This window comes from Streptomyces pluripotens (assembly GCF_000802245.2).
Lineage (GTDB): Bacteria > Actinomycetota > Actinomycetes > Streptomycetales > Streptomycetaceae > Streptomyces > Streptomyces pluripotens.
This window is the reverse complement of the sequence record NZ_CP021080.1, coordinates 2,472,145-2,527,918: the sequence shown is the minus strand read 5'-3', so window position 1 is coordinate 2,527,918 and position 55,774 is coordinate 2,472,145. Positions and strand designations below refer to the sequence as shown.

The 55,774-nt window shown below is 70.6% G+C and carries 53 protein-coding genes, 3 tRNA genes and 1 pseudogene (2 of these 57 running past the window's edge); 26 read left to right on the top strand and 31 right to left on the bottom strand.

What is annotated here, in order from left to right:
• From LK06_RS11210 to LK06_RS11200, 3 genes are all read left to right on the top strand, one after another.
• Positions 1–532, top strand: partial view of a PLP-dependent cysteine synthase family protein gene (locus tag LK06_RS11210; RefSeq protein WP_039657731.1) — the 3' portion only. It extends 419 nt beyond the left edge of the window; 532 of the gene's 951 nt are visible here — the last part of the coding sequence; its start codon lies off the left edge, out of view; it ends in the stop codon at positions 530–532.
• Positions 533–828: 296 nt separating this feature from the next.
• Complete coding sequence (locus tag LK06_RS11205; protein WP_086083295.1) at positions 829–2,895, top strand: putative Ig domain-containing protein; 2,067 nt, start codon at positions 829–831, stop codon at positions 2,893–2,895.
• Positions 2,896–3,110: 215 nt separating this feature from the next.
• On the top strand, positions 3,111–3,572 hold the full coding sequence (locus LK06_RS11200) for a hypothetical protein (protein ID WP_039654861.1): 462 nt from the start codon (positions 3,111–3,113) through the stop codon (positions 3,570–3,572).
• Here LK06_RS11200 and LK06_RS11195 read toward each other — a convergent pair.
• Complete coding sequence (locus LK06_RS11195) at positions 3,569–4,030, bottom strand: type II toxin-antitoxin system PemK/MazF family toxin (RefSeq protein WP_039654862.1); 462 nt, start codon at positions 4,028–4,030, stop codon at positions 3,569–3,571. The genes LK06_RS11200 and LK06_RS11195 overlap by 4 nt on opposite strands.
• Positions 4,031–4,267: 237 nt before the next feature.
• On the opposite strand from LK06_RS11195, the gene LK06_RS11190 reads away from it, so the two are divergent.
• Entirely contained in the window at positions 4,268–5,020 is a 753-nt protein-coding gene (locus LK06_RS11190) for an MBL fold metallo-hydrolase (RefSeq protein WP_039654863.1), read from the top strand.
• A 50-nt stretch (positions 5,021–5,070) separates the two neighbouring features.
• Here the strand turns inward: LK06_RS11190 and LK06_RS11185 are convergent, their stop codons facing one another.
• The 5 genes from LK06_RS11185 to LK06_RS11170 form a co-directional block, all read right to left on the bottom strand.
• Positions 5,071–6,369 carry a glycosyltransferase gene (locus LK06_RS11185; RefSeq protein WP_039654864.1) on the bottom strand — a complete coding sequence of 433 codons (1,299 nt, stop codon included), beginning with the start codon at positions 6,367–6,369 and terminating at the stop codon, positions 5,071–5,073.
• Positions 6,366–8,498: a peptidase domain-containing ABC transporter gene (locus LK06_RS11180; RefSeq protein ID WP_071659258.1), complete on the bottom strand. Its 2,133-nt coding sequence runs from the start codon at positions 8,496–8,498 to the stop codon at positions 6,366–6,368. Before LK06_RS11180 ends, LK06_RS11185 begins: the two co-directional genes overlap by 4 nt.
• 59 nt (positions 8,499–8,557) lie before the next feature.
• Entirely contained in the window at positions 8,558–8,752 is a 195-nt protein-coding gene (locus LK06_RS33105; RefSeq protein ID WP_039654866.1) for a hypothetical protein, read from the bottom strand.
• 229 nt (positions 8,753–8,981) lie between these two features.
• The gene (locus tag LK06_RS11175) at positions 8,982–10,247 is read right to left on the bottom strand and encodes a PTS transporter subunit EIIC (protein WP_039654867.1); all 1,266 of its coding nucleotides are present in this window, start codon (positions 10,245–10,247) and stop codon (positions 8,982–8,984) included.
• Positions 10,248–10,445: 198 nt separating this feature from the next.
• Positions 10,446–11,747 (bottom strand): PTS transporter subunit EIIC, encoded by a 1,302-nt coding sequence (locus tag LK06_RS11170; RefSeq protein ID WP_039654868.1) that lies wholly within the window; start codon positions 11,745–11,747, stop codon positions 10,446–10,448.
• Between the two features lie 186 nt (positions 11,748–11,933).
• On the opposite strand from LK06_RS11170, the gene LK06_RS11165 reads away from it, so the two are divergent.
• The 3 genes from LK06_RS11165 to LK06_RS11155 all read left to right on the top strand — a co-directional run bounded on the left by LK06_RS11165 (position 11,934) and on the right by LK06_RS11155 (position 13,537).
• Positions 11,934–12,167 carry a PTS sugar transporter subunit IIB gene (locus LK06_RS11165; protein ID WP_039654869.1) on the top strand — a complete coding sequence of 78 codons (234 nt, stop codon included), beginning with the start codon at positions 11,934–11,936 and terminating at the stop codon, positions 12,165–12,167.
• Between the two features lie 77 nt (positions 12,168–12,244).
• Entirely contained in the window at positions 12,245–12,982 is a 738-nt protein-coding gene (rph, locus tag LK06_RS11160) for a ribonuclease PH (protein WP_039654870.1), read from the top strand.
• A gap of 147 nt (positions 12,983–13,129) precedes the next feature.
• Positions 13,130–13,537, top strand: coding sequence for a hypothetical protein (locus LK06_RS11155; RefSeq protein ID WP_043404542.1), 408 nt, complete (start codon positions 13,130–13,132; stop codon positions 13,535–13,537).
• 23 nt (positions 13,538–13,560) lie between these two features.
• On the opposite strand, the gene LK06_RS11150 is transcribed toward LK06_RS11155, so the two are convergent.
• From LK06_RS11150 to LK06_RS11135, 4 genes are read right to left on the bottom strand one after another with little or no spacing between them, the layout of a single operon-like run.
• Positions 13,561–14,334, bottom strand: coding sequence for a DUF1707 SHOCT-like domain-containing protein (locus LK06_RS11150; protein ID WP_039654872.1), 774 nt, complete (start codon positions 14,332–14,334; stop codon positions 13,561–13,563).
• Positions 14,335–14,343: 9 nt separating this feature from the next.
• Positions 14,344–15,306: an ABC transporter ATP-binding protein gene (locus LK06_RS11145; protein ID WP_052270107.1), complete on the bottom strand. Its 963-nt coding sequence runs from the start codon at positions 15,304–15,306 to the stop codon at positions 14,344–14,346.
• 24 nt (positions 15,307–15,330) lie between these two features.
• On the bottom strand, positions 15,331–16,107 hold the full coding sequence (locus tag LK06_RS11140; protein WP_086083673.1) for an ABC transporter permease: 777 nt from the start codon (positions 16,105–16,107) through the stop codon (positions 15,331–15,333).
• Between the two features lie 37 nt (positions 16,108–16,144).
• Positions 16,145–16,945, bottom strand: a complete 801-nt coding sequence (locus LK06_RS11135) for an ABC transporter permease (protein WP_039654874.1) — start codon at positions 16,943–16,945, stop codon at positions 16,145–16,147.
• 1,348 nt (positions 16,946–18,293) lie between these two features.
• Here LK06_RS11135 and LK06_RS11130 point away from each other — a divergent pair.
• Positions 18,294–20,759, top strand: a complete 2,466-nt coding sequence (locus LK06_RS11130) for a transglycosylase domain-containing protein (RefSeq protein ID WP_275673842.1) — start codon at positions 18,294–18,296, stop codon at positions 20,757–20,759.
• 207 nt (positions 20,760–20,966) lie between these two features.
• On the opposite strand, the gene LK06_RS11125 is transcribed toward LK06_RS11130, so the two are convergent.
• Together LK06_RS11125 and LK06_RS11120 are read right to left on the bottom strand one after the other, a co-directional pair.
• The gene (locus LK06_RS11125) at positions 20,967–21,326 is read right to left on the bottom strand and encodes a GroES family chaperonin (RefSeq protein ID WP_039657929.1); all 360 of its coding nucleotides are present in this window, start codon (positions 21,324–21,326) and stop codon (positions 20,967–20,969) included.
• 76 nt (positions 21,327–21,402) lie between these two features.
• Entirely contained in the window at positions 21,403–21,732 is a 330-nt protein-coding gene (locus LK06_RS11120; protein ID WP_039657927.1) for a DUF3618 domain-containing protein, read from the bottom strand.
• A 100-nt stretch (positions 21,733–21,832) separates the two neighbouring features.
• Between LK06_RS11120 and bcp the strand changes: the two genes are divergently transcribed.
• The gene (gene bcp, locus LK06_RS11115; protein ID WP_039657925.1) at positions 21,833–22,300 is read left to right on the top strand and encodes a thioredoxin-dependent thiol peroxidase; all 468 of its coding nucleotides are present in this window, start codon (positions 21,833–21,835) and stop codon (positions 22,298–22,300) included.
• 39 nt (positions 22,301–22,339) lie between these two features.
• Positions 22,340–22,426 (top strand) — tRNA-Leu (locus tag LK06_RS11110).
• Positions 22,427–22,430: 4 nt separating this feature from the next.
• Here LK06_RS11110 and rdgB read toward each other — a convergent pair.
• Positions 22,431–23,033: an RdgB/HAM1 family non-canonical purine NTP pyrophosphatase gene (gene rdgB / locus LK06_RS11105; protein ID WP_039657923.1), complete on the bottom strand. Its 603-nt coding sequence runs from the start codon at positions 23,031–23,033 to the stop codon at positions 22,431–22,433.
• Positions 23,030–24,379: an SGNH/GDSL hydrolase family protein gene (locus tag LK06_RS11100; protein ID WP_052270335.1), complete on the bottom strand. Its 1,350-nt coding sequence runs from the start codon at positions 24,377–24,379 to the stop codon at positions 23,030–23,032. Before LK06_RS11100 ends, rdgB begins: the two co-directional genes overlap by 4 nt.
• Before the next feature lie 336 nt (positions 24,380–24,715).
• Between LK06_RS11100 and LK06_RS11095 the strand changes: the two genes are divergently transcribed.
• Complete coding sequence (locus LK06_RS11095; protein WP_039657921.1) at positions 24,716–25,978, top strand: DUF445 domain-containing protein; 1,263 nt, start codon at positions 24,716–24,718, stop codon at positions 25,976–25,978.
• 135 nt (positions 25,979–26,113) lie between these two features.
• Here LK06_RS11095 and LK06_RS11090 read toward each other — a convergent pair whose 3' ends face one another.
• The 6 genes from LK06_RS11090 to LK06_RS11065 all read right to left on the bottom strand — a co-directional run bounded on the left by LK06_RS11090 (position 26,114) and on the right by LK06_RS11065 (position 32,374).
• Positions 26,114–26,563 (bottom strand): hypothetical protein, encoded by a 450-nt coding sequence (locus LK06_RS11090; RefSeq protein ID WP_039657919.1) that lies wholly within the window; start codon positions 26,561–26,563, stop codon positions 26,114–26,116.
• A 373-nt stretch (positions 26,564–26,936) separates the two neighbouring features.
• Positions 26,937–27,239, bottom strand: coding sequence for a hypothetical protein (locus LK06_RS11085; protein WP_039657917.1), 303 nt, complete (start codon positions 27,237–27,239; stop codon positions 26,937–26,939).
• A 236-nt stretch (positions 27,240–27,475) separates the two neighbouring features.
• Positions 27,476–28,498 (bottom strand): hypothetical protein, encoded by a 1,023-nt coding sequence (locus LK06_RS11080; RefSeq protein ID WP_039657916.1) that lies wholly within the window; start codon positions 28,496–28,498, stop codon positions 27,476–27,478.
• 207 nt (positions 28,499–28,705) lie between these two features.
• The gene (locus tag LK06_RS11075; RefSeq protein ID WP_039649372.1) at positions 28,706–31,015 is read right to left on the bottom strand and encodes an ABC transporter permease; all 2,310 of its coding nucleotides are present in this window, start codon (positions 31,013–31,015) and stop codon (positions 28,706–28,708) included.
• Complete coding sequence (locus tag LK06_RS11070) at positions 31,015–31,707, bottom strand: ABC transporter ATP-binding protein (protein ID WP_039649370.1); 693 nt, start codon at positions 31,705–31,707, stop codon at positions 31,015–31,017. Before LK06_RS11070 ends, LK06_RS11075 begins: the two co-directional genes overlap by 1 nt.
• Positions 31,697–32,374 (bottom strand): TetR/AcrR family transcriptional regulator, encoded by a 678-nt coding sequence (locus LK06_RS11065; RefSeq protein ID WP_039649368.1) that lies wholly within the window; start codon positions 32,372–32,374, stop codon positions 31,697–31,699. Before LK06_RS11065 ends, LK06_RS11070 begins: the two co-directional genes overlap by 11 nt.
• 183 nt (positions 32,375–32,557) lie before the next feature.
• Between LK06_RS11065 and LK06_RS11060 the strand changes: the two genes are divergently transcribed.
• The 3 genes from LK06_RS11060 (at position 32,558) to LK06_RS11050 (ending at position 34,735) form a co-directional block, all read left to right on the top strand.
• A complete protein-coding gene (locus tag LK06_RS11060; RefSeq protein WP_039649366.1) occupies positions 32,558–32,878 on the top strand; it encodes a DUF6412 domain-containing protein in 321 nt (106 codons plus the stop codon).
• Between the two features lie 95 nt (positions 32,879–32,973).
• Entirely contained in the window at positions 32,974–33,699 is a 726-nt protein-coding gene (locus LK06_RS11055) for a YidC/Oxa1 family membrane protein insertase (RefSeq protein ID WP_043404531.1), read from the top strand.
• A gap of 178 nt (positions 33,700–33,877) precedes the next feature.
• Positions 33,878–34,735, top strand: coding sequence for a fumarylacetoacetate hydrolase family protein (locus tag LK06_RS11050; RefSeq protein WP_039649362.1), 858 nt, complete (start codon positions 33,878–33,880; stop codon positions 34,733–34,735).
• Between the two features lie 107 nt (positions 34,736–34,842).
• On the opposite strand, the gene LK06_RS11045 is transcribed toward LK06_RS11050, so the two are convergent.
• From LK06_RS11045 to LK06_RS11035, 3 genes are all read right to left on the bottom strand, one after another.
• Positions 34,843–35,709, bottom strand: coding sequence for an LLM class F420-dependent oxidoreductase (locus LK06_RS11045; RefSeq protein WP_039649359.1), 867 nt, complete (start codon positions 35,707–35,709; stop codon positions 34,843–34,845).
• Positions 35,710–35,782: 73 nt separating this feature from the next.
• Positions 35,783–36,301: a heme-degrading domain-containing protein gene (locus LK06_RS11040; RefSeq protein WP_043404528.1), complete on the bottom strand. Its 519-nt coding sequence runs from the start codon at positions 36,299–36,301 to the stop codon at positions 35,783–35,785.
• Positions 36,301–37,374, bottom strand: a complete 1,074-nt coding sequence (locus LK06_RS11035; protein ID WP_039649355.1) for a Gfo/Idh/MocA family protein — start codon at positions 37,372–37,374, stop codon at positions 36,301–36,303. Before LK06_RS11035 ends, LK06_RS11040 begins: the two co-directional genes overlap by 1 nt.
• Before the next feature lie 48 nt (positions 37,375–37,422).
• On the opposite strand from LK06_RS11035, the pseudogene LK06_RS11030 reads away from it, so the two are divergent.
• The 8 genes and pseudogenes from LK06_RS11030 to LK06_RS10995 all read left to right on the top strand — a co-directional run bounded on the left by LK06_RS11030 (position 37,423) and on the right by LK06_RS10995 (position 45,024).
• A pseudogene (locus LK06_RS11030) lies at positions 37,423–38,651 on the top strand (ROK family transcriptional regulator).
• Positions 38,652–38,948: 297 nt separating this feature from the next.
• Entirely contained in the window at positions 38,949–39,791 is an 843-nt protein-coding gene (locus LK06_RS11025) for a hypothetical protein (RefSeq protein WP_039649425.1), read from the top strand.
• Positions 39,792–39,856: 65 nt separating this feature from the next.
• Positions 39,857–40,630 carry a GntR family transcriptional regulator gene (locus tag LK06_RS11020; protein ID WP_039649347.1) on the top strand — a complete coding sequence of 258 codons (774 nt, stop codon included), beginning with the start codon at positions 39,857–39,859 and terminating at the stop codon, positions 40,628–40,630.
• A gap of 167 nt (positions 40,631–40,797) precedes the next feature.
• Entirely contained in the window at positions 40,798–41,922 is a 1,125-nt protein-coding gene (locus LK06_RS11015) for a TIGR03364 family FAD-dependent oxidoreductase (protein ID WP_039649345.1), read from the top strand.
• Complete coding sequence (locus LK06_RS11010) at positions 41,919–42,626, top strand: HAD family hydrolase (protein ID WP_267886068.1); 708 nt, start codon at positions 41,919–41,921, stop codon at positions 42,624–42,626. Before LK06_RS11015 ends, LK06_RS11010 begins: the two co-directional genes overlap by 4 nt.
• 248 nt (positions 42,627–42,874) lie before the next feature.
• Positions 42,875–43,654 (top strand): HAD-IIA family hydrolase, encoded by a 780-nt coding sequence (locus LK06_RS11005; protein ID WP_039649341.1) that lies wholly within the window; start codon positions 42,875–42,877, stop codon positions 43,652–43,654.
• A 138-nt stretch (positions 43,655–43,792) separates the two neighbouring features.
• Positions 43,793–44,332, top strand: coding sequence for a hypothetical protein (locus LK06_RS11000; RefSeq protein WP_039649338.1), 540 nt, complete (start codon positions 43,793–43,795; stop codon positions 44,330–44,332).
• Between the two features lie 8 nt (positions 44,333–44,340).
• Positions 44,341–45,024, top strand: coding sequence for a class F sortase (locus LK06_RS10995; RefSeq protein WP_039649336.1), 684 nt, complete (start codon positions 44,341–44,343; stop codon positions 45,022–45,024).
• Between the two features lie 246 nt (positions 45,025–45,270).
• On the opposite strand, the gene LK06_RS10990 is transcribed toward LK06_RS10995, so the two are convergent.
• Positions 45,271–45,344, bottom strand: a tRNA-Lys gene (locus LK06_RS10990).
• A gap of 187 nt (positions 45,345–45,531) precedes the next feature.
• On the opposite strand from LK06_RS10990, the gene LK06_RS10985 reads away from it, so the two are divergent.
• The 3 genes from LK06_RS10985 (at position 45,532) to LK06_RS10975 (ending at position 49,885) form a co-directional block, all read left to right on the top strand.
• A complete protein-coding gene (locus LK06_RS10985) occupies positions 45,532–46,833 on the top strand; it encodes a peptidoglycan-binding protein (RefSeq protein WP_039649334.1) in 1,302 nt (433 codons plus the stop codon).
• An 86-nt stretch (positions 46,834–46,919) separates the two neighbouring features.
• Complete coding sequence (locus LK06_RS10980) at positions 46,920–48,053, top strand: SPFH domain-containing protein (RefSeq protein WP_039649332.1); 1,134 nt, start codon at positions 46,920–46,922, stop codon at positions 48,051–48,053.
• Positions 48,054–48,241: 188 nt separating this feature from the next.
• A complete protein-coding gene (locus tag LK06_RS10975) occupies positions 48,242–49,885 on the top strand; it encodes an AMP-binding protein (RefSeq protein WP_043404518.1) in 1,644 nt (547 codons plus the stop codon).
• Between the two features lie 122 nt (positions 49,886–50,007).
• Here the strand turns inward: LK06_RS10975 and LK06_RS10970 are convergent.
• The 6 genes from LK06_RS10970 to ehuB form a co-directional block, all read right to left on the bottom strand.
• Positions 50,008–50,081, bottom strand: a tRNA-Lys gene (locus tag LK06_RS10970).
• Positions 50,082–50,223: 142 nt separating this feature from the next.
• On the bottom strand, positions 50,224–50,976 hold the full coding sequence (locus LK06_RS10965; protein ID WP_039649325.1) for an IclR family transcriptional regulator: 753 nt from the start codon (positions 50,974–50,976) through the stop codon (positions 50,224–50,226).
• Positions 50,977–51,222: 246 nt separating this feature from the next.
• Positions 51,223–52,047 (bottom strand): ectoine/hydroxyectoine ABC transporter ATP-binding protein EhuA, encoded by an 825-nt coding sequence (gene ehuA / locus LK06_RS10960; RefSeq protein ID WP_039649323.1) that lies wholly within the window; start codon positions 52,045–52,047, stop codon positions 51,223–51,225.
• Positions 52,037–52,654, bottom strand: coding sequence for an ectoine/hydroxyectoine ABC transporter permease subunit EhuD (gene ehuD / locus LK06_RS10955; RefSeq protein WP_039649423.1), 618 nt, complete (start codon positions 52,652–52,654; stop codon positions 52,037–52,039). The genes ehuA and ehuD overlap by 11 nt, the downstream gene beginning before the upstream one ends.
• 23 nt (positions 52,655–52,677) lie before the next feature.
• A complete protein-coding gene (gene ehuC, locus LK06_RS10950; protein ID WP_039649421.1) occupies positions 52,678–53,421 on the bottom strand; it encodes an ectoine/hydroxyectoine ABC transporter permease subunit EhuC in 744 nt (247 codons plus the stop codon).
• A 14-nt stretch (positions 53,422–53,435) separates the two neighbouring features.
• Positions 53,436–54,332 (bottom strand): ectoine/hydroxyectoine ABC transporter substrate-binding protein EhuB, encoded by an 897-nt coding sequence (gene ehuB / locus LK06_RS10945; RefSeq protein WP_039649321.1) that lies wholly within the window; start codon positions 54,330–54,332, stop codon positions 53,436–53,438.
• A 188-nt stretch (positions 54,333–54,520) separates the two neighbouring features.
• Between ehuB and LK06_RS10940 the strand changes: the two genes are divergently transcribed.
• The gene (locus LK06_RS10940; protein WP_039649319.1) at positions 54,521–55,015 is read left to right on the top strand and encodes a DUF3830 family protein; all 495 of its coding nucleotides are present in this window, start codon (positions 54,521–54,523) and stop codon (positions 55,013–55,015) included.
• A 69-nt stretch (positions 55,016–55,084) separates the two neighbouring features.
• Here the strand turns inward: LK06_RS10940 and LK06_RS10935 are convergent, their stop codons facing one another.
• Positions 55,085–55,774 carry the end of an amidase gene (locus tag LK06_RS10935; protein ID WP_039649318.1) on the bottom strand. 717 nt of this gene lie beyond the right edge of the window, so 690 of the gene's 1,407 nt are visible here — the last part of the coding sequence; its start codon lies off the right edge, out of view — the gene reads right to left on this strand; the stop codon is at positions 55,085–55,087.

Here is a 55,774-nt window from a genome sequence, read left to right as displayed (position 1 = left end):
GCTCTACCAGTACGGCAACCCGGACAACGCGGGCGCCCACTACGCCACGACCGGCCCGGAGATCCTCGCCGACCTGCCGTCGATCACGCACTTCGTGGCGGGCCTCGGCACCACCGGCACGCTCATGGGGGTCGGCCGCTACCTGCGCGAGCACAAGCCGGACGTGAAGATCGTCGCCGCCGAGCCGCGCTACGACGACCTGGTGTACGGCCTGCGCAACCTCGACGAGGGTTTCGTGCCCGAGCTGTACGACGCCTCCGTCCTCACCACCCGCTTCTCGGTCGGCTCCGCCGACGCGGTCACCCGCACCCGTGAACTCCTCCAGCAGGAGGGGATTTTCGCGGGTGTCTCCACCGGGGCCGCGCTGCACGCGGCGATCGGGGTCGGCCGCAAGGCGGTGAAGGCGGGGGAGAGCGCCGACATCGTCTTCATCGTGGCCGACGGTGGCTGGAAGTACCTCTCCACCGGCGTCTACACGGCGGCCACGACGGAGGACGCCATTGAGACGCTCCAGGGTCAGCTCTGGGCCTAGAAGTCTCAACAAGGTCTTCATGAGAGTTCTCTGGCGCCCGGTCCGTTTCGTAGCGGTTCGGTCCTAGCCCCCTCCTAATGAGGGGGCTAAACGCATCCAATGGAGGGGCAAAGAATTCCCTCCGGTACTGCCGAGTAGGGACGGGTCCGGACTACGTTCATGGCGCAATCTGTCATGTCGCGTTCATCCGGCATCCAGAATGTCATGCTCATGACTCGCGGTTCCACCGCCGCAACCCGCGTCACGGGCCTGCCCAACCAGCGAGAAACCCCACTTCCCCACGGAGGCAGTAACCGATGCGTGAGTCACGCCCGAGCAGGCGGACACGGAGTCTGCGAAGACTCCTCGCCGTCGCCTTCCCCACCCTCGCCCTCACGGTCGCCGGACTTGCTGCGGCACCGACGGCCGGGGCCCTGCCCGCCGCTGCTCCGGCGCACCCCCACACCTCGAAGGCCACGCAGAACGCCAAGGCCCTCACCGCCCCGGGCCGGCAGACCTTCCACTCCACCGGCAGGGCCGGGCAGAAGGTGTCGACCCAGCACCTGTGCAGCACCGCGAAGCCGGGCCATGCGTCCTGCTTCGCCCAGCGGCGCACCGACATCAAGCAGCGTCTGGCGGCTGCCGTCGCATCCACGCCCTCCGGCCTCTCCCCGGCCAACCTGCACAGTGCCTACAACCTGCCCTCCACGGGCGGTTCCGGCCTGACGGTCGCCATCGTGGACGCGTACAACGACCCCAACGCCGAGGCCGATCTGGCCACCTACCGCTCCACCTACGGCCTGTCCGCCTGCACCAAGGCCAACGGCTGCTTCAAGCAGGTCAGCCAGACCGGTTCGACGACCAACCTGCCCTCCAACGACACCGGCTGGGCCGGTGAGGAGGCGCTGGACCTCGACATGGTCAGCGCGGTCTGCCCGAACTGCAACATCATCCTGGTGGAGGCCAACTCCGCGAACGACACCGACCTCGGCATAGCCGAGAACGAGGCCGTCGCGCTCGGCGCCAAGATCGTCTCCAACAGCTGGGGCGGCCCCGAGGCGTCCAACCAGACCACCGAGGACGCCCAGTACTTCAAGCACCCGGGCGTCGCGATCACCGTCTCCGCGGGCGACTCCGCCTACGGCGCCGAGTACCCGGCGACCTCGCAGTACGTGACCGCTGTGGGCGGCACCGCGCTCACCACCTCCTCCAACTCCCGCGGTTGGAGCGAGTCCGTCTGGCACACCAGCTCCACCGAGGGCACCGGCTCCGGCTGCTCCGCCTACGACCCGAAGCCGAGCTGGCAGACGGACACCGGCTGTTCCCAGCGCATGGAGGCGGACGTCTCCGCGGTCGCCGACCCGGCCACCGGCGTGGCGGTCTACGACACCTACGGCGGCTCCGGCTGGGCCGTCTACGGCGGCACCAGCGCCTCCGCCCCGATCATCGCCGGCGTCTACGCCCTGGCGGGCACCCCGGGCTCCGGCGACTACCCGGCGAAGTACCCGTACCAGCACACGGGCAACCTGTACGACGTGACCAGCGGCTCCAACGGCTCCTGCTCCCCGTCGTACTTCTGCACCGCGGGCACTGGCTACGACGGTCCGACCGGCTGGGGCACCCCGAACGGTGTCACCGCCTTCACCGCCGGCTCCAGCACCGGCAACACGGTGAGCGTCACCAACCCCGGCAGCCAGTCCACCACCACCGGCGACTCGGCCAGCCTGCAGATCAACGCCACCGACAGCGCGGGCGCGAGCCTCACCTACAGCGCCTCCGGCCTGCCGACGGGTCTGTCCATCGACAGCTCCACCGGCCTGATCTCCGGTACCGCGTCCACCTCGGGCACCTACCAGGTCACGGTCACCGCGACCGACTCCACCGGCGCCTCCGGCTCGACCTCCTTCACCTGGACGGTCAGCTCCGGCAGCTGCAGCTCCGCGCAGTTGCTCAACAACCCGGGCTTCGAGTCGGGCAACACCAGCTGGACCGCGTCCAGCGGCGTCATCACCACCTCCAGTGGTGAGGCGGCCCACAGCGGCTCCTACAAGGCCTGGCTGGACGGCTACGGCTCCTCGCACACCGACACGCTGTCCCAGTCGGTGACGATCCCCGCGGGGTGCAAGGCGACCCTGACCTTCTACCTGCACGTCGACACTGCGGAGACCACCTCCAGCAGCCAGTACGACAAGATGACGGTGACCGCCGGTTCGAAGACCCTGGCGACCTACTCGAACCTCGACGCGGCCTCCGGCTTCAGCAAGAAGACCTTCGACCTGTCCTCGCTGGCGGGCCAGACGGTCACGCTGAAGTTCAACGGTGTGGAGGACTACTCCCTCCAGACCAGCTTCGTCGTGGACGACACCGCCCTGACGACCAGCTGAGCCGCATGGCATCCCGGGTCCCGCACGCGGAGCACCGCTCCGCGTGCGGGACCCCGCTCGTGCGCGGACACGCGGATGCCTCGGGTGTGGATCCGTTCGGGCCGGTGGTACGTCACATCTGCACCAGGCGGCCGGCCGGCGTGCCCTGCACACCGGCTGCGCGCGCCGGAAGGACGCCGGAGTGAAGCCGGAACGACGGCAGAAAGGCAGAGCCCATGCGTCGTACGACGATCACCGCCCTCGCGGGGGCAGCGCTGCTTCTCACCGGCTGCGGCTCGCAGAGCGGCGGGGACACCGGCAGCGGCGGCGAGGTGTCGCCGTCCACGTCGGCCCACTCTTCCCCGGGACCCTCCCGCGGCTGCTCCGTCCACGGGCAACTCACTGCGGCCGACAGCGGCCGTACCGTCTGCCTGAGCAAGGGCGACGAGGTCCGGATCGTCTTGGACGGGACCAAGGCCCGCCCCTGGAAGCCGGTCACCGCGAGTGGCAGCGCGCTCCAGGCCATCAACGCGGGCTTCGTCCTCCAGCCAGGCGATGCCACGGCCGCCTACCGGGCGGTGGCCGCCGGCACGGTGAAGCTCACGTCCTCCCGGCCCCTGTGCGCCCAGCCCAGCTCCCCGGGACAGGTCTCCTGCAAGGGCATCCAGACCTGGACGATCACCGTGCGGGTGAGCTAACCGGCGAGGTGCCGGACCTGGTCCCACAGGACCGGGTCGACTACGCCCGCCCGGCGTCGGAGGTCGTGCACCGGGACCTCGCGCAGTTCGTCCGTCTGCAGGAAACTCGGGCGGCCCTGGGCGTCGCCGACCGCACCCGGCGGCAGCGGGATCACCCCGGCGCGCTCGTCGTGGTACTTGCTGGTGATCTTCGCGACCGTGGCCCGGTCGCCGCGCACGGTCAGTACCAGACACGGCCGGTCTTTGACGTCCGGGTGGTCCTCATAGGACACGTTCGCCCACCAGATGTCCCCGGGTACCGGCCGCACGGTGTGCGAGGCTCGCGTACCCGCACGGCCCGGCGGCCGGAGCTTCCGGTGCCCGCCGGGCCTGCGGGCACCTCCCCAGCCGTCGACGAGCGTGGCCACCAGCGCCAGCAGTACCACTGCGGCGAGCGCCAGCCACCAGGACGTGTCCATACGACGACGTTACCGGCGCACGGTGTGCATCGCGCGCCCTCTCGTGAACCTCATACGCCTGCAGTCCAGCCGAACCGGTGACAGCTCAGGTGAGTTCGCCCACAACGGCCCCTGGCGGAGGAGCGACCCGCGCTTTCGCGCCTTACGCTCGACGAACCGCACGACCCCCGCCAGCCCTGATCCTGTCAGGCTCCTCTTCCCGCCCACCGGATTTCCGCCAACGGAGGTTTCTGCTTCATGAAGCTCACCGTCGTCGGCTGCTCGGGGTCGTTCCCGTCCGCGGAATCGGCCTGTTCGGGCTACCTCGTCGAGGCCGACGGCTTCCGGCTGCTTCTTGACATGGGCAACGGCGCCCTCGGTGAGTTGCAGCGCCACTGCGGTCTCTACGACCTCGACGCGATTTTCCTCAGCCATCTGCACGTCGATCACTGCATCGACATGTGCGCGTACTTCGTCGCCCGCTACTACCGCTATGACGGCGGTCGCTGCGGGCCGATCCCGGTCTACGGCCCCGAGGGCACCGAACACCGCCTGACCACGGCCTACGCCGACACCCCCTCCGCCTCCTCCATGAGCGAGGTGTTCGACTTCCACACGGTCAAGCCGTCCACCTTCGAGATCGGACCGTTCACGGTGCACACCGACCGGGTGCGCCACCCCGTGGAGGCATACGGCATCCGCATCGAGCACCGCGGGAAGTCCCTCACCTACTCCGGCGACACCGGCGTCACTCCGACGCTGGACGAGCTGGCCCGGGACACCGACCTGTTCCTGTGCGAGGCCGCGTTCACGTACGGCAAGGAGGACATTCCCGACCTGCACCTCAACGGGCGCGAGGCGGGAGAGACGGCGGCCCGTGCGGGCGCCCGCCGTCTCGTCCTCACCCATATTCCGCCGTGGACCGACCCGCAGGTCAACCTCGCGGACGCCCGTGAGGTGTTCGACGGTCCGGTGGAATTGGCCGCGCCGGGGAAGACGTACGAGATCTAGCGAGTGGCCCGGGGCGGCGGCGGTTCCAGGGCCCCGGGCCGCGGGCGGGGTCAGGCGATGTTTTCGTCCCGTGCCTCAGCCAGCAGCCGGGCGAGGGCCTCGAAGTCCGCGGGGATGCTCCGGCCGGCGCCGCGTGCGACCGCCTTCCGGTAGGCGGGCAGCACCGTCTCGTACCGGCCACCGGCGAGTGCGAGCGTCGACTGCAACTCGAACAGGCGGGCCATGAGATGGCGGTTCGACGGTTGCTCGGCCGGCTCCACCGAGGTGATGCCGTCGACCAGGACGGACAGCCGCCCCAGTAGCCGGCTGGACTCCACGAGCGTGCGGTAGTAGGTGGCCTCCACGGTTCGTCCCGCCTGCGCCAGCAAGCCCGTGTACGTCCGTAGTGTGTCGGCCTCACCGAGCCGGACGGCCAGCTCGCACAGCAGGCTCCAGGAGTCCACGATGCGCTCGGTGCGGTAGCCGGGCGCATCCGGTACCACGTGGTCGGCGGCGGCCGACAGCAAGGTGAAGGCCGACTGCAACTCCTCCTCGGGGGCAGCAGGGGTGAGCCCGTCGCGGACCTCGTAGTACACCCACTTCGGGTTGTCCGGCTCCTCGGCCCGGCTCAGTCGGTCCAGCCTGACGTACAGCTCCCGCTTTCCCCGCTTCTCGATCGTTTCCGGCAGGTAACCGAAGTGGTCGAAACGGACGTCCACCTGTACGCGCGGCGGGGCGAGGCCGTCCGGGGCGTAAGGGTGCTCGTGCACCCGGCCCCGGAAGCGGAACGGGCTGTCCGCCCGTAGTATCCGCTGGGTGTTGGTGTACACCGGTCCGCCGGCGTCGGCGATGACGGGGGAGACGACGAAGTCGCGTTCCGCCAGCAGGTAGTCGAGCAGCGACAGGGCACGCCGCAGCCTGCGCGCGTGCGTCGGCACCAGGACCTCGTCGGCGTCCACGTGGCACAACCAGCCCTCGCCCGCACCGAAGGCGGTGTTGCGCTGGCGGGAGAAGTCATCGGCCCATGGCGCGGAGACGATCCGTGTGCCGGGGCGGGCGCGGAGCGCCTCCTCGACGGTTCCGTCCGAGGAGCCGGAGTCGATCAGTAGGCAGTGGTCGACGTCGTCGGTCAGGGCGGTCAGGCACGCGGCGATGCGTTCTTCCTCGTCGGCGGTGAGCACGACCGCGGTCACCGGGCGTGGCCGGTGCGCGGTGTACCCCGCTGCCAGGTCCGCCGGGTCCGACGACGCAAGACGTGTGTTCGCCAGGTCCGGCGACATGGAGGTGATCAGCGCCAGGTCTGACGCCAGGGCGGAGGCGGGGACGGCCCCGGGCACATGGAGGAGATCGAGCAGTTCCGAGAGCTTCATCGCAGCTGAGGGCTTTCCGGGCGTTGCGTACAGAGGCCGGTTGAGGGGTCGAGGGAGAGTTCCAGGTCGAACACGGCATCCTGGACGTGCCCGTGGGATACGACGATCTTGGTGCCCTTGACTGAGCGCAACCCCTCCCAGATCCGCGCGAAGGTCTCCCGGTCGATACCGCTGAACGTCTCGTCGAACAGGTACACCCGTGGGGCGTGCAGCACCGCGCGGGCGATCGAAAGGCGTTGGATCTGACCGCGCGAGAGCCCCGCGCCGGTTTCCCGCACCGGCTCGTCGAGGCCTTCGGGGAGGGTGTCGAGGACGTCCTGGAAGCAGGCGATGCTGCAGGCCCTCAGGATGTCCTGCGTGCTGTGCGGGGCACCGAGGGTGAGGTTCTCGCGTACGGAGGCGGGCAGCAGGATGGGGTTCTCGGGGACGTACAGAACATGGCGCGGCAACGCGTCGGTGCCGATCCGACTGATCTCGGCCCCGCCGAGGGTGACGCTGCCCGTGTAGCCGGGATGCATCCCTGCGAGCAGCGCGAGGAGCGTGCTCTTGCCCGAGCCGTTCCCGCCCCGCAGGAGCATGCTCTGGCCATACGGGACATCGAGGTCGATTCCGGTGAGAGTGTCGTGCCGGGCTCCGGGATGGCGGAAGCGCAGGGACCGCACCGCGATGTCGGCCGGTTCCAGCGGGGAGTCGGTCTGTTCGGCCGGCAGCGCCAGCCGTGCGTCCTCCCGCTGCAACACCACGTCTCGGTAGCGGCCGAGAGCTGCTGAGGTGCGCTGGACCGTGATCTGAAAGGCCGCCACGGACTCCATGGAGCCCAGGAAGTAACCGGCCATGGTCAGGAAGCCGAAGACCTCGCCGACGGTGAGCGAGCCGGAGAGCATCCGGTTCAGTCCGGCCCAGGCCGCCACCACCGTGAAGACCGTCTGGCTGGCCGTTTTGATCACGGAATTGAGGTTCTCCAGCCGGCCCAGTCTGGTTTCCGACTCGATTCTGCGCCGTAGGGCGCGGCTCATACGCGCGAAGGCATAGTTCCGCTTTCCGTATCCGATCAGCTCGGTGTGCCCGCGCAGGAAGTTGAGCGTTTCCGATTTCAGCGTGGCGTCCCGCTGGAGCGCCTCTTCTGCAGCGTTCCTGATGTGTGGGTACAGCAGAATCGAACTGACCACGTTGACGGCAGCGGGCGGAATCAGGAGGAGGAAGAGAATCGGTCCGGTCATCAGCAGGTAACCGCCGACCGATAGGACCACGCATATATCGATGGCCGCCCGGACAGTGGCTGCCGTCACCAGTCCCTGGATTTCCTGCACATCGTCGATCCGGCTGACCAGATCACCGGCTCTGCGGCTCTTGAAGTAATCGATAGGTAGGCGTAGGAGTTTGTGTAGATAGCGTTCCGAAAGCTGCCGTTGGAGCGACTGGCTGAGCGCTACGATGGCGCGTCCCCGTAGATACTGGACGCCCGATGCCGCCACGGCGATCCCGAGGAATTCCGCGGACATCACCGCCAGCGCCCGCGAGGAGCCGTCCCGCAGGACACGGTCCACGGCCAGTTGGACGAAGAGGCTGTTGAGCAGTGCCACCAGGGCCACGATGGCGGTTGCCAGCAAGATGAGCGAGAGTCGCCCCCAGTGGGCGCGGACGGTCTGCCACACCAGGCCGTGCCCTGGCAGGGAACGCAGCCGGACACCCCGCCGCAGCCGCGTGTGCGGCCGGTCGGTGACCAGCGCCTCCCCGTGGAACACCTCGGTGAGTACGTCGGGTTCCAGGCGCATCGGACGGTGCAGCAGCGGGTCGCCGATGATGAAGTGGCCGCTTTCGGTGGCCTCGTGGACGACCACGAAGTGGCGGTGACCGTCCTCGGCCAGCAGGATGATCGCCGGCCCCGCGAGCCCTACGGCCTGCCGCAACTGATCGGTGTCCAGCCGCAGGAGCTCGCTGTCGACTCCGTAACCCCGCAGGACGTGCTGGAGCCTGAGCAGATTGGAGCCGCGTTCGCCAAGACCTGTGGACTCGCGCAGGATCACCTCGTCGACCACGGCCCCGTGCCGCATCAGGACGGCACGCACGCACGCTGGTCCGCAGTCGGTGTCCCCCGACTGATGGGTGTGGTATCTCTGCCACTTCACTGAAGAACTCCGGGGGAATGGGTGCGCCCGCCCCAGAACGAGGCGGGCGCCGATCCGCACTACAGCTTGTCGCAGCCCAGCGACTTCCAGAGCTGGTAGTAGTCCCCGTAGCTGCAGGAGAACGGATTGCCGATCTGAGCGAAGATCCACTCGCACTGGGCGCGGCTCGGCTTCTTGCCTTCGCCGGATGCGGCGGCTGCCTCTTCGTCGGTGAGCGCGGTGAACTTCAGATCACGCAGATCTTGCAGGCTCATGTTTTCCCCTCTGGTGGTAGGTCACGGCCGTGACCGGCCTGGTGAAGACCATAGGCAGGGCTTTCCGGGGTGATCAACAAACAGGTTCGTGATCATGATCACTGCATCTTCCGGGCCAGCGGTCCCGCAGGGCAGGAGGGGTTCTCTGGCATGCCGTGCAGGGGCATGCCGAATTCCCCGGTCGGCTTCCGGCCGGGGAATTAGATATGTGTTCGGCTTCCGGGAACCCTTATTTGGCCTCGGCCTTCTGTATCTCCAGCAGTTCTTCGTCGGACTCACGGCCGGGTGTGGCCAGGTTGAATCTGACGATGGCGAAACGGAAGACGACGTAGTAGACGGCGCCGAAGCACAGTCCCACTAGCAGTAGTCCGAACGGGTTGCTGGCGATGCCCAGGTTCAGGGACCAGTCGATCACGCCGGCCGAGAAGCCGAAGCCGTCCCGCATGCCCAGCGCCCAGGTCAGTGCCATGGAGATGCCGGTGAGGACCGCGTGGATGGCGTACAGGACCGGCGCGATGAACATGAACGTGAACTCGATCGGTTCGGTGACGCCGGTGACGAAGCTGGTGAGTGCGAGCGAGAGCATCATGCCGCCGACCACCTTGCGGCGCTCCGGGCGGGCGCAGTGCACGATAGCGAGGCAGGCGGCCGGGAGGCCGAACATCATGATCGGGAAGAAGCCGGTCATGAACTGGCCCGCGGTCGGGTCACCGGCCAGGAAGCGCGCGATGTCCCCGCTCTTGCCGTGGAAGTCGCCTGCCTGCAACCAAGGGAAGGAGTTCAGCAGGTGGTGCATGCCGATCGGGATCAGCGCGCGGTTGGCCACACCGAAGATGCCGGCGCCGACGGCGCCCGAACCAACCAGCCACTCACCGAAGTTGTGTAGACCGGCGCCGAGGACTGGCCAGATGTAGCCGAAGACGATGCCCAGGACCAGGCCCGCGAAGGCCGACAGGATCGGCACCAGCCGGCGGCCGCCGAAGAAACCGGCCCAGTCCGGCAACTTGGTACGGTAGAACCGCTGGTAGATCAGGGCGACGGCGAGGCCCATCACCACGCCGCCGAGGACCTTGGCGTCGGCCGGGGCGTCCATCATGACGACCTTGCCGTCGACGGGCGTCGGCACCTTCGGCAGGTTCTTGTCGGTGAACGTGCCGAGCACGCTCTTGAAGACCAGGTAGCCGACGACCGCGGCGAGGCCGGTCGAGCCGTCCGACTTCTTGGCGAAGCCGATCGCGATGCCGACGGCGAACAGCAGCGGCATGTTGCTCAGGATCGCGTTGCCACCGGCCGCCATGAAGGAGGCGATCTTCGTCAGGAACGCCGGAAACTCCGGGCGACCCAGCATGTCGGTGTTGCCGAGGCGTACGAGGAGGGCGGCGGCGGGCAGCACTGCCACCGGCAGCATCAGGCTGCGGCCGATGCGCTGCAGAACAGGCATCACGCCGGCGCCCTTCTTCTTCTCGGCCGCGGGAGCGGCGCTGGCCGTGGTCACAAGTTCCTCCAGTGGGCAGGGCGCCGCCCGGGAACCAAGGAAGGGGACGGCGGCGTCTCTGGTCTACACCACTCAGTGGTGTAGACCTGTTGTAGCACGATGAAGGGCGTATAAGGAACCGTGAAATCCGCTACCGCGGCACTACGCGCCGTACCTGCCCAGCGACCTGGTCACGGCGCGTCGGACGCCTTCGTGACGTCAGGCTTTGGTGACGTCCTCGACCTCGTCCTGCGGCTCCCGCCCCGGTGTCCTCAGGTTGAACTTGGTGATCGCGAACCGGAAGACGGCGTAGTACACGAGGCCGAAGCACAGGCCGATCGGGATGATCGCCCACGGTTTGGTGGCCAGGTTCCAGTTGATGACGTAGTCGATGAGCCCGGCCGAGAAACTGAAGCCGTCGTGTACCCCGAGCGCCCAGGTCACCGCCATTGACACTCCGGTCAGGACCGCGTGGACCACGTACAGCAGGGGGGCGATGAACAGGAACGAGTACTCGATCGGCTCGGTGATGCCGGTGACGAACGACGTCAGCGCCACGGACAGCATCAGGCCGCCGATCTCCCTGCGACGCTCCGGACGGGCGCAGTGGGTGATCGCCAGGGCGGCGGCCGGCAGGGCGAACATCATGATCGGGAAGAAGCCGGAGGTGAACTGACCCGCGTTCGGATCGCCCGCCAGGAACATGTTGATGTCGCCGTGCACCACTGTGCCGTCGGGCGTGGTGTAGCTGCCGAACTGGAACCAGATCGGCACGTTCAGGAATTGGTGCAGCCCCACCACCAGCAGGGCCCGGTTCGCGACACCGAACACCCCTGCGCCCCACGAACCCGCGTCCCGCAGCCACGTGCTGAAGTTCTCCAGCCCGTTGCCGACCGGCGGCCAGACCCACAGGCATAGCGCGGCGAAGGCGATGGCGACGAACGCCATGATGATCGGCACCAGCCGGCGGCCGTTGAAGAAGCCCAGCCAGTCCACCAGCCTGGTGCGGTGGAAGCGGGCCCAGAAGAAGGCTGCCAACAAGCCCATCACGATGCCGCCGAAGACGCCGGGGTTCTGGAAGGTGAAGGGTGTCACGGAGCCGGTGCCCGTGCCGACGTAGACCTGGCAGCCGACCTGCGGGATCGCTTTCGAGCCGCCCGGGCAGTCGGCGGGGAACTGGCGCAGCACGTTGTAGTAGACGAGGAAGCCCGCCACTGCCGCCAGCGCGGTCGAGCCGTCCGCCTTCTTCGCCATGCCGATCGCGACGCCCACGCAGAACAGCAGGGGCAGGCCGAGCGACCCGTCCAGCAGGGCGCCGCCCGCGCCCGCCATCACCTTCGAGACGTCCGTCCAGCCCAGGCCCTGGTCGCCGAACACGTCGGGCTGTCCCAGTCGGTTCAGGATGCCCGCGGCCGGAAGGACCGCGATCGGCAGTTGCAGACTGCGGCCCATCTTCTGCAGGCCCTGGAACAGCCGGTTCCAGTGTTCCCGGGCCGGGCCGACGGTGCTCTCGGCGCTCATGGGCGTCCCTCCGGCCACTCGGAGCGGGCGCGGGTTTGGCGACCGCCCGCAGGGTGGTGTAGACCAGTTGACGGACGGTTCCGCTGTCGTGATCGCCATCATTGGGCACGGACGGCATGACCGCTCGCGAAGATGGGCCAACTGTGGGTTACTGCGACAAAGCGGTTCGGATCAGGGAGAAGGAACATGGCCAGCAAGGCTGAGAAGATCGTGGCTGGGCTCGGCGGCATCGGCAACATCGAGGAGATCGAGGGCTGCATCACCCGCCTGCGCACCGAGGTGTCCGACGCCTCGCTGGTCGACGAGATCGCCCTGAAGGCCGCCGGTGCCCACGGCGTTGTCAAGATGGGTACCGCGGTCCAGGTCGTCATCGGCACCGACGCGGACCCGATCGCCGCGGAGATCGAAGACATGATGTGAACCACGGGGTTCATCCTCAAGGGGCTCTTCCCGATGCGGGAGGAGCCCCTTGAGTCACTCCGGATAGGCTCGTCGTCATGTCTCGCATCGACGGCCGTACCCCTGAACACCTCCGTCCGGTCACCATCGAACGCGGATGGAGCAAGCACGCAGAGGGCTCCGTCCTCGTCTCCTTCGGCGACACCAAGGTCCTGTGCACCGCCTCCGTCACCGAGGGGGTCCCCCGGTGGCGCAAGGGCAGCGGCGAGGGCTGGGTCACCGCGGAGTACGCCATGCTGCCCCGTGCCACCAACACCCGCGGCGACCGCGAGTCCGTCAAGGGCAGGATCGGTGGCCGCACCCACGAGATCTCCCGGCTCATCGGCCGCTCCCTGCGCGCCGTCATCGACTACAAGGCGCTCGGCGAGAACACCATCGTCCTCGACTGCGACGTGCTCCAGGCGGACGGCGGCACCCGCACCGCCGCCATCACCGGCGCGTACGTCGCCCTCGCCGACGCCGTCGCCTGGGCTCAGGGCAAGAAGCTGATCAAGGCCGGTCGGCAGCCGCTGACCGGAACCGTCAGCGCGGTCTCGGTCGGCATCGTCGGCGGGGTGCCCCTGCTCGACCTCTGCTACGAGGAGGACGTGCGCGCCGACACCGACATGAACGTCGTCTGCACCGGCGACGGCCGCTTCGTCGAGGTGCAGGGCACTGCCGAGGCCGAGCCCTTCGCCCGTGACGAGCTGGGCGCCATGCTCGACCTCGCCGTCACCGGCTGCGCCGAGCTGGCCGCTCTCCAGCGCGCGGCTCTCGAAGCCACCCTCGGCACATAAGGAGCCACCCCCGGCAGGTAAACGGACGGCCAAGAGCCCGGGGTACGCGGGGGCAACCCGTGCGCCTTCCCCAGCGTCCTACGGATACGGGTGCACGGTTCCGCACCGTGCACCCGGCCAGCCGTACCGAGGGAGGGGAACACCGCCATGGCCGTCAGCCGACGCTGCCGCACGGGCCGCGTCACCACCATCGCCGCCGCCGTGTCCGCTGCCGCGCTCACCATCGGCCTCGCCGGCGGCTGCGACACCGTGCACAAGGCCCTGGACTGCGTCCAGACCGCCGAAACCATCGCTGACAGCGTTACCGACCTCCAGCAGGCCGTGGAGAACGCCGCGAACGACCCCGCCCGGGCCGGCGCGGCCCTGGACTCCATCGAGCAGAACCTCAAAAAGATCGGTGACAAGACCAGCAGCTCCGACGTCAACAAGGCGGTTGACGACCTGGACGAGGCCGTCGGCACGGTGCGCGCGGACATCAAGAACGGCGACCGGGCCCCCGACGTCAAGCCCGTCACGCAAGCTGCCGGCGAACTGACCAAGGTCTGCACGCGGTAGCCCCGAGACGAAGAAGAACGCGTTCAGCGCTCCCGGTTCCGGCGCCGCTCCCGCTCCTCCCGGCGGGCCCGGTGGAGTTCGTGGCGCTCTTCTCGACGGGACTGGTGCAGTTCGCGCCGGGCCTCACCGCGCTCCAGCTTCTCCTGCCGGCGCTGTTCCTTCAGCCGCTGCCGCTCGGCGCGGGTGACCTTGCGCTCCACACCGACGCCGCCCCAGAACGCGACACCGCTGATGATCACCCGCGGGGCGCCCGGTTCGGGTGGCCCGTCGTCCCTCGGGTGCTCGAAGCCGCCCATGATGCCGATGCCGCGGACGACGACCTCCACCCCCGGCGGCACGATCACCTGCACCCCGCCCATGATCGCCACGCAGTTGATCTCGACCTCGCGGTCCGCGAAGTCCGCCTCCCTGAGATCGATCTCGCCGCCGCCCATGAAGGTGAAACAGCTGAACCGCTTGGGCACCGTCCAGTGCCCCTTGCGCTCGAACCCCGAAAGGATTGCGATTCCACCCGCCGAGGATCCCCCGCCCCCGACGATCCGCCCCGTCCAGCTCCCGCTCTCCGCCGGAGCCTTGACGAAAGAGACCGGCGCGGGCGGCACCGTGCCGGTTGTCGGAAGGTCGCGGGTCAGCGGGGCCAGCTCGCCGTACGTACGCGCCTTGTAGGCCGCCTCCAGCCGCTCCTCGAACTCCTCCATGTCCAGCCTGCCCTCGGCGAGGGCGTCCCGCAGGACCTCGGCGATCCGATCGCGGTCGGTGTCGGACGCCCGGAGGTCCGGACTGGCGTCGTCAGTCATGAGAGCAGCCTACGAGACCGTCTTCCCGGCGTACATCTTGGCGATGACGGCCTCGATGTCCGGTTCCCGCACCGACAGGTCCACCAGCGGATACGTGTTCGCGAGATACGCGACGACCGGTGCCGCCGACCGACCCGCCGGGAACGCCAGCCACTGCCGCGGCCCCTCCACCCGCACCACCCGGACCGAGGGCACCTCGACGGGGGGCAGCTCCCGCTCCAGGTCCACCACCACGGTCCGCTCGCTCTCCCCGGTTTCGTGCAACCCCGTGAGCGGCCCGTCGTACATCAGCCGCCCGTGGTCGATCACCATCACCCGGGAACACAACTGCTCGATGTCCTGCAGATCGTGCGTGGTCAGCAGCACGGTCGTACCGCGCTCGACGTTCAACTCCTTGAGAAAACCCCGTACCTTCGCTTTCGACACCACGTCCAGACCGATGGTCGGTTCGTCCAGGTACAGCACCTCCGGGTCGTGCAGCAGCGCCGCGGCGATGTCCCCGCGCATCCGCTGTCCCAACGACAGTTGCCGCACCGGAACGTCCAACAGGTCACCCAGGTCGAGCAGTTCCACCAGGCGGGCCAGGTTCTCCCGGTAACGGGTGTCCGGGATGCGGTACATGCGGTGCGCCAGCCGGTAGGAGTCGATCAGCGGCAGGTCCCACCACAGAGTGGTCCGCTGCCCGAACACCACGCCGATGCGGTGCGCCAGCCGTGTGCGCTCCCGTGAGGGATCGATGCCCGCCACCCGCAGCCGGCCCGCGCTCGGTGTCAGAATGCCGGTCAGCATCTTGATCGTCGTCGATTTCCCGGCGCCGTTGGGTCCGATGTACCCGACCATCTCCCCGCGCGCCACGGTGAACGACAGCGTGTCCACTGCCCGCACCTGATGCCGTTCCCGCCTGAGGAACCCCGTCTTCCTGCGTACCGAGAAGACCTTCTCGACTCTCTCCAGCGCGATGAAGCCCTCCATGGATGATCCGCCGTCCGTCACCTGCTAGCTCCCTGTGCTCCGATACGAACGAAGTCCCGCCCGCCAGGCCAGCCCGGCCAACGCACAGCACCCCACCGCCACCAGCGGGGGTGTGAACGCCACCCACTCCGGCAACCCCAGCGGATACGGACGCCCCAGCACGAAGGCCGCGGGCAGCCAGTTGACGAAGGCCAACGGCAGCACGAACGTCACCCCGCGCACCAACTCCTTCGCGAACACCGTCGGCGGATACTGCAACAGCGTCGTACCGCCGTAGGTGAAGGCGTTCTGCACTTCCGAGGCGTCCTGCGCCAGGAACTGGAAAGCCGCTCCCGCCACGAACACCGAGCAGAAGATCCCGCAGCCGCTCACCACCGTCACCGGTAGCAGCAGCAGCTTCAGCGGCGTCCAGTCGATGTCGAGTCGGACCACCGCCCAGGCCGTCACCAGCCCGGCCTGCGTCACCCGGCCCAGCCGCCGCAGCGCGAACCGGTCGGCCGCCACCTGCGCCAGCACCGGCGCGGGACGCACCAGCAGGGTGTCCAGGGTTCCGTCGCGCACCCGCCGCCCCAGCCGCTCCGTCGACCCGATCACCAGGTCGGCCAGCCCGAACGCGGTACCCGACAGCCCGTACAGGAAGGCCACCTCGGGCAGCGGCCAACCGCCCAGAGCGTCCACCCGGGAGAACATCAGCATGATCGCGACGAAGTCGAGGAAGGTCGCCGCGAAGCTCCCGAACGCGGTCATCAGGAAAGAGGCCCGGTACGCCATCGTGGACCGGATCCACATTCCGGCGATCATCCGGTACGTCCGCACGCCGTCGGCCAGCCGTCCGCCGTTACCCACCCTGGATCACCAGCCGCCGTGTCCCCGCCGACTGCATCAGCCGCCCGGCGCCCAGCAGCACGACAGCCCACGCCCCCTGGAAGGCATAGGTGCCGAGCGGGTCCGCGTTTCCGAGCAGGATGTCGGCCGGAGCCTGGAGCAGTGCGGACCACGGCAGGACCCGCACGACCTCACCGAGCGCCCCCGGGAAGACGTTCAGCGGAAGGAGCATGCCCGAGCAGAAGTACCCGGCGATCCACGAGATCTGCATCACACCTTGACCGTCCAGTAACCAGAACGCGCTCAGCGCCAGCAGGAAGCGAATCCCGAACCCGACGACCATCGCCAGCAGGACGGCGACGGAGAAGGCGACCCACGTACCGGGGTCGGTGGGCAGGTACACCGGAAAGCACAGGGCGCCGAAGAGGAAAGGGACCACCCCCCGACCCAGCAACTGGAAGGACGCCCGCCCCAGGTCCGTCGCCAGCCACCACATCTGCAGGTCGGCGGGACGGTACAGGTCGATGGCCACGTCCCCCGTACGGATGCGTTCCATCAACTCGCCCTCGACGCCCCCACCACCGATCGCGAGTGTCGAAAGGAACGCCTGCCCCAGCCACACGTACGTCACGACCTGCGCCTGGTCCCACCCGCCAAGGTGTGGCTTCTCGTCCCACAGCGCGCGATACGTGTATACGAGAATCAGCCCGAAGACCGTGTTGGTGAAGACCCCTGCCGCAGTGGCGGCCCGATACGTCGCGTACCGTCTGAATCCCCCTGCCGCGACGGCCGCGTACAACCGTCCCGCGCCCACGCCAGTCGACCTCCTCGGATGCTCGACACCGAAGCGCAGGAGCCTAGTACCGGGGACCGGCGGCCGGCGACGCTTTTTCTGCCGGAAGCGTGCCGGAATCCGGGAACGGAACGCCAGGTGCGAGAGTCTTCAACCAGGGGGCGCAGAAGCGTAGGGGCGTACGGGGACGTACGACGCGAAACAGGAGTCCGTGCACGACATGAGCGACGAGCCGCAGCCGCAGCAGCCGATCGAAGGCGGGGCACCGAAAAGGCCGCTGTCGACTGAAGGGCCCGGTACCCGGGGCGGGCGCGAGGAGACGGCCGCCGAAACGGGCGAGGGGGTGAGAGAAGCCGTGGACGCAGGCCGGCGGGCCGAGTCCGGTACGGCGGGCAAGTCGGCCGGAACCGTGCAAGCGGGCACGGCCCGGGCCGACGGGACGGCCGCGGGCGCCGAACGGACGGACGAGGCCGACGGTCCCCGGACCGGCGGTCCCCGTGGCAGTGGGGCCAGGCGGGCCCAGGAGGACCGGACGGATACCCGGATGGCGTTCCGCGGCGCCGCGGCGCCGCGAGCCGCTTCGCCGACCGGTGGTGCTCCGGACACCGGTCGGGCTCCTGCGGCTGGTAGTGGTTCCGCTCCCCGAGGGGCCACGGCGGCCGGCGCGGGTATCTCCTCCGCCGGCGGCGGTGTCTCCGGGGAATCCGGCGGCACCGGGAAGCCCCGGGCCCCGGGGGCACCTGACGGCTCCGGCAGGCCGCGGGACGAGCGGACGTCCGCCCGTTCCGGGAAGTCGCGGGACGAGGAGACGTCCGCCCGTTCCGGTGCGCCTCAGGACGAGGGGACGCAGTCCGGCCCCGGGACGTCACAGGCCTCTGGAGCCCCGTCCGGGGCTGAGCAGCCGCAGTCGGGTGAGAGCACCCAGATCCTCAGGCGTATCACTCCGCCGAAGGCTTCCCGGGCGTCCCGGTCCGCTTCCGAGCGGTCAGCCCAGCCGGGCGGGTCGGAGACCGGAGCGGCGCAGGGCTCCGGGGAGACCGGGGCCCCGGAGACCACCCAGGTGCTCCGGCGCATCACCGCGCCCCGGCCGGCGGAATCCGGTGGCGTCGCCCAGGCCGCGAGTTCCCCGGCGGACGAGCCGCACCCCACCGGGGGCGCTTCCCGTACCCCCCGCGGGGCCGGGCAGCCCCCGGCCGCCGGTGCTCCCCGAGCGGCGGGCGCGGCGGGAGCCGCCGCCGCGGGCGGGGCATCCCAGGCAGCCACTCCCGGTGCAGTTGGCGCAGCGGGTGCGGCGGGTGCAGCGGGCGCGGTCGGCACCGGTGACCGCTCCGGCACGGGCACGGAACCCGCCGATACGGACACCACCGTCCTGGCCGTCACCCCGGCCGCCGCCCCGGCCGTCACCCCCGCAGACGGCGGGAACGCCGCAGGCGCGGGCAAGGCCGGGAAGTCGAAACGGCCCAAGCGCAAGCGCACCGGTTGGCGACGACTCGTCCCCACCTGGCGCATGGTGCTCGGCACCTTCATCATCGGGGTGATGCTGCTCATCGGGCTGTTCTTCCTCGGCTACTCGATGGTCCCGATCCCGCCGGCCAACGCCCTCGCCACCAAGCAGAGCAACGTCTACCTCTACGCCGACGGCTCCCAGCTGGCCCGCGACGGCAAGGTCAACCGCGAGAACGTCAGCCTCGCCCAGGTCTCCAAGGATGCCCAGCGCGCCGTGTTGGCCGCCGAGGACCGCGACTTCTACACCGAGTCGGCCGTCGACCCCAAGGCGATGGTCCGCGCCGCCTGGAACACCGCGACCGGCAAGGGCAAGCAGTCCGGCTCCACGATCACCCAGCAGTACGTGAAGAACTACTACCTGGCCCAGGAGCAGACGCTCACCCGCAAGGCCAAGGAGTTCTTCATCTCCATCAAGCTGGACCGCAACAAGTCCAAGGACCAGATCCTCGAGGGCTACCTCAACACCGTCTACTTCGGCCGCAACGCCTACGGCATCCAGGCCGCCGCCCAGGCCTACTACAACATGGACGCCGCCGACCTCGACCCGGCACGTGCCGCCTACCTCGCCGCGCTCGTCAACGCGCCGAGCGAGTACGACGTCGTCGCCCACCCGGAGAACAAGAAGGCGGCCATCGCCCGCTGGAACTACGTTCTGGACGGCATGGTCAAGAAGGGCTGGCTCAGCGAGTCCAAGCGCGCCGGCATGAAGTTCCCCATGCCGAAGGAGCAGACGATCTCCACCGGCATGTCCGGCCAGCGCGGATACCTCGTGGAGGCGGTCAAGGACTACATCACCGAGAACGGCATCCTCACCAAGGACCAGCTGCAGACGGGTGGCTACCGCATCACCACCACCTTCCAGAAGGACAAGGAGGACGCCTTCGTCAAGGCGGTTGACGATCAGCTGATCTCCAAGTTGGACAAGAAGAACCACCCGGCCGACAAGTACGTCCGCGCCGGCGGCGCCTCCGTCGACCCCAAGACCGGCAAGGTCGTCGCCATGTACGGCGGCATCGACTACGTGCAGCAGTACACCAACGGCGCCACCCGCGGAGATTTCCAGGTCGGCTCGACGTTCAAGCCGTTCGTGTTCACGTCCGCGGTGCAGAACGGCTCGACCACCCAGGACGGCCGGAACATCACCCCGGGCACGGTCTACGACGGCACTAACAAGCGGCTCGTCGAGGGCTGGAGCGGCACCCCCTACGGCCCGGAGAACGAGGACCAGAGGTCGTACGGCCCGATCACCGTGCGCAAGGCCACCGACCTGTCGGTGAACTCCGTCTACGCGCAGATGGCCGCCGACGTCGGCCCCACCAAGGTCAAACAGACCGCGATCGCCCTCGGCATCCCGGCTGACACCAAGGAGTTCTACCCGTCCCCGTCCATGGCGCTCGGCACCGCCAACGCCAGCGTCCTGGACATGGCGGAGGCGTACGCGACGCTCGCCAACCACGGCAGGCACGGCACGTACACGATGGTCGAGAAGATCTCCAAGGCCGGTACGGACCAGATCAGGCTGCCCGAACTGACGGTCAGGCAGGCCGTCACCCGCGAGGCCGCCGACACCACCACGTCCATGCTGCAGAGCGTGGTCGAGACCGGCACCGCCACGGCCGCGCAGGCCGTGGGCCGTCCGGCGGCCGGCAAGACTGGTACCGCCGAGAACGACAAGGCCGCTTGGTTCGCCGGCTACACCCCGGACCTGGCGACGGTGGTCTCCGTCATGGGCCAGGACCCGGTGACGGCCAGGCACATGCCGCTCTACCACACGCTCGGCCAGTTCCGGATGAACGGTGGCGGCCCGCCCACCCAGATCTGGACCCAGTACACGCGTGCGGCGCTCAAGGGCAAGCCGGCCGCCAACTTCGACCTCGAACTCCAGCCGGGCGCCGACCAGGTCCAGGAACTCCCCAGCGCCAGTCCCTCGGACCAGCCCAGCACGGGAGGCCAGGACAACGGTGGCACCACCACCGACGGCGGTCAGGACAACGGCGGTACCACCGCCACCCCGACCGACGGCGGAGCCACCGGCACCCCCACCGACGGCGGCGCGACCGATGCCGGTACGACCGCCGGCGGGACGACCGGCGCCGGGACCACGGGCGGCGACACGACCGCCGGCGGGACCACGGGGGCCGGCACCACGGACGGCGGCACGACCACCGGGGGCACCGGAACGACCACCGGGTCCACCACCGGCGGGGGCATCATCGGCGGCTCCACCGATGCCGGCAGCACCGCGGGTTCCGGTGGTACCACCGGCAGCACCGCGGGTTCCGGTGGTACCACCGGAACCAGTGGTGGCACAGGCACCGGAGGCCTGTAGCCGACCGGCCGGCGTCCCGTCGGACGCCGGCCGCACGTCAGTGACCGCTGGTCGCCTTCAGCCCCACCACGGCGACAGCGGAAGTCCTACGAAATGACCGAGAGGGCCGGTGACCATGGTCACCGGCCCTCTCGTCCGGAGGATCAGAGGCGATTCGCCGATGGATCAGGACGGATCGGGGTGGATCGGGGATGAGCCGCAGGCGGTTCAGAGATACAGCCCCGTGGAGTCCTCCGACCCCTCGAACCGGTCCGCCGCAACGGCGTGCAGATCACGCTCGCGCATGAGCACGTACGCCACGCCTCGCACCTCGACCTCGGCCCGGTCCTCCGGGTCGAACAGGACCCGGTCGCCGGGCTCCACGGTCCGCACGTTCTGGCCGACCGCGACGACCTCGGCCCAGGCCAGCCGCCGACCGACCGCCGCGGTGGCGGGAATCAGAATGCCGCCCCCCGACCGTCGCTCGCCCTCACCGGTCTCCTGCTTGACCAGAACCCGGTCGTGCAGCATCCGAATGGGCAGCTTGTCGTGATGGGGGGTGCTGTGCTCGTTTCTGTTGGCGCTCACGCCTCGAACCTACCTGCCTCCGGCACGACTGCACGTGTCCGGGTCGCCGCTCTTCCCGCTTCTGACCGGTCCGTGTTCAGTCCTTGTGCTTGCGGGACCGGACGGCGAGCAGCCCCACGACGCCCACCACGACGAGCGCGACGGGCACGATCCGCTCCAGCCGGGGCGCCCCTTCCTCATCCACGAACCGTGCCCTCACCTCGCTCACAGCACGGTTCACCTGGACATACGCCCGGCCGACTGTGTGATCGACGTTGGCGACGACCTTGGCCTTCGCGTCCCCGACGATCGTCTTCGGGTGCACCCGCACCCCGATCTCGTCGAGTGTCTCGGCCAGCACTTCGCGGCGGCGCGTGATGTCCGCCTCGATCTGCGCCGGGGTTCTGGTGTCCGACGTGTCCGCCACCGTACGGCCTCCGAAGTCTGCCGAAGTCTGCTGCTGTTCCGAACAGTCTGTCAGCTCATGGCCGCACCGCACCGCAAGGCCCCCCGGTTACCCTGGCCCGATGAGCGAGCGACTCCAGCCGGGGGACGTGGCCCCCGCCTTCACCCTCCCCGACGCCGACGGCAACCAGGTGTCCCTGTCGGACCACAAGGGCCGCAAGGTCATCGTCTACTTCTACCCGGCCGCCCTGACCCCGGGCTGCACCAAGCAGGCCTGCGACTTCACCGACAACCTGCAGGTCCTGGCCTCGGCCGGCTACGACGTCATCGGTATCTCCCCCGACAAGCCGGAGAAGCTCGCGAAATTCCGCGAGAAGGAGTCCCTCAAGGTCACACTGCTGGCAGACCCCGACAAGGCGGTCCTGGAAGCCTACGGCGCCTTCGGCGAGAAGAAGCTCTACGGCAAGACGGTCGTCGGCGTCATCCGCTCCACGGTGATCGTGGACGAGGACGGCAAGGTCGAACGCGCCCTGTACAACGTCAAGGCCACCGGCCACGTGGCGAAGATCATCAAGGATCTGGGGATCTGAATCCGCTGCCCGGCCGCTAGCATGGCCGGGCAGCATCACGCGGCCGTGGTGGAATTGGCAGTCACGCTGGGTTTAGGTCCCAGTGGGGTAACTCCCGTGAGGGTTCGAGTCCCTCCGGCCGCACCAGGGTTCAGCCGAGCAGCTCCCGTACGACGGGTACCAGTGCCCGGAACGCCTTCCCCCGGTGGCTGATCGCGTTCTTCTCCGCGGGGCTCAACTCGGCGCACGTCCGGGTCTCGTCCTCCGGCTGCAGGACGGGGTCGTACCCGAAGCCGTTGGTGCCGGCCGGAGCGTGCCGCAGCGAACCCCTCAGCCGCCCCTCGACCACCCGCTGCGTGCCGTCCGGCAGCGCCAGCGCTGCCGCGCACGCGAAGTGCGCGCCCCGGTGTTCGTCCGCGATGTCGGAGAGCTGGGCCAGCAGTAGCTCCAGGTTGGCCCTGTCGTCGCCGTGGCGGCCGGCCCAGCGGGCGGAGAAGATGCCGGGGGCGCCGTTCAGGACGTCGACACAGAGGCCGGAATCGTCCGCGACGGCGGGCAGCCCGGTGGCCCGGGCCAGTGCGTGCGCCTTCAACAGGGCATTCTCGGCGAAGGTGAGGCCGGTCTCCTTGACGTCCGGGACGTCGGGGTAGGCGTCCGCACCGACGAGTTCGTGGGGCAGTCCGGCCTCGGCGAGGATCGCCCTCAGCTCGGTGATCTTTCCTGCGTTGCGGGTGGCGAGGATCAAGCGGGTCATGCCGCCAGTATTCCTGGCGCGCCCGGCAACGGTTCGACCTGCCCGCCGTCCTTCAGCACGCGCAGGTCGAACGCCGCGGCCATCGTGCGGTAACCCGGGTCGTTGGGGTGCAGATGGTCTCCGGAGTCGTATGCGGGGCGCAGCCGGCGGGGGTCGTGGGGGTCCCGGAGGGCTCGGTCGAAGTCGACGACAGCGTCGTACACGTGGCCGGCCCGGATCTGCGCGTTGACCCGCTGCCGTACCGCCTCCCGGGCCGGGGTGAAGCCGTGGTGGCCCCGGAAGGGGGTCAGGGTGGCGCCGATGGCCTTCAGGCCGCGGGCATGGGCCCGGCGGACGAGGGCGCGCAGGCCGGCCGTGATGCCGTCCGGGGCGGCGGGTTCCGGGCCGCGCAGGATGTCGTTGATGCCGAGGTCGATGACGACGACCTCGACGCCGGCGCGGGAGAGCACGTCGCGGCCGAAGCGGCCGAGGCCACTCTGGTTCCGGGCGGGCCGGCCGCGGCCGTCGGTGAGGAGCCGGTTGCCGCTGATTCCTTCGTTCACGACGCTGTAGCGGGGCAGGTGCCGCCCGTCCTCCAGGGCGCCGCGCAACCGGTCGGCGAAGAAGTCCGGCCAGCGGTGGTTTTCGTTGACGGTGGACGTGATGCCGTCGGTGATGGAGTCACCGAAGGCGACGACGGTACCGTCGGCCTCCTCCCCAAGGACGTCCAGGCCCGTCACATAGCGCCAGTACGGCGTCTGGCGGGTGTAGGGAGCGCCGGTGGTGTCCTCGGTGTGGTCACCGACGGCGATGTAGGAGACCTGTTGGGCGCGCGGGTGGTAGGTGACGGGGCCGGACGGCGTGGGGGAGTAGGTGGTGACCAGGACGCCGCTGTCGTGCGGGATGGTGAGACGTACGGCGTCGCTCACGGCCTGGGCGCCGGCCGGGATGATGACGGTGGTGCTGCCGGCGAAGGTGAGACGCCGCATCGTCGCGGCCCCGGCGGAGGCGGTGCCGTCACCGGCCGGGAGCGCGAGGGAGGCGTGGGTGATGGTCAGCGGCGACCGGCCGTAGAGATTGGACAGGGTGATCCGGGCGCTCTTCCCGCCGGCACTCGCGTGAACGACGTTGCGGACCGAGTGGCCCGCCATCCCGTTGGCCTCGGTGCCCGGTTCACCGCCGACGGGGGCGGCGGCCCAGGCGCCCACCCAGGTGCCGGCGGCCGATGAGTCGTGTCGGGGGTGGCTGCCCATGCGGATGCGGCGGGTGCCGCCGGTAGTGGCCACGGTGACGTAGACGGCGGCGGACAGAGCCACGACCAGCGCGACGAGCGTGCCCAGTACGGCACGACCATGATGCTTGGCCATGTTTGTACGGTTCCCCTCAGGAGATGGGAGTCCGGGGCTCGACGCTGCTGAGCTCATGATGCGTCATGGGCGGCTTGTCGGCTCTGGGGAAGTTCTTCCGCAGTGCTGTCCTGTTCGTGTTCTCGTCCGGACGGTGGCCGGGAACTCCTGTCCCCTCCCGGGAGTAGGACGGGAGGGGACAATTGTGTGCGGGAGCACCGACGGGTGGAGCTGAGGGAACCGGAGCTGATGGAACCTACGCAGACGGGGACACCGCGGACGGACGTGCCGGGGGCGGGGGCGGCGCGGACGGGCGCACCGGGGGCGGGAACCGGCCGGGGCACCTCGTACCGGACCATGACGGCCTTCACCCCGGCCGACGAGGAGCGCCGTCGCGGGGTACGGCACATGAAGCTGACGGCCACGGGTCTGTTGCTGTTCGTGGCATTGGTCTATGTCCTGGCCAAGACCGCCTCGCACGGGGGCGCGGGGGCGTGGGCGGACTATGTGGCCGCGGCGGCCGAGGCAGGCATGGTGGGCGCGCTCGCCGACTGGTTCGCGGTCACGGCACTCTTCCGGCACCCGCTGGGGCTGCCCATTCCGCACACGGCGATCATTCCCACCAAGAAGGACCAGCTGGGTGTCTCGCTGGGCGAATTCGTCGGGGAGAATTTCCTCTCCCAGGACGTCGTACGGCAGCGGCTGCGCACGGTCGGCATCGGCAGCCGGCTGGGCGCCTGGCTGGCGGAGCCCGAGCACGCCGACCGGGTGACGGAGGAACTGGCCACCGCCCTCCGGGGAGCCCTGACGGTCCTGCGCGACTCCGATGTGCAGGCGGTCGTGGGCGAGGCGATCACGCGGCGGGCAGACGCCAAGGAGATCGCGCCCGGGATCGGCAAGATGTTGGAGAGGATCGTCGCCGACGGAGGGCATCGCCGGGGGGTGGACCTGGTGGTGGCCCGCGCGCACGACTGGCTGGTGTTGCACCGCGCGGACGTGATGGGTGCGGTGGAGGGCGGTGCGCCCGGCTGGACCCCGCGGTTCGTGGACAAGAGGGTCGGCGAGCGGGTCTACCGGGAATTGTTGCGGTTCGTCACCGAGATGCGGGACATGCCGTCCCACCCGGCGCGCGGCGCGCTGGACCGGTTCCTCACCGACTTCGCCTCCGACCTGCAGTCCGACACCGACACACGGGCACGGGTGGAGCGCCTCAAGGGCGAGGTGCTGGGCCGCGGCGAGGTGCAGGACCTGATCGCGTCCGCGTGGACCGCCGTGCGGTCCATGGTCGTGGCTGCGGCTGAGGACGAGCGCAGTGAGCTGCGGCAGCGGGTGCGGGTGGCGCTGCTGTCGCTGGGCCTGCGGATGGCGGAGGAGCCGAAGGTTCAGGAGAAGGTCGACAGCTGGGTGGAGGGCGCGGCGGTGCACGTCGTGACGACGTACCGCAAGGAGATCACCTCCCTGATCACGGACACCGTGGCGGGCTGGGACGCCGAGCACACCACCCGGAAGATCGAGGCGCACATCGGTCGCGACCTGCAGTTCATCCGCATCAACGGCACAGTGGTGGGATCACTGGCCGGCCTGGTGATCTACGCGGTATCGCGAGGTCTGGGCGCCTGACCGGGAGGGTGCTGCGGGGGTCGGCCCCGGGTCGGCTTCGCCGAACGGGGCTGCTCCTCCGCCCGCCGTCCCCCCGGTAGGGGGCGGTTTTCCGGCCGGGGGCAGCCCGTGAGCACGGCGGGAGACGTGTCGTGCTCACGCCCCGGTGGTGGAGCCGGGGCGCACGATCATCAGGACGGTCACGGCGGCCCACAGCAGGTTGAACAGGCCGGTGAACAGGGCGAGCCGCACGGTCTGCCCGGTCGTACCCCCGCCGTCCAACAGGGCGCCTTGGGCCGGGAGCACCCACGCGGCGAGGACGAGGGCGGCGAGGACGGTCAGCGCGATCGACACGATCAGCCAGGCGCTACCGAGCACGCCCATCGCGTCGGCGGTGGCGAACCCGAACGCGGGAACGGCGACACCGGCGACCGCGTACACCCGGCATATCCGGTGCAGCAGCCGGAGCGTGCCGGCAGCGCCGGTGTCGCCGGGTGCGGCGAGGGCCCGGCGCGCGGCGGGCGGGAACATGCTGGCGGCGACGGTGACGGGACCGACGGCGACGATCGCGGCGAGAACGTGGACGGCGAGCAGGAACTTGGTCACGGCGGCGACGGTAGGGCACGGGGCGATCGTGCAGAAGTGCGGGGGTTGCCCGGACCGGGGATTTCGCCACGCGCGGCGACGGGCGCCCGTCGCCGCACCTTGAGGTGCAGGTTGCGGGCGCCTTCACCGTACGGGCAGGGTCGTACGACACCGCTGCTCGGCCGTACCGGCCACGGGCGCGCAGCCCGGAATCTGCTGGAGACACCGCACACCCCGTGGAACCCTCGCCGCTCGGACCGGTTTCGACTCACCCGGGCCCTTCCGGGACTGCTTCCGGAAGGCCGGCCGAGCGAGATCGCAAGACGTTCCGGACGCGGGGAGGGCTCTGCCGCGGTCCCGGACGAGCCGTTGCGTATGCGAGGGGCGGCGCGGCTCAGACCTTGCGGTCGACGACGGCCCAGGAGGCCAGGGCGACCGCGCCTGCGACACCGAAGACGGAAGGCCAGGCGCCGACCTTCTTCGCCAGCGGGTGCGACCCGGCGAAGGCGGCGATGTAGGCGGCGGTCAGCGCACCGGCCGCCTTCCCGCCCGCCTGCTCGCGCCACTGCTGTGCCGCGGCGACGCCCGCGGCGGCCAGGACCGCCCCGCCGAGCTGCCGATTCTTCGTCCAGCGGGCAACGCCGTACCCACCGACGAGCCCGGTCGCGGCGATGACCGCGCTGGGGATCCTGGCCATGACTGCCTCCTGTGTCCCTTGTGGGCCTCTGCAGACCCCGAAGCCTGCCCTGAGGTTAACGCTCAGACGGTCGGCCTCACGCAGAGACGTCAACCGCCGCCGCGTCGCACACGGGGGGGCTGCCTCGCCTCAAGGGATGGCCACGACCCGTCCCGTCGACTCGACGCCCGCAGGGCCGGTGCACGAGCAGGCGACCGTGAGCCCCCCGGGGGGCTTTTCCGTTGCGCACCTCGCCCTCAGTGCCCGTGGCAGGCTTCGTACCCCTCGGCAGCCCCGCACCAGCATGCCGTCCCCCGCTGCGGCGGCCAGGTCACGGCCCGGCCCCGGGCCGCCAGTGTCGTCGCGTACTGCGGCAGCAGGGCCGGGTCCTCCGGCGACGTCCCCTCCGAGGCCGCGAACGCCTCGTAGGACGGGACCGTGCCCGTGACGATGCCGAGGTTGGCGGTGCCCGACGAGGACAGCTCGCGCAGCGAGGACTCTATGGCCGACAGGTGCTCGTTGTGGGAGGGGTACTCCCCGGACAGGGCCGGGTATGCCGTCAGGAGTTCCGCCAGTTCGGCGGCCGGCCAGTGGAGGACCGCCACCGGGAAGGGGCGGGAGAGGGCCTCTCGGTAGGCACCGAGTTCGGCTCGCAGGCGCGAGATCTCCGCCTGGAGTTCGGCAGGGTTGTCCGAGCCGAGGGACCAGACGCGTTTGGGGTCGTGGAGTTCGTCCAGGGAGACGGGGGACGAGTGGAGGGTGTCCGCCAGGGTGTCCCAATCGTCGTGCGGGAGACCCAGCATGCGGCGGACGCGGTGGCGGCCGTACAGGAGGGGGTGGGTGGAGTGCGGGGGCTCCGCGACGCCGGAGCCGGGGTCCGGCAGGAGCAGGGCCGCCGCCTCGGTGAAGGTCTCCGCCGCCGCCTCCAGTTCGTCGTGGGACTCCAGGGATTCGGCCACGATCACCCAGGGGGCAGGGTCCCTGGGGGCGGTGGTGCGGATGCCCTCGATGATCGCCTTCGCCTCCGCATCATGGCCGTACTCCCAGAGGTTGGAGGCCTTTAGGGCCCGGACCAGGGAAGGGCTGTCCAAGGATTCGGAGGTGGACAGCAGACGGTCGTAGAGCGCGGTGGCCGCGGGGCGGTCGCCGGACAGTTCCAGGTGGGCCGCCGCTCGCAGGAGCAGGGCCTCGGCGTCCTCGGGATACAGGCCGGAGGTTCGCTCCAGGCGTGCTGCTTCGGCGGTGTGGTCGACGTTCTCGGCAGACATGTCGGGGCGCATGGGGGACACCGTACTGCCGGGCGGCGTCAAAAGGTGAGGCGCGGAGGGGCGGGGAGGGGCAAGGAGGGGCGGGGAACGGCGGGTCGCTGTGTGCTCGGGCGCACATCCGTGCCGTCCTCCCTGCTGCCGGGCACGGTCCTGCACCCTCCGGTGCACGGCCGTGTCACCAGGACGTGGTGTCCCCTCGGCGCCCGCGCGGCCGTCGGACTAGCCGATGAGTCGTGCCCGGACGGCCGCGGCGATGTTGAGCCGCAGCACCTGTCGGGTGGAGTGCATCGCTGCCGCCACGGCCAGTGCCATGGCCAGGGCGATGGCGACGCCGAAGTCCGACGGCACGGGGTGCAGGCCGATGTGGAACCAGGCCTGTCCGATGGTGTCGGCGAGGGGCCAGGCGAGCAGGATCCCCGCGGGCACGGCCAGCGCACCGGCGATCAGCGTCTGCACGAGGGCCTCGGTGACCAGGATGGTCATGATGCGGGCACGGCCATAGCCGAGCGCGCGCAGGGTGGCGAACTCGCCCTGCCGGTCGAGCAGGGACAGCGCGAGGCTGGAGACCAGGAACAGCGCCCCGACGCCAAGGCTGATGGCGAGCAGCACATTGATGAGTCCGGTGAGTTCTCGTACCAGGTCGTGCATGCCGGCCCGGGCGGTGGCGAGGGTGCTGACGCGGCCGACGCCGGGGTGGGCACCCAGGGTGCGTGTGCTCGCCGGTGGCGCCTTCAGATAGAGCGCGTTGGCCTGGCCCGGTAGTCCGAGCAGCGCCGCGGCATCGGCGTACGGTGCGTACGTCTGACCCCCGGCGAGGGTTCGGGCGATGCCGGAGACGGTCATGGTCCGGGTTCCCGTCGAGGTGGTGACCTCGACCGGCCGCCCGGTGCGCAGCTTCAGGGAGGAAGCCGTCTGCTCGCTGAGCACGATCTGCCCGGCTGCGGGCAGACGCCCCGATGTGAGGTGGAGCCGCTGCAACCGGGGGGCTGCCGACAGCCCGACCAGAACGGTGTCCGTGCTGTGGTTGGGGGACCGCAGCACCCCCGGCCCTTTGGCGACCGGTTCAACGGCCGTGGCGCCCGCCTGCCGGGCCAGGGCCCTGGCCGCGGCAACGGTCTGCGGGTGCGTCAGACCGACGGCTGTCGTCCACCGCTGGCCGGCGAAGATCTCGTCCACCGACCGGTTGGTCGAGTCGATCAGCAGATTCAACGACGCGCCGAGTCCGATGGCCAGCGCGAGGCTGAGCACGGTAGCCACGCTGAGGACCGGCCGACGCGCCAGTGACCTGCTGGCGTAGCTGACCGCGGGACCCGTCGCGCCGGTTGCCCGGCGCAGCAGGCGCGGCGGTGCGAACCGTACGATCCGCTCGCCGCGCATCGCCTCGGCGGGCTGTAGACGCAACAGCATCCAGGCAGGCAGCACGGCTGCGGTGAGGGTCGCGCCGATCGCGACCGCGGCGGCCTGGCCCAGCAGGGCGGGGCTGAACGTGGCCACGGTGACGGGGAATCCCACGGCCGAGGCGTAGGTGTGGGCGACCAGACGGGCGACGCCGATGGTGACCCCGACCGCGAGCGCCGCGCCGGGCAGGGCGAGCGCTGCAGCGGGCAGCAGCGCGGTGGCCAGCACCGCGGGCCGACGGTACCCCATGGCCAGCATCGTGCCCAGCTCGCGGCGTTGCGCCTGGACGACGCGGCGCAGGCTCAGCCCGATGAGCAGGAAACCGACGGCGGCGAACACGCTGCCGACCACCGGAACGAACAGGGCGAAGCTGTGCAGATCGGCGTTGGTGAAGCGCAGGCTGTACTGCTCCTCGCGTGGTGTGACGCTGGCGACGGGCAGGCCCGCGGACAGCGTCTGGGCGGTGCTCGGCGAGGAGCGCGGCGGCAGGTTCAACACGAGGTCATTGACCTGTCCACCGGCGTCAAGGGCGGTCGCAAGCCCGTGCTCGGGCACGAAGACCACCGCCAGCGATCCCGGTTGCGGGATCAGGAACTCCGGGTTCGCGGTGGCGAGGAGGTATTCCGGGGAGCGGGCGAAACCGCGCACCCGCACCGGCAGATGGTGGCCACCCAGAGTGAGGTCGAGGGTGTCGCCGATCCGCAGGCCGGCCCGACGGGCGTATTCCGCTTCGACGACGGCGCCGCGCGGCTCGGTGTCGCTCAGCCCGTGTCCGCCGGTCACCGCGAGTCGGTCGAGGTGGGCTTGCGGGGACATGCCGACGACCTCGGCTGGTGCGCGATCGCCGCCGTGGACGGCGAGGCCGTCGACCACCAGCCGGGTCTCGGCCGCGGTGGCCGATGCCGCCGTGGCGCGGGCGGCCAAGGTCGCGCGAGGCACGGTCCGGCTGAGCCGGACGTCCAGGTCGGCGAGCGACTGGTCACGGTAGAAGGCGTCCCGGCTGGCCCGCACGTCGTGCAACGCGAGGCTGATCCCGCCGGCCGTCCCGATTCCGGCGCCGATGACCAGGACGAGCAGCAGCGCGCGTACTCCCATCGCGGCGACGTCGCGCACCGCCTTGCGCACCAACATCACGACTCCTGCCGTGCGTGGACGCGCCCGTGTTCGAGGCGGACGGACCGGTCGGCCGCGGTGCTCACCCCGGGGTCGTGGGTGACCAGGAGGATGCTGACCCCGGTGCTGTCCTTGAGCGTGCGCAGCAGGGCCATCACCTGCGCCCCGGAGTCCTCGTCCAGGTTGCCGGTGGGCTCGTCCGCGAGCACCAGCGCAGGATCTTTGGCCAACGCCCGTGCGAGGGCGACCCGCTGTTGCTCGCCGCCGGACAGTTGGGCCGGGAACTTGTCCATGGCATCGGCAAGTCCGACGTCGGCCAGCGCGTGCCGTGCTCGTCGGTCCGCGTCGCCGCGCCCCACGCCGGCCACGGTGAGGCCGGCCTGGACGTTCTCCACCGCGGTCAAGGTCGGCAGCAGGTTGTAGAACTGAAACACGAAGCCGACCGAACGGGCCCGATACTCGGTCAGCTGCTTGCGGTTGGCCCTGGTCAAGTCCAGACCGCACGAGCGCACGGTGCCGCTGTCGGCGCGATCCAACGCCCCGAGGATGTTCAACAGCGTGGTCTTGCCGCACCCGGACGGGCCGGTAACCGCCACCATCTCACCGTGATCGATGGTCAGTGAGACTCCGTCCAGGACCACTTGAGTGTGCTCACCGCCCCGGTACACCTTGCTCACCTGGTCGAGTGCGACCAGTGGCTCAGCCGCCATCACGCTCCCCCATCCCGCCCTTGCGGCGCTTGACCGGCGCCTGGTCGCGACCCGCGGCTGCCGTCCGCGCGGGCTGCCGGGCCCCGTTGAAGAACAGGTCCACCACGAGGTCGGGGATCTCCTCAAGCGCGGGCCAGGCTCCGGCCGAGCCCCAGTGCTGGGCGAGCGCCAGCAGACCCATACCGCTGAAGAGGAGCGCGAGTTCTTCCACCGGGCGGTCCGTCCGTACCTCGCCCGCGTCGGCCCCCTCCCGCAGTACCTGTACGGCACGGTCGGTGTAGGGAGCGGCGGCCTCGACCACCCGGCCGAAGAGGTTCGGGTCACCGCTGAACACCTCGTGCACGAAGACCCGCGCGAACGCCTCGTTCCCCGCCGCCCAGGCGACGTCCGCGCTGACCAGCGCGCGCAAGCGTTCGCGGGTCGGTGCTCCGGGACCGGGATCCTCGGCTTCGGTCACCGCTCGGTCGCACGCCTCCTGTACAACGGCCGCGAACAGCGCTTCCTTCGAGGGGAAGTAGTTGTAGATCGTGCCCTTGGCGTAACCCGCCTCCTGCGAGATCGTGTTGATGTTCGCACCGACGAGTCCGTCCCGCGCGAAGGCGACCGCAGCCGCCTCCAACAGGCGTGCTCGGGTCAACTCGCGCGTCTGTTCCGAGACCCGTGCCATGCTCGCCCCCCTCATATGGGTGACTGACCACCCACGGTACTCCCGGATCCCGCTCGGCGAGGAGTTGCCGGAGGCCGAGATTGTACGACCGACACCGCACCAGTCGGTATGATCGGGACGGCACCACTCGGCGAACGCACGGGCCGGTTGAAGGCCGCAGCGAGTCGTGGGAAGGGGGCTTTGATGCGCAGTCGCGTCACCTGGCATCCCTTCGCCCTGCTGCTGGTCCTGACGCAGTTGCTGGTCCTCCAGAGTGGGCTTCTCGACACCGGTGGCCTCACCACGGCCCTCGCGCTCGCCGCGACCGCTGCCGCAGGCTCCGTACTCGCCCTGTGCTCCCTCCTCGCCGCCCGCTGCGCCCCCGCCGTCCCGCCCACCCGGGTGCGTACGGCGATACGCGACCGGGCCCGGCGCACGGCCTTCCTGCCGCAACGCGATCCCGACGCGCCCGGACGCCGGCGGCCCAGGGCACCCGGGCACGCCCTTCCGGCGACCGCCGCGTAGGGCACCGCACGCTGCACATCAGCACATGACCCTGCGCGGGTCGTCATGCCGCTCTTCCCGTTTCCGGCACGACGAGACCCCCGGAGGGCTCAGCCATGTCCGTCTTCTCCGCCTCCGCCCACCTGGTCGAGCACCTGGCCGACCTGTTGACGCCGCTCTTCCACGCCTCCGCGGCTGCCGCCGCGATCGTTCTGTTCACCGCGTTCGTACGACTTCTCGTCCACCCGTTGTCCCGGGCCGCCGCCCGCGGCCGACGCGCCCGTGTCGCGCTCCAGCCGAGGATCGCCGAACTACGCGAGAAGCACGGCAAGGATCGCCAGCGGTTGCAGAAGGCGATGGTGGAGCTGCATGCGGAGGAAAAGGTGTCGCCGCTGTCCGGCTGCCTGCCCAGCCTGCTCCAGCTGCCCGCCTTCTTCCTCCTCTACCACCTGTTCTCCAGCTCCACGATCGGCGGTGAGAGCAATGGACTGCTCATGCACCGGCTGTTCGCGGCACCGCTCGGCGGACGGTGGGCCGACGTGCTCGCCGACGGCGCGGTGTTCGGCCCGGCGGGCCTCGTCTATGTCGGCCTCTTTGCCCTCGTCGCGGCCATCGCCGTCGTCAACTACCGGCACGCGAAGCTGACGATGGCGAAGGACCCGGCCGGGGCGGGTACGGCTGACGGCCCGAAGGCGCCCGGGCTCGACACGGTCAGCAAGGTCATGCCGTTCATGTCCTTCTGCACGCTGGTGACCGTGGCGGTCGTACCGCTCGCGGCGGCGCTGTACGTCGTGACCAGCACCACGTGGAGCGCGGTCGAGCGGGCCGCACTGTACCGGTAGGGGTGCCGGGATCGCCGAGGGCGGGACCCGGCCCGTGGCCATGGGCCGGGTCCGGTTCCGTGCGGTCCAGTACATGAACAGGGTCTTGCGGACTGGACAGGGGGATTGGAGGATCAGCCAGTCCTCCGATGGCTGCACCCATCGGCCGGGCGCCCCACGATCGAAGGAGATTGTGATCATGAAGCTGCTGCGAGTCGGTACGGCGGGGGCGGAGCGACCGGCGCTACTCGATGCCGAGGGGACCCTGCGCGACCTGTCTGACCTCGTGGACGACATCGACGGCGCGCTCCTCGCCGACGACACACTGCTCGGTCGGGTACGGGCGGCGGCCGAGGCGGGCGAACTGCCCACACTGGAGGCGGCGGGGCTGCGGATCGGGCCGCCGCTTGGCCGCATCGGCAAGATCGTGTGCATCGGGCTCAACTACCACGACCATGCCCGCGAGACGGGCGCCGAGCCGCCCGCCGAGCCGGTGGTCTTCCTCAAGGCGCCGGACACGGTCGTCGGGCCCTACGACACCGTGCTCGTGCCGCGCGGCTCGGTGAAGACCGACTGGGAGGTGGAACTCGCCGTCGTCATCGGGCGTACGGCCCGCTGCCTGGAGTCGGCCGAGGAAGGGCTCGCCCACGTAGCCGGATACGCGGTGGCGCACGACGTCTCCGAGCGGGAGTTCCAGATCGAACGGGGCGGAACCTGGGACAAGGGCAAGAACTGCGAGACGTTCAACCCGCTGGGGCCGTGGTTGGTGACGGCGGACGAGGTACCGGATCCGCAGCGGCTCCCGCTGAAGCTGTGGGTCAACGGAGAGCTGAAGCAGGACGGCACGACGGCCGAGCAGATCTTTCCGGTCGGGGAGGTCGTGCGGTACCTCAGCCGGTTCATGACGCTGTACCCCGGCGACGTCGTCAATACGGGGACGCCGGCCGGGGTGGCGATGGGGCAGCCCGAGCCGAAGCCGTATCTGCGGGCCGGGGACGTGGTGGAGTTGGAGATCAGGGGGCTCGGCCGGCAGCGGCAGGAGCTGAAGGACGCGTAGCCACTCTGGGGCCGGGGCCGGGGCCGGGGGCGTCGGGGATCGCGGCCTCGCCGCTGTCCATGTGGCTCCCCGCGCCCCCGGACGGGCGTCCCCCGGGTGGGGGCTGGTCAGGCGAGCAAGGACGCCAGACGGCGCCATTCCTCTCTCGGCAGGGCGTCCCTGGGGCCGTCGAACACCACTTGGAGCGCCACATGGTCCGCGCCCGCCTCCTGGAAGGCGTTGATCCGTTCGCGGACACGGTCGTCGTCGCCCCAGGCGAAGACCGAGTCGACCAGTCGGTCGCTGCCGCCGTCCGCCAGGTCCTCCTCGGTGAAGCCGAGGCGCAGGAAGTTGTTGGTGTAGTTCGGCAGTGCGAGGTACAGCGCGAGGCTGTCGCGGGCGAGTGCGCGGGCGCGGGCCGGATCACTCTCCAGGACGACCTTCAACTCCGGAGCGAGCAGGGGGCCTTCGCCGAGGATCTCGCGGGCCCGTGCGGTGTGTTCCGCGGTGACCAGGTACGGCACCGCGCCCGCCGCCCGGTCACGGGACAGCTCCAGGGTCTTCGGACCGAGGGCGGCCAGCACGCGGCGCGCGATGGGGACCCCGGCCGCATCCAGGGCGTCGAGGTAGGCGACGAGCGCCGAGTACGGGCGACGGTACTGGTCGGCGAGCTTGGCGTGGCTCACCCCGAGGCCGAGCACGAAGCGGCCGGGGTGGGCGGCCTCTACTTCGGCGAAGGCCGCCGCGCTCGCGTCGGCCTGGTGCTGCCAGATGCTCTGGATGCTGGTGCCGACGGTGAGGGAGCGGGTGGCCTGCAAGAGCGGAACGGCATGGTGGGCTGCGCTACTGCGGCCCAGCCACACCGCTCCGTAGCCGAGTTCCTGCAACTCGGCTGCGGCCTCGGCCAGTTCGCTGCGGCGGGCGGGATCCTCCGCGCGCAGACCGGCGCTCCAGATGCCGTATCGTCCGACGGTCCGCCGCAATGCGTTGGTCATGGGCTGTGGTCCCTCCGGGTGAGCGTGATGCCGTGACGGCCGTGCAGCCGTGCCAACCGGGGCAACCGTCGGGTTAATCCCGTGCCTGTTCTGTCCCGTGCAGGAAGTGTTCCAGCGCCTCGACCACGAACCTGTGGTCCTGGAGCTGCGGCAGGCCGGAGACCGTCACCGCTCCGATGACGCCGGTGTTCTCGACGTTGATCGGGAACGAGCCGCCGTGGGCGGCGTAGGCACCGGGGTCGAGGCGGGAGGATTCCTCGAACGTGGTCCCCCTGGCTCGGAAGCGGGCACCGACGAGGTAGGAGGAGGCACCGTAGCGTTCCACCACCCGGCGCTTGCGGGCGATCCAGGCGTCGTTGTCAGGGGTGGAGCCGGGCAGGGCGGCGTGAAAGAGCTGCTGGCCGGCGCGGTGGATGTCGATGGCGACCGGCGCCTGTCGTTCCCGGGCCAGCTCGACCAGGAGGGTGCCGAGCGCCCAGGCGTCGGTGTGGGTGAACCGTCGGAATACCAGGCGGCGTTCCTGCGCCTCCAGTTCCGCCGGGCTGGGGGTGATCTCGGGTGCGGACTTCGGGGTGATCTTCGGGTGGTGCATCAGAGGGTCACCGTCACCTTGTTCCGGGCCGACCTGCGGGCCGCTTCCAGTACGTCCAGGGTGGTGGCCGCCTCCAGGGCGGTCACCGGGTTGGGGCCGGTGCCGGCCAGGGCGCCGGCGACCGCCGCGTAGTAGGCGGGGTAGTCGCCCGGCAGGGTGGGCACGGGCGTGCCGCCGCCGGTCAGCGGGGACTGCCCGGAGCCGATCCGGCCCCACAGGGACTCGCCCTCCGTCCCCCATCCGCCGGTGCCGCCGGGACGGCCGCCCTCGCGCAGCGCTGTCTCCTGCGGGTCCAGGCCGTACTTCACGTAACCCGCGCGGGAGCCCAGCACCCGGAAGCGCGGGCCGAGCTGGGCGGCTGTGGCGGAGACGTGGAGGTGGGAGCGGACGCCGCTGGCGTGGGTGAGCGCGATGAAGGTGTCGTCGTCGGTCTCGGCGCCGGGGCGGCGGATGTCCGCCTCGGCGTACACCTCGGTGGCCGGGCCGAAGAGGACCAGGGCCTGGTCGACGACGTGGCTGCCGAGGTCGTACAGCAGACCTCCGATCTCTGTCGGGTCGCCGGACTCGCGCCAGCCACCCTTGGGCTTCGGGCGCCAGCGTTCGAAGCGGGACTCGAAGCGCCAGGGTTCGCCGAGTTCGCCGTCCGCGAGCAGCTTGCGCAGGGTCAGGAAGTCGTTGTCCCAGCGGCGGTTCTGGAAGACCGAGAGGAGGAGGCCGCGCTCCTCTGCGAGGGCGGCGAGCGCGCGGGCCTCGGCCGCCGTGCCGGCAACGGGTTTGTCCACCACCACCGGTAGGCCCGCGCTGAGGGCCGCCGTGGCCAGCGGTACGTGTGTCCGGTTCGGCGAGGCGACGACCACCAGGTCCAACTCATCGGCGCGGTCGAATAGTTCGTCGGTGCCGCGGGCGAGCCGTACGTTCGGGAACTCGGTGCGGGCCTGCCGCTGCCGGTCCGGGGCGGAGGTGACCACCGTGTCCAGGGTCAGACCCTCAGCGGCAGCGATCAGCGGGGCGTGGAACACGGAGCCTGCGAGGCCGTAGCCGATCAGGCCGACACGGAAGGGGGCAGCGGTCATGCTCCCCACTTTGGCAACGCTGTTGCCAAAGTGCAAGTGGTGGGCAGAATGGGGGGCGTGAACAGGGCGACGAGGAGCAGTGGGCCAGCGGGAGCGAATCTGGGCGCGGTCCGCAGCCACAACACCGCGCTGGTGCTGGGTCTGCTGCGGGATGCCGGGGGTGAGGGCATCAGCCGCTTGGAGCTGGCCGAACGCACCGGGCTGACCCCGCAGGCCGTCAGCAAGATCATGGGGCGGCTGCGGGAGGAGGGGCTAGTGGCAGAGGCCGGGCGACAGGTGTCGACCGGGGGCAAGCCGCGGACGGTGCTGCGGCTGGTGCCGGAAGCGGGGCATGCGGTGGGGGTGCATCTGGACCGCGACGAGCTGCGGGTGGTCCTCGTCGACCTGGACGGAGCCGTCGTGGCGGAGCGGGGAGGGGACCTGGACCTGGGGGCGGAGGCGGAGGTCGTGCTCGGCGCGGTGGGGGACGCGGTGCGGGTCCTGGTGCGGGACGGCTTGGGACCGGCCGGCCGCGAGGCCAGCGGTGGGGGGCTCGCCGGCCTCGGGGGTGTCGCCCGGTCCGGGGGCTCGCCGGGTTCGGGCCGCTGCTGGGAGTGGGGGTGGCGCTTCCGGGCCCACTGGATCATGTGCGGGGGGTGCTGCACCGGGTCACCGGGTTTCCCCGCTGGAACGGCTTCCCGTTGCGGGACGCGCTCGCCGAGTGGTTGGGGGTGCCGGTCGTGGTGGACAAGGACACCAACGCCGCCGCTCTCGGGCTGGCGGTCACGGGCGCGGCCGGCAGCGGGAACGGGAGCAACGGGAACCCGCGGGGTTCCTTCGCGTACCTGCATCTGGGGTCGGGGCTCGGCGCCGGGCTGGTGTTCGACGGGAGGGTGCATCGGGGGGCGCGGACCGGGGCGGGGGAGTTCGGGCACCAGGTGATCCAGCTCGACGGACCGTTGTGCGAGTGCGGGAACCAGGGGTGCGTCGAGGCGCTGTGCCTGGGGGCCGTGGCGCGGGGCGATGCAGCGGAGGCCGCACGGGTGCTGGGGGTCGCGGCCGGGAACCTGGTGGGTTTGCTCGACATCGATGTGGTGCTGCTCGGTGGGCGGACGGTCGCGGGCGCGCCCGAGGCGTATGTGCGGGGGGTCGGTGAGGTGCTGGAAGCGCGCGCCCGGCGGGCCGGGGCGCCCGCCGGGCGGGTGCCGGTGCGGGTCGCTCCGTGCGGGGAGCGAGTGGTGGCCGAGGGGGCCGCGCAGTTGCTCCTGGCGCCGTTGTTCGGACGGGGGGCAGGGTGACAGCCGGTGGGACCGGCATTGCACGGGCGTTGCCGTCCGGACCACCTCGCACTGCGTTCCGGGGAGTGGCGCGTCCGGCCCGATCGCGGGTCCGGCCGGAGCTGCGGGCGACGCCGGGACGGGCGATCGTGGCAGGGTGCCGAAGCGGCTGCGCCGATCGAGCGGAGTCCGGTCCCGCCTGCGGAGCGGCGCCGCCCGTCCCGCCACCCCACCCGGCATGGTCATGTGTTCATGCGACTGCCCTCGTCCCGGTCCTTGTTCAGGTCCCTTCCCCGGTTCCGGTCCCTGCCCTCTTCCTTGCCCTCTTCCTCGCCCCTGCCCCGGTCCCTCTGCCTCGCCGCAGCCGTCACCGCCGTCGCCGTCCCCATGGCGGCGCCGGAAGCCGCCTTAGCCGAGGCGCCCGCCTCCTGCGCGGCCACGGACGCACGGGCCTTTCCGCTGGCCGCCCGGATCCGGGGCGGGCCCGGTGACTACGAGGCGGGGGGCGGGTTCGGCACCTGGTACATCGACCTCACCAACACGACCCACCGCACCTGCACCGACATCCACCCGGTCGTCGTCCTGGTCGACGACAAGCGCGCCCTGAAACCGGACCAGACCAAGCTGGAGTTCTACGACGGTGACCGGGTGCGGCCGGTGGCGTTCGACGCCACCGACGAGCAGGAACTGGTCGGAGTGCTCGACGGGGCCGGTTTCAAGGGGTTCACCGTGCCGGCCGGCCGGACCGTCAGCGTCAAGATCAGACTCGCGCTCACCTCCGACGCCGTTTCCGACGAGGTCACCGCCAGAGCCGCCGTCGTCCAGCGCCGCGGTGCGGACGGGGACTGGGTCGGGGAGTCCAACGCCTACCAGTTCGGCATCGGTCAGGACGGTGATGCCACGCCGGACGAGGCCGGCACCGGGGACGTGCAGGAGGCGAGGACCACCCCGCCCGGTACCCCACAGGCCACGCCCGGAGCCGGCACCCCGACCGCAGGCTCCTCCCTCCCCTTCGCCAGGGAAGCGCAGGAGGCCGGGGAGCGGGTCCGCGAGTTGGCGCGTACCGGACTCGGGCTCGCCCGCGGGCCGGTCGCCGCCGTCGCCGTCGCCCTGCTGGGTGTCGGGAGCGGTGTGTTTCTGCTGGTCCGCAGTCGGCGCTGAGCTCCTCGCCCCGCTCGCCCCCGTCCCCATACACCGCGGGGCCGCGCATCTGCGACGATCCCTGCGTGGACTACCCGAACGACCAGGCCCCCGGCGCTCCCGTGCGCTCCGGCATTCCCGAGCACGGGCGCATCCCCAAGTACTACGCGGTGAAAGCGCGGATCGCGGCGTTGCTGGAGGAGCTGGGGGAGGGCGGCGTCATCCCCACCGAACGGGATCTCGCCGAGCGGTACGACGTCGCCCGCGAGACCGTGCGGCAGGCCGTACGGGAGCTGGTGCTGGAGGGACGGCTCAGGCGCCGGGGTCGCGGGACGGTCGTTGCCGGACCCAAACTGACCCAGCCACTGTCCCTGGCCAGCTACACCGAGGGCGTGCGCCGGCAGGGGCGCACGCCCGGGCGGAACCTCGTCACCCTGGACCGTTTCCCGTGCCCGGACGCCCTCGCCGCCGAGACCGGGCTGAACCGGGGGGAACCGGTGTGGCATCTGGAGCGTGTGCTGCTGGCCGATGAGGAGCGGGTCGGTCTGGAGAGCACCTACGTCGCGGTCGGGCGGGTGCCCCGTCTGGACACCGACTTCGACCCCGACTCCTCCTTCTACGCCTATCTCACGACTCGGGGCATCGCCTTCGGCGATGCCGACGAACGCATCGAGACCGTGTTGGCCACACCGCGCGAGGCCCTGCTCATCGGCACTCCGCCCGCGCTGCCGATGCTGCTGATCCACCGGATCTCCCGGGACGTGGACGGGGGGCCGCTGGAGCGCGTGCGCAGTCTCTACCGCGGAGACCGTTTCTCCTTCACGACCCGTCTGTCTGGCACGACCCGTCTGTCTGGCTGAGGCGCGCCCCGTCCGCGGCGGAGCAACCGTCCTCGCCGCCCTCCACTCCCGACCCTCTGAAGAATAACGAAATAATAACGGGTCTAGCCCAAATGTGCCGGTGTCGTTCACGCTGGCACGGTCAGCCGGACCCCTCTGGTTCCCCGATCGCGAGGAGCTTCGCCGCCGTGAGAGTGACAGTCGTGGGAGCGGGCGTGCTGGGCACGATGCATGCCTGGCAGGCCGTGGAACGCGGCCATCAGGTCGTCCAGATCGAGCGTGAGGAGGAGGCGCGCGGCGCTTCGCTGCGCAACTTCGGTCAGCTCTGGGTCAGTGGGCGGGCCGGCGGTACGGAACTGGCGGCCGCGCTGCGGGCACGTGAGCTGTGGGAGCGGATCGGCGGCCGGGTGCCCGGCCTCGGCTTCCGCGCCAACGGCTCCCTCACCCCCGTGCGGGGGCCGCTCGAATGCGCCGTCGCCGAGGCCGCCACTGCTCGTCGGGACGCCACCGCCCGCGGTTATCAGATGCTGACCCCCGGCGAGGCGCGGGCCATCAACCCCGCCCTGCGCGGCGACTTCACGGCCGCACTGCTCTGCCGGCAGGACGCCGCGGTCGAGCCCCGTACCGCTCAACTCGCCCTGCGAGCAGAATTGCTCAAGTCCCCCCACTACACCTTTCTGCCGGGGCGAGAGGTGCGTGACGTGGTCGGTGCCGCGGCCGTACGCGACGATCGCGGTGAGGTGCACCACGCCGATGCCGTCGTACTGTGCACCGGAGCCTGGCTGGGTGGGCTCGTCCGCGAACTCGCCGGGCCCAAGCTGCCCGTGCGTCGCGTGCGGCTGCAGATGATGCAGACCGATCCGCTGGGCGAGCCGCTCACGACCTCGGTCGCGGACGCCGACAGTTTCCGTTACTACCCGGCGTACGCCTCCGCGGCGCTGGACGAGTTCAACGCGCGGCAGCCGCAGTCGCCGACCGCTGCTGGGCATCGCGTGCAGCTGCTCATGGTGCAGCGCGCCGACGGCGGCCTGACCATCGGTGACACCCACGAGTACGAGCACCCCTTCGCCTTCGACACCGTCGAGGACCCCTACGACCATCTCGCCGAAGTCGCCGAGTCCCTGCTCGGCCGCCCGCTGCCGAAGATCCGGCGCCGTTGGGCCGGCGTGTACGCACAGTGCACCGACCCGGGCCGGGTGGTGCACCGGCAGCAGGTGAGCGATGGGGTCTGGCTGGTCACCGGGCCCGGCGGGCGTGGTATGACCTGCGCGCCCGCGGTAGCCGAAACCACTGCGAACGAACTGGGTTGGTGAGGAAGCTGAGCACAGGCGTCCGTGACATCCGTCTCGTCGTCCTCGACATGGCCGGCACGACCGTCGCCGACGGCGGTCTCGTCGAGCGCGCCTTCACCGCGGCTGCCGCCGGACTGGGGGTCGAGCCCGGTTCGGCCCGGCACACCGAACACCTCGCCCATGTCCGCGCGACCATGGGCGAGTCCAAGATCTCCGTCTTCCGGCGGCTGTTCGGGGACGAGGCCCGTGCCCGGCGCGCCAACGCCGCCTTCCAGGAGGCGTACGCGGGTCTCGTCGAGGGTGGTCTGGTCACCCCCGTTCCCGGCGCCCGTGGGGCCATCGAGGAACTGGCCGGCAGCGGTCGTACCGTCGTCCTGGCCACCGGCTTCGCCCGTGTCACCCAAGACGCAGTCCTGGACGCCCTCGGCTGGCGGGACCTCGTGCCGCTCACCCTCTGCCCGGCCGACGCCGGTGGGCGCGGACGGCCCTTCCCGGACATGGTGCTGGAGGCCTTCGTGCGCACGCAGGCCGCGGAGGACGTGCGGCAGGTCGCGGTCGCGGGCGACACCTCCTACGACGTCCTCAGCGGCGTACGGGCGGGTGCCGGGGTGGTCGCCGGCGTGCGCACCGGGGCCCACGCGGACCCCGCCTTCCGTGCCGCCGGTGCCACCCACGTCCTGGACTCCGTCGCCGATCTGCCCGCCCTGCTCACGGGAGCCCGGTGAGACGGGCGTCCCCTTCGGTGCCTCACCCGCGAGAACGCCAACGCCAAGGGACCCGCTTCGGGGTCGGCCGCTGCGGCAGCGTGACCCGGCCTTCCCGCGTCCGCTTGTGCCGCACCGGGGCCGGCGCCAGGTAACGGGGGATCGGCAGGGTCCGGATCGCACGGTCCTGACTAGGCTGGGGGCCGTCGGTACGCCGTGGTTCCGGCGCCCCCGCTTCACGACCGTACGCACGCCAGGAGACGCACAACATGGCAGACCGAAAGCCCATAGAGTCATGGCTCACCGACATGGACGGCGTCCTGATCCACGAGGGGGTGCCGATCCCCGGCGCCGACACCTTTCTGAAGAAGCTGCGTGATTCCGGTCGGCCCTTCCTGGTGCTCACCAACAACTCCATCTACACCGCCCGTGATCTGCACGCCCGGCTGCGGCGCATGGGACTGGATGTGCCGGTGGACAACATCTGGACCTCGGCGCTGGCCACTGCCCAGTTCCTGAACGACCAGCGGCCCGGCGGCAGCGCCTATGTCATCGGCGAAGCCGGCCTGACCACCGCGCTGCACGACATCGGCTACATCCTCACCGACCAAGAGCCTGATTTCGTGATCCTCGGCGAGACCCGCACCTACTCCTTCGAGGCCCTGACCAAGGCCGTACGGCTGATCAACGACGGCGCCCGGTTCATCGCCACCAACCCCGACAACGTCGGCCCTTCCACCGAGGGCGACCTGCCCGCCACCGGTTCGGTCGCTGCCCTGATCACGGCCGCGACCGGCAAGAAGCCGTATTTTGTCGGCAAGCCGAACCCACTGATGATGCGGGCCGGCCTGAACGCGATCGGCGCTCACTCCGAGACCTCCGCGATGATCGGTGACCGTATGGACACGGATGTGCTCGCCGGGCTGGAGGCCGGGATGCGTACCTTCCTGGTGCTCAGCGGTGTGACCCAGCCGGACGAAGTGGACGGCTATCCCTTCCGGCCCTCCCAGGTCGTCGACTCCATCGCGGACCTGGTCAACCTGGTCTGACCACTCCGTCGGGTCCGGTCCCGCCGGAGCGGTCCCGTGCCCCGAAACACGGTGTCACCCGTTCGGTGGAGCGGAGCGCCCCCCGGGGATGCGGGGGCGCTTTGGCCGGGGGAACCTCCTGATGTCTGGAGGTTCACGATGGGCTCACTACGCCTCACTCTCTGTACGGGAATCCTGGCCGCGGCCACCTTCGCCCCGGCGGCCCACGCGGCGGACGGAGGTTCGGTCTCCGTGACCCCCGCCTCCCCGGCGCCGGGCGCTGATGTGGCCCTGCGCGTCAGGGGGTGCACCGGGCCGCAGGGCACCGCCGTCTCGGCCGCCTTCGTCGCCGACGCCCGCCTGACCGGCGGGCAGGGCACTCTGGCCGGCGAAACCCGGGTCCGCTCCTCCCTGAGGCCGGGCGCCTACGACGTGAAGATCACCTGCGCCGAATACGTGATCAAAGGCAGGATCACGGTGGTGGAGGAGGGCGCCGCCCGGCCGTTGGAGCCCACCGGTGTTCCGGCCTCGCCCGTCGCCCCGGTCCACGCGGGCGGCGGCGGTACCGCCCACTTCGCGACCGTGGCCGCCAGCGGTTCCGGCCCCGGCACCGCCCAAGCGGTGACCGGCCTGGTGCTCGCCGGGATCGCCGCGGTCGCCGTCGGGCTGCGTGCCCGCCGGAGCCGCGGCCGGCGCTGACACCCGCCGTGACCGACGATCACGAGCCGGCCGCCCGCACCGGCACCGGGCGGCTCGTCACCGGTGTGGCCTGGGCCGTGCTGTTGCTCGGGCTGTGGCTGTGGGGCCGGGGGGTGACCGGCGTGCGCCAGAGCACAGGCGGGCCCGCCACGGGCGACGTGTTCACCATCGGCCGTTCCGCCGATCCCGTCCGGCTGCCGCCCCCGGCCAAGCCGCTGGGCGAGGCGCCACCCCAGCGCGTCGACATCCCCCAGCTCGGCGTTCAGGCACCCGTGGTGGCCCGTGGCCTGGACGGCGGGGGCGCCATCGATCCACCGCCCTTCGACCAGCCGGGCGTGGTCGGCTGGTACGGCTCCGGTACCACGCCGGGCGCCGAGGGGGCGGCGCTGCTGGTGGGGCATGTCGACACCGAGACCCGGCCCGCCGTCTTCTACAAGCTCAGTACCCTCACACCCGGCGAGACGGTCCGGGTGGTCCGTGCGGACGGCAGGGTCGCCGAGTTCACCATCGACGACGTCCGTGTGCTGCCCCGGGCCGGTTTCGACGCCCGGCAGGCCTACGGCCCTCACGAGCCGGGTCGTGCCGAACTCCGGCTGATCACGTGCGGAGGTTCCTATGACCGCGTCAGCCGCAGCTACACCGCCAACGTGGTGGTCTCCGCGTACCTCACCGGCACGGCCCCCGGCCGTTGAGACCGGCCGTTGGGGTGGTCCGACCTGATGGACCGCGGGGACGGACAGAGGTCCCCCCGGGTGACGGGGCCGGGTGACAGGAACCAGAGGGCCGGTGGGCGCCGCCCGGAAGCGCGAAGGGCTCGGGTCGACGCCGTCCCGGCGCGACGGTGTCCAGCCGGGGGGCGAGAGGGACCCGTCCCCCGGCGGTGGAGATCTTCGGGCGTGCGAAAGGCCCCCCGCTCCTGCGAGGGGCCTTTCGGTCGGTGCGCCGCCAGGGACTCGAACCCCGGACCCGCTGATTAAGAGTCAGCTGCTCTAACCAACTGAGCTAGCGGCGCCTGCTGACGAGGAGAACTCTACCCGACCTGGAAACGTGCTCCCGACCACTTTTCGATGACGCGATGGTCGGCCGGGGGAGCCGTGTACGTCATTCGGACCGTCAGCATGCGCGTCCCGGTTGCAGTTGGGAAACTGATCAATGTGCACACTCGCGGACAAATCCACCCCGAATGTGAGGCAGATCGCATGGCCGCTCCGGCGTTCGAGGAATTCGATCCCGTGAGCGACTGTGACTGCCCAGGCTGTGTTCTCCAGCGGCGGATGAGCCCCCGTCCGCAGTCCGGCCATCCGTGCGGTCACCCGGCTGCCCGTGGAGTCGTGGTCGTGGCCGTGGCCTCCGCCGCCCTCGGTGCCGTCCCCCCGGCAGCCGCCCTGACCGCCGGCCAGTCCCCGCACCGTCAGGCCGTACCGGGGGACGGAGAGCCCGGCACCCCGCAGGGCGCCAAGGCCCCGCTGCACGGCCCGGTGGCCAAGCCGGCCGAGCCGGCCACCGTGCGCATCCCCTCCACCACTCGGACGGACATCATCAACCGGGCCAAGACCTGGGTGGCGGCGCAGGTCCCCTACAGCATGTACGCCTACTGGCCCGACGGATACCGGCAGGACTGCTCGGGCTATGTCTCCATGGCCTGGGGCCTGCCGGGCAACGAATGGACCGGCAGTCTCGACCAGTACGGAGTGAAGATCACCAAGGAGGAACTGCAGCCCGGCGACATCCTGCTGTACCACAACCCGGACGACCCCGAACGCGGCTCCCACGTGGTGATCTTCGGAGGTTGGACGGACTACACGCACACCTACTACACGGCCTACGAGCAGACACCCCCGCGCACCCGTCGCCAGATCACCCCCTACGCCTACTGGAGCCATTCCGGCGCATACGTCCCCTATCGCTACAAGGGCGTCGCCCCCGTCACCGCGGGTGCCGAACCGGCAGCCGCCGGAAAGACGACCGCGGCCTTCCCGGGTGCGGCCTACTTCGGTCGCGGCGCCGACAACACGTACGTCACCCAACTCGGCAGGATGTTGGTGGCCCGGGGCGGCGACTCGTACTACACCAAGGGCCCGGGACCGGTCTGGGGTGAGGCGGATCGACGGGCCACCCTGGCGTTCCAGCAGGCCCAGGGCTGGACGGGCGCGGACGCGGACGGGCTCCCCGGTCCGGGAACCTGGAGACTGCTCGCCACGGGCCGGGGCAAGGACATCAGGTCCGCCAAGGCGGGACCGGCCCTGCCCGCCTCGCACGGCGTGCCCGGCTACCCCGGCCGGAACTGGTTCCGGCCGGGGGCAACCAACGACTACATCACCCGGTTGGGTGCCCAGTTGGTGAAGAAAGGATTCGGCCGCTTCTACTCCATCGGTCCCGGTCCGCACTGGGGCGAGGCGGACCGGCGGGCCGTGGAGGCCTTCCAACGCTCCCAGGGCTGGCGGGGCGGCGCGGCGGACGGCTATCCGGGCCCGGAGACCTGGCGGCGGCTGTTCACCTAGCCGGTGCCGCAGCACCGGGGTGGGTCCCACCCCTAGTTCCATTCCCACTGTTCATGACGCATCTGGCGCGGAGGCTGGAGGCACGCATGAGTACGACCACCTCGCACACACCGCCCGAATCCGAGGGGCCGCCCGAGGGCGCCGGAGCCGCCGGAGTCCGGCCGGCCCGGCTGATCCAGAACGAGGCGACCACCGAGATCCCCGTCCACCTGCTCTTCCGGGACGACCCCGACCCGGTGGAGGTGCCCCTCAAGCCCGCCGTGGTGGGCCGGCGGCAGGGCACCGGCGAGCAACCCCGCGTCAGCCGCCCGGCGCCGGGGCGCAGGAGGTCCCTCCCCCAGGTCGACCCGGAGCTGGTGGAGCACCCGGCGCGGGTGCTGCCGGGCGCCGCCGGGGTGCTGGCCGGAGCCTGCGGGCTCACCGGATGCCTGGCCACCACCTGGTGGGCGGGACTGCTCCCGCCGCTCGCCGCGGACGCCCTGCGGCTGCCGGCGCACGCGGGGGCCGGCCTCGGCCCCGCGCAGTGGGTGGCCTACGTCGGGGCCGGGGCGCTCGGCGTGCTCGGCTTCGGGGGGCTGGCCCGGGGGCGGACCGGACGGGCCTGGGTGCTCGGCCTGTTCGGCCGTTACCGGGGGACGGTCCGGCGTACCGGGCTGCTCTGGATCAACCCGCTGCTGCTGCGCCGCCGGGCCGACGTGCGGTTGCGGCACTGGCGCAGCGAGGCGATGGCCGCGGCGGACCCCGACGGCATGGCGTTGCGGGTGGTCGTGCTGGTGGTGTGGCGGGTGCGGGACACCGCGCGAGCCGTGCTCGGCATCGAGGACCACGAGGCGTATCTGCGCGAATGCGTGGAAGCGGCGCTGGCCCGGGTGGCGGTGGAGCCGGCAGGTGGGACGCGGGGCGGGGTGGCGGCGGCCGGGGAGGCACTGACCCGGCTGGTGGCGGCGGAAGCCGCGCCGGTCGGAATGGAGGTGTTCTCGGTGCAGCCGGTCCGGGTGGAGTACGCGCCCGACGTGGCAGCCGCGATGCACCGGCGCCGGATCGCCGCGCTGGACGCCCGGCAGCGGGCCAGCATGCTCAGCTCGGTGGTGGACTCGGTGGAGGACACGGTGACCCGGCTGACCGTGCGCGGCCTGGTCGAGTTGGACGACTACGAGCGCAAGGTGCTCGTACGGGACCTCACGGTGGCGTTCTGCTCGGGGCGCGGGGAGCCTGCGTAGGGGGCCGGCCGCCCGGGGCCGGCCGGCGGGCTCTCCGTTGACACCGGTGCCGGGCTGACCCTTCTCGGGGTGGGGCGTCGTCCTCTGCACCGGTTTCGTGGTCGTGGCGCACGTGATGTCGTCGGGACCGGACGGGCTGCTGCCGCAGCCCTCCACATCTGACACGGCATCAGTTAACGTGCCCGGCCATGGAGTCCACGACGGGCACGGTCGCCGAGCTGGTCGCGGCGCGGTGGGGGGACCACCGGCCGGGACTGTGGTGCGAGGAGCGAGTGCTGACCCAGCACGAGACGGCGGCCGGTGCCGCCGCGCGGGCGGCGCTGCTGGCCGACCTGCTGCCGGCCGGTGCCGTACCGCACCTCGGGGTGCTGCTCGACAACACCGAGGAATTCCCGCTGTGGCTGGCCGCCGCCGCACTCGCCGGGGCTGCCGTCGCGGGCATCAACCCGACCCGCCCGGGTCCCGAGCTGGCCCGGGACATCCTGCACACGGAGTGCCGGGTCCTGGTCACCGAGCCGGTTCACCTGCCGCTGCTGGCCGGAATCGGTCTGCTGCCGAGCTCGCCCCGCGCGAGGGCGGCCGGGCGCGGGGGAGTACGGCTCCTCGTCACGGGCACACCGGAGTACGCCGACCTCCTCGCGCCGTACTCCGGCACCGTGCCCGACCCGTACCGGGCCACCCCGGCGGACCGGCTGCTCCTGTACTTCACCTCCGGCTCCACCGGTGCCCCCAAGGCCGCGATCTGCTCCCAGGGCCGGCTGGCCGCGGCCGGACAGGCCCTGGCCCAGCGGTTCGCGGTCCGTCCGGACGACGTGCACTACGTCTGCATGCCGATGTTCCACGGCAACGCGGTGATCGCCGGCTGGGCGCCCGCGCTGGCCGCCGGGGCCGGGGTGGCGTTGCGTCGCCGGTTCTCCGCGTCCGGTTTCCTCGCCGACGTCCGCCGCTACCGCGCGACCTACTTCACCTACGTCGGCCGGGCGGTCCAGTACGTCCTCGCCACCGGGCCCCGCCCGGACGACCGCGACAACCCGCTGCGGCTCGGTTTCGGCACGGAGGCCGGAGCGGCGGACGCAGCGGCCTTCGAGCGGCGGTTCGGGGTGCGACTGGTGGAGGGGTACGGCTCCTCCGAGGGCGGCGCGGCGATCCAGTGGGAACCGGGCACCCCGGCGTGCGCGGTGGGGCCGGCCGGGCCCGGGCTCGTGGTGTTGGATCCGGCCACGGGGCGCGAGTGCCCGAGGGCCGTCCTGGACACCGCCGGCCGGCTGCTGAACGGTGATGAGGCCATAGGCGAGCTGGTCAACCGGGCCCCGAACCCCTTCGAAGGTTATTGGCGCAACCCAGTCGCGGAGGCCGAGCGGCGTCGGGGAGGGGTGTACTGGACCGGGGACCTCTTCTACCGGGACACCGCCGGCTACCTGTACTTCGCGGGCCGCACCGACGACCGGATCCGGGTTGACGGCGAGAATCTGGCCGCCGCGGTGATCGAGCGGATCGTTGCCCGGTACGAGGGTGCGGCGGCCGTCGCCGTGTACGGGGTGCCGGACCCGGTGACGGGAGACCAGGTGATGGCGACCGTGGCCGGACGGTTCGATCCGGCGGGCTTCGAGGAGTTCCTGCGGTCGCAGCCCGACCTCGGGACGAAGATGGCGCCCCGGTTCGTGCGGGTGGTGGAGCGGATGCCGGTGACGGCGACGAACAAGATCCATCGGGCGCTGCTGCGGCGGGAGGGCTTCCGGTGCGCCGATCCGGTGTGGTGGCAGCCGCCGGGTGAGTCCTCGTACCGCAGGCTCACCGCAGAAGACGTCGAAGGGCCCCTCGCTTCTGCGTAGGGTCCCGCGGCAGGGGCGAGGGGTGACACCGCAGCAGGCGGCGCAGTCAGGCGTTGACCGGACGAAACAGAGATGGCGAGCCGGGACCGTGTTTCCACGGACGCGACTCGCCATCGTCATCGTGCGCCGCCAGGGACTCGAACCCCGGACCCGCTGATTAAGAGTCAGCTGCTCTAACCAACTGAGCTAGCGGCGCATGACTCCCGCCTCCCGCTCTCCGCGGTCGGCGACGAAGAAAATACTACCCGGTCCTGATGGGTGCTCGTGACCACCTGCCCGTGGAGCCGGACGGGGCCGGCCAGAGAATCGCAGCGGGACGCGGAAAGGCTCATCGGGTCTCAGAGGGCCAGGGAGAGCAGCATCGGTGCCGCGTTCCGGTTCAGCGTGTCCGCGGCCTCCTTCAGCCGGTGCGCGTGCTGCACGGGGAGCGAGAGCGCCAGGCAGCCCGCGGACGAGCCCGCCGTGATCGGGACGGCCGCGCAGACCGTGCCGACCGCGTACTCCTGGAGGTCGAGGACCGGCACCGCCGGTGGCTGGGACTCCAGGCGGGACAGCAGCAGCTTGTCGCTGGTGATGGTGCGCGAGGTGAGGCGGGCCATCTTGTACCGGGAGAGGTGGTCGCGGCGGGCGTTGTGGTCCAACTGGGTGAGCAGGCTCTTGCCGACGGCCGTGGCGTGGGCGGAGCAGCGGAAGTCCACCCATTCGTTGACGGCCGGGGTGGCGGGTCCGGCGGCGTACTGGGTGACCTTCACCTCGCCCTCGACGTACCGGCTCAGATAGACGGCCGCGCCGACCGAGTCCCGCAGCCGGTCCAGGGTGTGCTGGAGCTTGTCGCGCAGGGCCGGCTCGCGGTCGTGCGCCGAGGTGAGGCGGCGCAGGGTGTCGCCGGTGACGTACGCCCCGTCGGTGATCTGCTCGACATAGCCCTCGCGGCGCAGCATGCGCAGCAGGGCGGTGAGCCGCTCGGAGTCGATGCCGGTGCGGCGGGCCAGCTCGGTGTCGGTGACGCCGGCGGAGTGGCCGGCCACGGCCTCCAGGACGCGCAGCGCGTCCTGGGCGGAGCGGTACGGGGCGGTCGGGCCGGCCCTCATGACTGTCCCCCTCGCCTCGAAGCCCCGGGGCCGGGCAGGTGCGGCCGGTGTTCCGGGGAGCCTGCCCCGGGAAAGCGCGCTAGCGCCACGGTGTTCCCCTTGCGCTCGCTTCTGCGGCCGTGATCCGGTCGGCGGATCCCGTCGTAGCCAACGATAACCGTCAACCACCCCGTGGGAAGGGGTTGTTGACGAGTTCACGCCCCTCTCATCTGCGGCACGCCCGTGTGGCATATGCCCCCGTGGGGATCAAAGGACGGCGCTGAGGAACGCCCGGGTCCGCTCGTGGTCGGGATCACCGAAGATCTTCTCCGGGGATCCGGACTCGATCACCTTCCCCGAGTCGAACATCATCACCTGGTCGGAGATGTCCCGGGCGAAGTTCATCTCGTGGGTCACACAGAGCATGGTGATGTCGGTGGTGTGCGCGATCTCCCTCAGGAGGTCGAGCACACCGGCCACGAGCTCGGGGTCGAGCGCCGAGGTCACCTCGTCCAGCAGCAGGATCTCCGGCCGCATGGCGAGAGCCCGGGCGATCGCCACCCGCTGTTGCTGGCCACCGGACAACTGGGTGGGATGGGCGCCGGCCTTGTCGGCGAGACCGACCAGTTCCAGCAGTTCACGCGCGCGCTCCTCGGCCTCCGCCCGTTCGACTTTGAGCACGCTGACGGGCGCCTCGGTGATGTTGCGCAGCACATTCATGTTCGGGAAGAGGTTGAACTGCTGGAAGACCATGCCGATCTTCTTGCGGATCTCCCGCAGGTGCTTCTCGCTGGCCGGTTTCAGCCCGCCGTCCGGGCCCGGCATATGCGACAGCGGCCGGCCGTCCACCCAGATCACACCGTCGCTGACCCGCTCCAGGGTCATCAGTAGCCGCAGGATGGTCGTCTTCCCGGATCCGCTCGGCCCGATCAGCGTCACGTGTTCGCCCCGCTGGACGGCGAAGTCCAGCCGGTCCAGGACCGTGTGGTCGCCGAAGCGCTTGACCACACGGTCGAAGCGCACGAGGTCGGCCGGCGCGCCGGGCACGGCGTCCGCGGGAGTCGTCTTCTCAAGGGGGTGGTCAGTGGCCAAGGCGCTTCTCCAGTTTTCTCATCAGAAGCGAGGTCGGGTAGCTCGCCGCCAGGAAGATCAGTCCCGCCAGGGTGAACATCTCGGCGTACACGAAGTGCGTCGCCCCGTACTCGCGGGCCTGGGAGACCATCTCCGGCACCGTGATCACGGCCAGGTACGGGGTCTCCTTGAACATGGAGATGCCGTAGTTGCCCAGCGCGGGCAGCACGTTGCGCACCGCCTGCGGCAGCACCACCGCCTGCCAGGTGCGCCGAGGCGACATCGACAGGGCCCGGCAGGCCTCCCACTGGCCCTTGGGCACGGCGTCGATGCCTGCCCGGTACACCTCCGACACGTACGAGGCGTAGTGGATGCCGAGCACGGCGACCCCGATGACCAGTGGCTCGACCGTGTTGAAGATCGCGTAGGCGCCGACCAGCTGGACCAGCATCGGTGTGGAGCGTACGAACTCGGTGACGGCCCGCACGGGCACCGTGACCAACCGGGTCGGCGCGCGGCCCAGTACGGCGACGACCAGCCCCAGCACGGCGGCCAGCAGGGTGCCGAGGACGGTGGCCAGCAGGGTGGTCTCGAAACCCTTCAGCAGCAGGGGCAGCGCGTCCCCCATCGCCCCCCAGTCCCAGTCGTAGGTCACCGGGCACCTCCCGTGACCCCGGCCGCTCGGGTGGACTCGGCGCTGCGCGAACGCAGCAGCGAGCGGGCGCCGGAGCGCTGGCCCAGCCGGGACTTGGCATGCCGTTCCAGGGCGTTCATCAGCAACGTCAAGGCGTAGGCCAGGACGAAGTACAACATCAGCAGCGTCAGGTACGCCGACGTCGTCTCGCCGGTGCGGGTCCGCATCAACTCCACCACGGTGGTCAGGTCGGCCGCCTGGATCAGCCACAGCAGCGGGGTGCACTTCACCAGCTGGATCAGCAGGTTGGTGAACGGCGGGATCATCTGCACCCACGCCTGCGGCAGGATCACCCGGCGCATCCGTTGGAAGGGCGTCATGTTCAGTGCGACCGCCGCCTCCCACTGTGCCTTCGGTACGGCGTTCAGCGCGCCGCGCACCACTTCGGAACCGTACGCGCCGTAGTTCATGCCGAAGGCCAGCACACCGCAGAACAGCGGAGTGAGCTGGTACTGGAAGAACAGGGGAAAGGCGTAGAAGAACCAGAACAGCTGGACATACAGCGAGGTGCCGCGGAAGAACTCCACGATCGCCCGGGACACCCCCCGCGCCAGCACGGATCCGCTGTTCGCCATGAAGCCGAACGCGAAGGACAGCACGAGTGCGACGGCCGCGCCGAGCACCGTGGCTTCGAGCGTCACCGCGAGCCCGGACCACACCTCGGAGAGATGGCCGAAGAAGTAGGAGGAGAAGTCACCCATGAACAGGTGCCCCGTCAGCCCTTGCACAGATCGGCGGTCTTCAGGCCCGCCGGCGGGATGGTCTCCTTGCCGAAGCCGTACTGTCCGATCAGCTTCACATAGCGGTCCGGGTCGGAGGTGATCTTCTTCAGCTGTTCGTCGAAGGCGTTCCGCAGTTCCTCATTGCCCTTGCGGAAGACGGCTCCGCCCGGGCTGTACTGCTTCTTGCCGTCGACCTCAGGGATGAACGGCTCGGTGACCTCCAGACCGCTGTTCTTCTTGGCGAGCCAGTGCAGCGAGATGCTCGTCAGTAGGAAGGCGTCGATCCGACCGCCCTTGACCGCGTCCGCGCCGTCCTGCGGGCTCTGCAGCGTCTTGATGCTGCCTGCGGAGATGCCGGCGGCAGTGGCGTAGTTCTTCTCGACCGCGCCCGACATCACCCCGATGGTGACCCCGGCCTTCTTCGCCGACGCAAGGTCGGTCAGCTTCTTCGGGTTGCCCTGCTTCACCATCATCGCGGTCGGCGAGACGAACTCCGGCTCCGAGAACAGTGCCTTCGCACAGCGGTCCGGGATGATGGCCATACCGGCGCTGATCACGTCGTACTTGCCGGCCTGCAGGCCCGGGATCAGGCCGTCCCACTCGGAGAACGTGGGGCGCAGCTCGGGCACGCCCAACGCCTTGAAGATCTCCCGGTGCAGCGTGGGCGCCTCGCCCTTGAGCTTTCCGTCCTCCTTGTAGCCGTAGGGCGCCTCGTTGGCGTAAGCCACCTCCACATAGCCCTGCTTCTTCAGCTGCGCCAGTTTCCCGCTGCCGTCACCGGTGTCCGTCTTGCTGCAGGCGCTGAGGAGCCCGGGAACCGTGAGCAGGCCGCCGACCGCCGCGGTTCTGGTCAGAAAACCACGCCGGGACAGGTTCGGGAACTCGGACATGGACACTCAACCTCCAGCGAAAAGCGGTGCGTTGCCAGGCCGCGTGCGGACCAGTGGGGGCGCCTGCCCGATCCACACGGGCTATGCGGGCACCCTCCGGGATGTGATCCAACAGTGGCTGGAACGAGACCTACCCGTTTCCTGGAGCGGGAGGCGTGAGCCCGCCCGGCATCGGGGAAGCCGTGGGTATGGACGACCGATACCTGGAGATCTCCCTGGACCGCAGGCAAGTTTGCTGTACCGCCCGGCTGCTGACGGACCGTGCGCCACTGACCTGCGCGGCCGTATGGGACGCCGTTCCGTTGAGCGGGGAGGTCTACCACGCCAAGTACGCGCGCAACGAGATCTACGCGCTCTTCCCACCGTTCGCCGCCACCCAACCGCCGCTGGAGAACCCGACGGTCACCCCGATTCCCGGCGACCTCTGTTACTTCACCTTCGCCGGCACCGAACTGGGCACGCGGGCCCATGGCTACGACCGAGAGGTCCGCCCCGGCACCACCGTGGTCGACCTGGCCCTGTTCTACGAGCGCAACAACCTGCTGCTCAACGCGGACGTCGGCTGGGTGCCCGGGACCGTCTGGGGCGAGGTCGCCGACGGCCTCGACCGGATGGCCGAGGCCTGCAACGACCTGTGGCGGACCGGCGCGGAAGGGGAGACGCTCAGTTTCCGCAGAGCGTGAGGACCTCTGTTCGCGCCGTTTGCGCGGGCACCGGACGGATAGGGCGCGGCCGGCGGCCGGCGGCCGGCGTCAGACTTGTCCAGCCGGGAGAGGCGCTGCCACACCCACCCCGGCCTCGTACAGGGCGTGCGCCACGCGCAACACCAGATCGTCCCGGTGCCGGGCGGCGACGATCTGCATCCCCACCGGCAGCCCGTCCCCGTCCGTCCCGACCGGGACGGTGGCCGCGGGCTGCTGGGTCAGGTTGAACGGATACGTGAACGGAGTCCACCCCGTCCAGCGCCGGAAGACCGAGCCCGCCGGTACCTCCCTCCCCGCCTCGAACGCCGTGAGCGGCAGTGTGGGAGTGACCAGCAGGTGGTACCTCTCGTGGAAGAGGCCCATGCGCCGGCCGAGATCCATGCGGACGTCCACCGCGGCCAGATAGTCCAGCGCGGTCATCCGGGCGCCCTCGGCACAGATCTCCCGCAGTCCCGGGTCGAGCTGCTGCCGCCGGTGCGCGGAGAACCGCTGGGTGAGCCGGGCGGCGCCGCTGAACCAGAGCGTGTGGAAGGCGTCCACCGGGTCGCTGAAGTCGGGGTCGGTCTCCTCGACGTACGCGCCGAGGTCGGCGAGCTGCGCCACCGCCCGTCGTACCGCCGCCGCGACCCCCGGTCGGACCGCCACCTGCCCGCCCAAGGACGGCGAATACGCCACCCGCAGCCCGTGCACACCTTCCTTGAGTCGCTCCGTGAAGGATCCGGGCGCGGGCGGTAGCGC

Coding starts and splice junctions, on each gene's coding strand:
- LK06_RS11205 (WP_086083295.1), top strand. CDS start 829: ATGCGTGAGTCACGCCCGAGCAGGCGGACACGGAGTCTGCGAAGACTC.
- LK06_RS11200 (WP_039654861.1), top strand. CDS start 3,111: ATGCGTCGTACGACGATCACCGCCCTCGCGGGGGCAGCGCTGCTTCTC.
- LK06_RS11195 (WP_039654862.1), bottom strand. CDS start 4,030: ATGGACACGTCCTGGTGGCTGGCGCTCGCCGCAGTGGTACTGCTGGCG.
- LK06_RS11190 (WP_039654863.1), top strand. CDS start 4,268: ATGAAGCTCACCGTCGTCGGCTGCTCGGGGTCGTTCCCGTCCGCGGAA.
- LK06_RS11185 (WP_039654864.1), bottom strand. CDS start 6,369: ATGAAGCTCTCGGAACTGCTCGATCTCCTCCATGTGCCCGGGGCCGTC.
- LK06_RS33105 (WP_039654866.1), bottom strand. CDS start 8,752: ATGAGCCTGCAAGATCTGCGTGATCTGAAGTTCACCGCGCTCACCGAC.
- LK06_RS11170 (WP_039654868.1), bottom strand. CDS start 11,747: ATGAGCGCCGAGAGCACCGTCGGCCCGGCCCGGGAACACTGGAACCGG.
- LK06_RS11165 (WP_039654869.1), top strand. CDS start 11,934: ATGGCCAGCAAGGCTGAGAAGATCGTGGCTGGGCTCGGCGGCATCGGC.
- rph (WP_039654870.1), top strand. CDS start 12,245: ATGTCTCGCATCGACGGCCGTACCCCTGAACACCTCCGTCCGGTCACC.
- LK06_RS11155 (WP_043404542.1), top strand. CDS start 13,130: ATGGCCGTCAGCCGACGCTGCCGCACGGGCCGCGTCACCACCATCGCC.
- LK06_RS11150 (WP_039654872.1), bottom strand. CDS start 14,334: ATGACTGACGACGCCAGTCCGGACCTCCGGGCGTCCGACACCGACCGC.
- LK06_RS11145 (WP_052270107.1), bottom strand. CDS start 15,306: ATGGAGGGCTTCATCGCGCTGGAGAGAGTCGAGAAGGTCTTCTCGGTA.
- LK06_RS11140 (WP_086083673.1), bottom strand. CDS start 16,107: ATGATCGCCGGAATGTGGATCCGGTCCACGATGGCGTACCGGGCCTCT.
- bcp (WP_039657925.1), top strand. CDS start 21,833: ATGAGCGAGCGACTCCAGCCGGGGGACGTGGCCCCCGCCTTCACCCTC.
- rdgB (WP_039657923.1), bottom strand. CDS start 23,033: ATGACCCGCTTGATCCTCGCCACCCGCAACGCAGGAAAGATCACCGAG.
- LK06_RS11100 (WP_052270335.1), bottom strand. CDS start 24,379: ATGGCCAAGCATCATGGTCGTGCCGTACTGGGCACGCTCGTCGCGCTG.
- LK06_RS11095 (WP_039657921.1), top strand. CDS start 24,716: ATGACGGCCTTCACCCCGGCCGACGAGGAGCGCCGTCGCGGGGTACGG.
- LK06_RS11085 (WP_039657917.1), bottom strand. CDS start 27,239: ATGGCCAGGATCCCCAGCGCGGTCATCGCCGCGACCGGGCTCGTCGGT.
- LK06_RS11080 (WP_039657916.1), bottom strand. CDS start 28,498: ATGCGCCCCGACATGTCTGCCGAGAACGTCGACCACACCGCCGAAGCA.
- LK06_RS11075 (WP_039649372.1), bottom strand. CDS start 31,015: ATGTTGGTGCGCAAGGCGGTGCGCGACGTCGCCGCGATGGGAGTACGC.
- LK06_RS11070 (WP_039649370.1), bottom strand. CDS start 31,707: ATGGCGGCTGAGCCACTGGTCGCACTCGACCAGGTGAGCAAGGTGTAC.
- LK06_RS11065 (WP_039649368.1), bottom strand. CDS start 32,374: ATGGCACGGGTCTCGGAACAGACGCGCGAGTTGACCCGAGCACGCCTG.
- LK06_RS11060 (WP_039649366.1), top strand. CDS start 32,558: ATGCGCAGTCGCGTCACCTGGCATCCCTTCGCCCTGCTGCTGGTCCTG.
- LK06_RS11055 (WP_043404531.1), top strand. CDS start 32,974: ATGTCCGTCTTCTCCGCCTCCGCCCACCTGGTCGAGCACCTGGCCGAC.
- LK06_RS11050 (WP_039649362.1), top strand. CDS start 33,878: ATGAAGCTGCTGCGAGTCGGTACGGCGGGGGCGGAGCGACCGGCGCTA.
- LK06_RS11045 (WP_039649359.1), bottom strand. CDS start 35,709: ATGACCAACGCATTGCGGCGGACCGTCGGACGATACGGCATCTGGAGC.
- LK06_RS11040 (WP_043404528.1), bottom strand. CDS start 36,301: ATGCACCACCCGAAGATCACCCCGAAGTCCGCACCCGAGATCACCCCC.
- LK06_RS11035 (WP_039649355.1), bottom strand. CDS start 37,374: ATGACCGCTGCCCCCTTCCGTGTCGGCCTGATCGGCTACGGCCTCGCA.
- LK06_RS11005 (WP_039649341.1), top strand. CDS start 42,875: ATGGCAGACCGAAAGCCCATAGAGTCATGGCTCACCGACATGGACGGC.
- LK06_RS11000 (WP_039649338.1), top strand. CDS start 43,793: ATGGGCTCACTACGCCTCACTCTCTGTACGGGAATCCTGGCCGCGGCC.
- LK06_RS10985 (WP_039649334.1), top strand. CDS start 45,532: ATGGCCGCTCCGGCGTTCGAGGAATTCGATCCCGTGAGCGACTGTGAC.
- LK06_RS10980 (WP_039649332.1), top strand. CDS start 46,920: ATGAGTACGACCACCTCGCACACACCGCCCGAATCCGAGGGGCCGCCC.
- LK06_RS10975 (WP_043404518.1), top strand. CDS start 48,242: ATGGAGTCCACGACGGGCACGGTCGCCGAGCTGGTCGCGGCGCGGTGG.
- LK06_RS10965 (WP_039649325.1), bottom strand. CDS start 50,976: ATGAGGGCCGGCCCGACCGCCCCGTACCGCTCCGCCCAGGACGCGCTG.
- ehuD (WP_039649423.1), bottom strand. CDS start 52,654: ATGGGGGACGCGCTGCCCCTGCTGCTGAAGGGTTTCGAGACCACCCTG.
- ehuC (WP_039649421.1), bottom strand. CDS start 53,421: ATGGGTGACTTCTCCTCCTACTTCTTCGGCCATCTCTCCGAGGTGTGG.
- ehuB (WP_039649321.1), bottom strand. CDS start 54,332: ATGTCCGAGTTCCCGAACCTGTCCCGGCGTGGTTTTCTGACCAGAACC.
- LK06_RS10940 (WP_039649319.1), top strand. CDS start 54,521: ATGGACGACCGATACCTGGAGATCTCCCTGGACCGCAGGCAAGTTTGC.